The sequence below is a fragment of the Trichocoleus sp. FACHB-40 genome, from assembly GCF_014695915.1.
Taxonomy (GTDB): domain Bacteria; phylum Cyanobacteriota; class Cyanobacteriia; order Cyanobacteriales; family FACHB-T130; genus Funiculus; species Funiculus sociatus.
On the sequence record NZ_JACJPF010000069.1, the window covers coordinates 57,672 to 106,302 of the forward strand.

General features: G+C 45.7%; 37 protein-coding genes and 1 pseudogene (1 of these 38 running past the window's edge). 17 read left to right on the top strand and 21 right to left on the bottom strand.

The window, feature by feature from the left end:
- Window positions 1-823: the 3' portion of a SpoIID/LytB domain-containing protein gene (locus H6F63_RS16775; protein ID WP_190638696.1), read on the top strand. It extends 881 nt beyond the left edge of the window; 823 of the gene's 1,704 nt are visible here — the last part of the coding sequence; its start codon lies beyond the left edge, outside the window; the stop codon is at window positions 821-823.
- A 141-nt stretch (window positions 824-964) separates the two neighbouring features.
- Here the strand turns inward: H6F63_RS16775 and H6F63_RS16780 are convergent, their stop codons facing one another.
- A complete protein-coding gene (locus H6F63_RS16780; protein WP_190423071.1) occupies window positions 965-1,264 on the bottom strand; it encodes a ferredoxin in 300 nt (99 codons plus the stop codon).
- Between the two features lie 416 nt (window positions 1,265-1,680).
- Here H6F63_RS16780 and H6F63_RS16785 point away from each other — a divergent pair, with 416 nt between their 5' ends.
- The gene (locus H6F63_RS16785; RefSeq protein WP_190638697.1) at window positions 1,681-2,742 is read left to right on the top strand and encodes a Gfo/Idh/MocA family oxidoreductase; all 1,062 of its coding nucleotides are present in this window, start codon (window positions 1,681-1,683) and stop codon (window positions 2,740-2,742) included.
- On the opposite strand, the gene H6F63_RS30590 is transcribed toward H6F63_RS16785, so the two are convergent.
- From H6F63_RS30590 to H6F63_RS16815, 6 genes are all read right to left on the bottom strand, one after another.
- A complete protein-coding gene (locus tag H6F63_RS30590; protein WP_277876432.1) occupies window positions 2,734-2,868 on the bottom strand; it encodes a hypothetical protein in 135 nt (44 codons plus the stop codon). The two genes, H6F63_RS16785 and H6F63_RS30590, sit on opposite strands and share 9 nt — an antisense overlap.
- Before the next feature lie 57 nt (window positions 2,869-2,925).
- Window positions 2,926-3,504 carry a Uma2 family endonuclease gene (locus H6F63_RS16790; protein ID WP_190638698.1) on the bottom strand — a complete coding sequence of 193 codons (579 nt, stop codon included), beginning with the start codon at window positions 3,502-3,504 and terminating at the stop codon, window positions 2,926-2,928.
- A gap of 230 nt (window positions 3,505-3,734) precedes the next feature.
- Window positions 3,735-3,890, bottom strand: coding sequence for a hypothetical protein (locus H6F63_RS16795; RefSeq protein ID WP_190638699.1), 156 nt, complete (start codon window positions 3,888-3,890; stop codon window positions 3,735-3,737).
- Window positions 3,891-3,936: 46 nt separating this feature from the next.
- Window positions 3,937-5,517 carry a peptidoglycan-binding protein gene (locus H6F63_RS30085; protein ID WP_242019845.1) on the bottom strand — a complete coding sequence of 527 codons (1,581 nt, stop codon included), beginning with the start codon at window positions 5,515-5,517 and terminating at the stop codon, window positions 3,937-3,939.
- 303 nt (window positions 5,518-5,820) lie between these two features.
- Window positions 5,821-6,765: a GH25 family lysozyme gene (locus tag H6F63_RS16810; protein WP_190638700.1), complete on the bottom strand. Its 945-nt coding sequence runs from the start codon at window positions 6,763-6,765 to the stop codon at window positions 5,821-5,823.
- Window positions 6,766-6,795: 30 nt separating this feature from the next.
- Entirely contained in the window at window positions 6,796-7,536 is a 741-nt protein-coding gene (locus tag H6F63_RS16815; protein WP_190638701.1) for a D-Ala-D-Ala carboxypeptidase family metallohydrolase, read from the bottom strand.
- Between the two features lie 238 nt (window positions 7,537-7,774).
- Between H6F63_RS16815 and H6F63_RS16820 the strand changes: the two genes are divergently transcribed.
- Window positions 7,775-9,220 (top strand): NB-ARC domain-containing protein, encoded by a 1,446-nt coding sequence (locus H6F63_RS16820; protein ID WP_190638702.1) that lies wholly within the window; start codon window positions 7,775-7,777, stop codon window positions 9,218-9,220.
- Here H6F63_RS16820 and H6F63_RS16825 read toward each other — a convergent pair.
- Window positions 9,153-10,106 carry a glycosyltransferase family 2 protein gene (locus H6F63_RS16825; RefSeq protein ID WP_190638703.1) on the bottom strand — a complete coding sequence of 318 codons (954 nt, stop codon included), beginning with the start codon at window positions 10,104-10,106 and terminating at the stop codon, window positions 9,153-9,155. The genes H6F63_RS16820 and H6F63_RS16825 overlap by 68 nt on opposite strands.
- 266 nt (window positions 10,107-10,372) lie before the next feature.
- Window positions 10,373-11,695, bottom strand: a complete 1,323-nt coding sequence (locus H6F63_RS16830; RefSeq protein ID WP_190638704.1) for a pentapeptide repeat-containing protein — start codon at window positions 11,693-11,695, stop codon at window positions 10,373-10,375.
- A gap of 244 nt (window positions 11,696-11,939) precedes the next feature.
- On the opposite strand from H6F63_RS16830, the gene H6F63_RS16835 reads away from it, so the two are divergent.
- Window positions 11,940-12,257 carry a hypothetical protein gene (locus H6F63_RS16835; RefSeq protein WP_190638705.1) on the top strand — a complete coding sequence of 106 codons (318 nt, stop codon included), beginning with the start codon at window positions 11,940-11,942 and terminating at the stop codon, window positions 12,255-12,257.
- Here the strand turns inward: H6F63_RS16835 and crtH are convergent.
- On the bottom strand, window positions 12,227-13,750 hold the full coding sequence (crtH, locus tag H6F63_RS16840; RefSeq protein ID WP_190638706.1) for a carotenoid isomerase: 1,524 nt from the start codon (window positions 13,748-13,750) through the stop codon (window positions 12,227-12,229). The genes H6F63_RS16835 and crtH overlap by 31 nt on opposite strands.
- 305 nt (window positions 13,751-14,055) lie before the next feature.
- Here crtH and upp point away from each other — a divergent pair, with 305 nt between their 5' ends.
- The 3 genes from upp (at window position 14,056) to H6F63_RS16855 (ending at window position 15,731) form a co-directional block, all read left to right on the top strand.
- Window positions 14,056-14,706 (top strand): uracil phosphoribosyltransferase, encoded by a 651-nt coding sequence (gene upp / locus H6F63_RS16845; protein WP_190638707.1) that lies wholly within the window; start codon window positions 14,056-14,058, stop codon window positions 14,704-14,706.
- A gap of 295 nt (window positions 14,707-15,001) precedes the next feature.
- Complete coding sequence (locus H6F63_RS16850) at window positions 15,002-15,367, top strand: hypothetical protein (RefSeq protein WP_190638708.1); 366 nt, start codon at window positions 15,002-15,004, stop codon at window positions 15,365-15,367.
- Between the two features lie 79 nt (window positions 15,368-15,446).
- Window positions 15,447-15,731 carry a YggT family protein gene (locus tag H6F63_RS16855; protein WP_190434861.1) on the top strand — a complete coding sequence of 95 codons (285 nt, stop codon included), beginning with the start codon at window positions 15,447-15,449 and terminating at the stop codon, window positions 15,729-15,731.
- Window positions 15,732-15,766: 35 nt separating this feature from the next.
- Here the strand turns inward: H6F63_RS16855 and H6F63_RS16860 are convergent, their stop codons facing one another.
- Entirely contained in the window at window positions 15,767-16,201 is a 435-nt protein-coding gene (locus tag H6F63_RS16860) for a hypothetical protein (RefSeq protein WP_190638709.1), read from the bottom strand.
- A gap of 282 nt (window positions 16,202-16,483) precedes the next feature.
- On the opposite strand from H6F63_RS16860, the gene H6F63_RS16865 reads away from it, so the two are divergent.
- Window positions 16,484-17,104 carry a hypothetical protein gene (locus H6F63_RS16865; RefSeq protein WP_190638710.1) on the top strand — a complete coding sequence of 207 codons (621 nt, stop codon included), beginning with the start codon at window positions 16,484-16,486 and terminating at the stop codon, window positions 17,102-17,104.
- 30 nt (window positions 17,105-17,134) lie between these two features.
- Here H6F63_RS16865 and H6F63_RS16870 read toward each other — a convergent pair whose 3' ends face one another.
- A complete protein-coding gene (locus H6F63_RS16870) occupies window positions 17,135-17,989 on the bottom strand; it encodes a shikimate dehydrogenase (protein ID WP_190638711.1) in 855 nt (284 codons plus the stop codon).
- Between the two features lie 131 nt (window positions 17,990-18,120).
- On the opposite strand from H6F63_RS16870, the gene H6F63_RS16875 reads away from it, so the two are divergent.
- The gene (locus H6F63_RS16875) at window positions 18,121-20,628 is read left to right on the top strand and encodes a CHASE2 domain-containing protein (protein ID WP_190638712.1); all 2,508 of its coding nucleotides are present in this window, start codon (window positions 18,121-18,123) and stop codon (window positions 20,626-20,628) included.
- Between the two features lie 38 nt (window positions 20,629-20,666).
- Here H6F63_RS16875 and H6F63_RS31035 read toward each other — a convergent pair whose 3' ends face one another.
- A complete protein-coding gene (locus H6F63_RS31035) occupies window positions 20,667-22,718 on the bottom strand; it encodes a tetratricopeptide repeat protein (RefSeq protein ID WP_190638729.1) in 2,052 nt (683 codons plus the stop codon).
- An 854-nt stretch (window positions 22,719-23,572) separates the two neighbouring features.
- Here H6F63_RS31035 and H6F63_RS16885 point away from each other — a divergent pair.
- Both H6F63_RS16885 and H6F63_RS16890 read left to right on the top strand, forming a co-directional pair.
- A complete protein-coding gene (locus H6F63_RS16885) occupies window positions 23,573-26,269 on the top strand; it encodes a DEAD/DEAH box helicase (protein WP_190638713.1) in 2,697 nt (898 codons plus the stop codon).
- A 231-nt stretch (window positions 26,270-26,500) separates the two neighbouring features.
- Complete coding sequence (locus H6F63_RS16890; RefSeq protein ID WP_199298093.1) at window positions 26,501-29,038, top strand: family 10 glycosylhydrolase; 2,538 nt, start codon at window positions 26,501-26,503, stop codon at window positions 29,036-29,038.
- A gap of 197 nt (window positions 29,039-29,235) precedes the next feature.
- Here H6F63_RS16890 and H6F63_RS16895 read toward each other — a convergent pair whose 3' ends face one another.
- Window positions 29,236-29,643 (bottom strand): DUF5362 family protein, encoded by a 408-nt coding sequence (locus H6F63_RS16895; RefSeq protein ID WP_190638714.1) that lies wholly within the window; start codon window positions 29,641-29,643, stop codon window positions 29,236-29,238.
- 241 nt (window positions 29,644-29,884) lie between these two features.
- Between H6F63_RS16895 and H6F63_RS16900 the strand changes: the two genes are divergently transcribed.
- Window positions 29,885-31,078 (top strand): pentapeptide repeat-containing protein, encoded by a 1,194-nt coding sequence (locus H6F63_RS16900; RefSeq protein WP_190638715.1) that lies wholly within the window; start codon window positions 29,885-29,887, stop codon window positions 31,076-31,078.
- Window positions 31,079-31,544: 466 nt separating this feature from the next.
- Here H6F63_RS16900 and H6F63_RS31040 read toward each other — a convergent pair.
- Both H6F63_RS31040 and H6F63_RS16910 read right to left on the bottom strand, forming a co-directional pair.
- Window positions 31,545-32,042: pseudogene (locus tag H6F63_RS31040) on the bottom strand (TIGR04222 domain-containing membrane protein); the annotation flags it as partial.
- Window positions 32,043-32,087: 45 nt separating this feature from the next.
- The gene (locus H6F63_RS16910; RefSeq protein WP_190638717.1) at window positions 32,088-32,966 is read right to left on the bottom strand and encodes an aspartoacylase; all 879 of its coding nucleotides are present in this window, start codon (window positions 32,964-32,966) and stop codon (window positions 32,088-32,090) included.
- 159 nt (window positions 32,967-33,125) lie between these two features.
- On the opposite strand from H6F63_RS16910, the gene H6F63_RS16915 reads away from it, so the two are divergent.
- A complete protein-coding gene (locus H6F63_RS16915; RefSeq protein ID WP_190638718.1) occupies window positions 33,126-34,013 on the top strand; it encodes a LysR substrate-binding domain-containing protein in 888 nt (295 codons plus the stop codon).
- A 676-nt stretch (window positions 34,014-34,689) separates the two neighbouring features.
- Here H6F63_RS16915 and H6F63_RS16920 read toward each other — a convergent pair.
- The 5 genes from H6F63_RS16920 to H6F63_RS16940 all read right to left on the bottom strand — a co-directional run bounded on the left by H6F63_RS16920 (window position 34,690) and on the right by H6F63_RS16940 (window position 42,205).
- Window positions 34,690-36,600, bottom strand: coding sequence for an acetate--CoA ligase family protein (locus tag H6F63_RS16920; RefSeq protein WP_190638719.1), 1,911 nt, complete (start codon window positions 36,598-36,600; stop codon window positions 34,690-34,692).
- Between the two features lie 270 nt (window positions 36,601-36,870).
- Window positions 36,871-37,059 (bottom strand): CsbD family protein, encoded by a 189-nt coding sequence (locus H6F63_RS16925; RefSeq protein ID WP_190638720.1) that lies wholly within the window; start codon window positions 37,057-37,059, stop codon window positions 36,871-36,873.
- Window positions 37,060-37,306: 247 nt separating this feature from the next.
- Window positions 37,307-38,131: a cyanophycinase gene (locus H6F63_RS16930; protein ID WP_190638721.1), complete on the bottom strand. Its 825-nt coding sequence runs from the start codon at window positions 38,129-38,131 to the stop codon at window positions 37,307-37,309.
- Between the two features lie 315 nt (window positions 38,132-38,446).
- Window positions 38,447-39,646, bottom strand: coding sequence for a response regulator (locus tag H6F63_RS16935; protein ID WP_242019847.1), 1,200 nt, complete (start codon window positions 39,644-39,646; stop codon window positions 38,447-38,449).
- A gap of 336 nt (window positions 39,647-39,982) precedes the next feature.
- Window positions 39,983-42,205: an ATP-binding protein gene (locus H6F63_RS16940; protein WP_199298094.1), complete on the bottom strand. Its 2,223-nt coding sequence runs from the start codon at window positions 42,203-42,205 to the stop codon at window positions 39,983-39,985.
- A 658-nt stretch (window positions 42,206-42,863) separates the two neighbouring features.
- Between H6F63_RS16940 and H6F63_RS16945 the strand changes: the two genes are divergently transcribed.
- The 4 genes from H6F63_RS16945 (at window position 42,864) to H6F63_RS16960 (ending at window position 48,520) form a co-directional block, all read left to right on the top strand.
- Window positions 42,864-43,991, top strand: coding sequence for a HetZ-related protein 2 (locus H6F63_RS16945; protein ID WP_190638733.1), 1,128 nt, complete (start codon window positions 42,864-42,866; stop codon window positions 43,989-43,991).
- A gap of 403 nt (window positions 43,992-44,394) precedes the next feature.
- Window positions 44,395-45,564, top strand: a complete 1,170-nt coding sequence (locus tag H6F63_RS16950; RefSeq protein ID WP_190638722.1) for a hypothetical protein — start codon at window positions 44,395-44,397, stop codon at window positions 45,562-45,564.
- A gap of 291 nt (window positions 45,565-45,855) precedes the next feature.
- Entirely contained in the window at window positions 45,856-46,539 is a 684-nt protein-coding gene (locus H6F63_RS16955) for a Crp/Fnr family transcriptional regulator (RefSeq protein WP_190426261.1), read from the top strand.
- 112 nt (window positions 46,540-46,651) lie between these two features.
- Entirely contained in the window at window positions 46,652-48,520 is a 1,869-nt protein-coding gene (locus H6F63_RS16960) for a M61 family metallopeptidase (protein ID WP_242019849.1), read from the top strand.
- Window positions 48,521-48,631 lie beyond the last annotated feature (111 nt).

The window sequence follows — 48,631 nt, forward strand, 5'->3', positions numbered from 1 at the left end:
GAACTTGCGCCGATTTACTGTGGATGGGTATGAATTGTGTGCCGATACTCACTGCCAAGTTTATAAAGGTCTAACTGGCACAGTGCCAACTACCGACAAAGCGATCGCAGCTACCAAAGGCAAAGTGCTAACTTACCAGAATGAACTGGTGGATGCCCTTTATTCGAGTACCACTGGCGGCGTTACTGCTCATTTTAGCGATGTTTGGAATGGCTCAGATCGCCCCTATCTCCAAGTTGTGGTAGATTCAGCGAACTCTGTTTGGAACTTGTCGCAGTTTCCTTTGGCTTCTGAGCAAAACATCCGGCGGTTCATTAACCTAAAACAAGGATTTAATGAAACTGGCGCGAATTGGTTTCGTTGGAGTCGGTCTAGCACTATTGTCCAGATTACCCAGGATTTAAAGCGTTATCTCCAGAGAACAAAGACTCCTTTTGTCCCGTTTAACACAATTAAGCAGTTACGGGTGGTGGAGCGAAGTCCTTCAGGACGTATTCTCAAATTAGCGGTGCAAACTGACACAGGTGTGATTGAAATCCACAAAGATGATGTCCGCAGCGCCTTTATGGCACCCCGCAGCACTCTGTTCTATCTACAACCTATTTATGGTGCCGACAAAAGCGTAAAAGGTTATGCCTTTGTTGGCGGTGGACTAGGGCATGCCGTAGGGATGAGTCAAACAGGCGCATTCAATCTGGCTAAAGTAGGCTGGTCAAGTCAACAGATTCTCAACTTCTACTATCCAGGGGCGCAAATTCAACCTCTCAACGAGTCAATTACCTTTTGGCAGGATAGATCCCAACAAACCCAGCCCAATTCCTGAAAAAAATTTAGGAGGGACACTCGTTATGGTGTCCCTCCTAAAACAATGAATTGTCAGTAGTCAGTTGTCAGTTGTCAGTAGACATTTGAAGGTTCAAACCTTCCAATTTTCCAACTCTTAACAGACCATTGACTCATCTTATTAATACAGTTCTTCTTCTTGATGGGTCATGATGGTGCAATCAGACTTCGGATAAGCCACACAAGTCAGGACGTAGCCAGCTTCAATCTGATCGTCATCCAAGAAAGATTGGTCAGACTGATCGACTTCACCCGCAGTTATCTTGCCAGCGCAGGTAGAGCAAGCACCAGCCCGACAGGAGTAAGGCAAGTCAATGCCTTGCTCTTCGGCAGCGTCGAGAATATAGGTATCGTCGCTTACATCAATTGTGGTATCCAGACCTTCAGCTTCGTTGATTAATGTAACCTTATAGGTTGCCATGCAGCGTTCCTCTCACTTAGTCGAAATGGCACTAGAAATTTGTAGAGCGACCCTTCCAGCTCACTTCGCTCATGCAAAGGTCTGCTTGCAGGGTTCACTTCCTTTCTGATACTACGGGAAAAATCAGAATCTTTTACACCAAATCAATAAATAGTGTGAATGGTATTCGTAATAAACTTTTTCGGTTCCATCCTAATTACTTATATTTATCAGTGTTATGCTACACCAGTGATACTATGTTCAGTTAACACTTTATCCTGAACATCCAAATATATTTTTAGGGTGAATAGATTAGAGGGGATTATATATGGAATGAATAATAACAATTAATAGTTACATAAAAGCCAGTTATGAAGAAGTCAAATAATAGTGATTTGGGAATATTTTATTGTGTTAGCGATCGCGCCTAATTGACAATGGCAACATCAGTCTCTCATCCTGTTTGGTCTGGTAAGCTCCCGATACGTGTGGCGCTGGTGGGAACCGGATTTGCTGCTAAACTACGGGCGCAAACTTTGCAATCTGAAGAACGCGCCCATCTGGTAGCAGTTGCTGGGCATACGCCACAACAAACAGAGGAATTCAGTCAAACTTACTCTTGCCTTGCCATCTCATCTTGGGAAGAGTTAGTTTGTCGTGAAGATGTGGATATGGTGATAATCTGCACGGTGAATCAAAATCATGGTGCGATCGCGCTTACAGCACTTAACGCAGGTAAACACGTAGTCGTCGAGTATCCCCTCGCCTTAGAAGTTGACGTTGCAGAAGCAGCGATCGCCTCTTCAAAAGAAAAAAACCAACTCCTGCACGTCGAACATATAGAACTACTCGGCGGATTGCATCAAGCACTGCGGCAAACCTTACCTCAAATTGGAGAAATTTTTTACGCCCGCTACAGCACCATCAATCCCCAACGTCCAGCACCCCAACGCTGGACATATCACCCAGAACTATTTGGTTTTCCCTTGAGTGGCGCACTTTCCCGCATCCACCGTTTGACGGATTTGTTTGGCACCGTAGCCACTGTCACCTGTCAAGCCAGATTTTGGGGCGAATTGGAAACTAGAGATGGGGGATTAGAAATTAGGAAATCCTTCCAATTCCCCAGTCCAGAGTCCCCATTCTACAAATCCTGTCTTTGCACAGCCCAGCTAAAGTTTACCAGCGGCGTTGTTGCAGAGGTAGTTTATGGAAAAGGGGAAAATCTCTGGCAACCATCACGAAGTTTTGAGGTTCACGGCGAACAGGGAGGATTAATGTTTGATGGAGATGAAGGGAAGCTGATAAAGGACGATGAAACAACGCCAATTGAAGTGGGAGGACGACGGGGTTTATTTGCTAAAGATACTGGCATGGTTTTAGATTATCTAATTGAAGGCACCCCCCTATATGTAACCCCAGAAGCTAGTTTATATGCCCTCAAAGTTGCCGATGCTGCCCGTCGTTCAGCAGAAACTGGGCAGACAGTTTTAGTTTAAACGCTTCCCTCGGTAGTTATAAATAAGTAAGGATGCGATCGCATCTTTTCTCCTCATTCCTGGTTGTCTGGTGAAGAGGGAATAGTGACGAGGTGCGATCGCTCTACGAACAAATAAGGCGAACAATGCCTACCCTACGACTGTTGTCTATTAATTCGTCCTTTTCAAGTTAAAAATAATGATTTAATTCGTAATACCTTCTCGAAATTCTCGCAGTGCTTGAGTATGATTTGCTATGTTGATACAGCGAATTAGTAGAGCTACATCTAGATTGGGTAAAAGTTGCGACTTAGGAACGGTTTCGTATCCCGCATTTCCTAGAGTATAAAACGACAGTTGCTCGTTTACCCAAAACCAAACTTCAGGAATCTTCAGGCGTTTGTATGCTTCTAGTTTGTCAATACCTCCACTGGTGACAATAACTTCAATTACTAAATCAGGGCGTTCTCTATCTGACCCAAGTTCATAGGATTTGTCTGCTTCGCGTTTGACTCGTCCAGATTCGCTTTCTAGGGTCATTGAGCCAGTTGGAGTAAAATCCAAACCCAAGAATTCGAGATATATTTCTAATAAAGCCCCGATACGTTCTTTGATGGTTTCGTGTTTTTTACCCGGCACTTTACGAATCTCCAAGACTCCATCTAAAAAAGACAGCCTAACGCCCGGACGATCGATTAGCTGTTCGACTACTTTGAATTCTCGCCAGGTCAACTCATCAATTAAAATGGGTTCTGCGTCTCGTTCGAGGAGTGTTAATGTCATTAGCTAAACTCAAGTTTAGTTATTGAGTTAATTGTATATTAATATAATTTTAGCAACTTTAAAATAAATGCGATCGCGCCTTTTAGTCTACGCGATCGCATTCATAACCCTAATCTCCTATTATTTTGTGAGGTGATGCATAAGTAAAGAAAGAGCGATCGCCATGTCGGTGAAAAAAGCAAAGGGCGATCGCGTTTTTCACTCTCATCTCCTGTTATCTAGTGAAAAGCTCAATAGGTGAAAAGAGGCGATCGCCTCTGTGTTGGTAAAGTAAGTGAGGTGCGATCGCATCTACACGCCTCATCCTTGGTTTTCTGGTAAAGAGATGAGCAAGCTTTGAGATGCGATCGCTCTGTAAATAAGGATAGATAATGCTCCACTTTCACTTTAGATTTAGTACAAGCTTGCCCTAATAAGACTATTAGTCTTGCATTAAGCACGCAAGTAATAAGCGAATGGGGTGAAGTTAAAGCCTCCGCCGCCCTTATTGATATTGCGCCGATGTGTAAAAGCTTGGTTGTCAATTACCCATGCAACCTGATTAGCTTTGTTATCCCAACTGACAAAGACATAAACATGCGCGGGAACGCCTTTACCAAATCCGCCTTCCTGAGTGAATACAATATCTCCAGGCTGAAGTGTTTTTGAGTCAGTAAATGGTTTCCATCCTTTACTTCGTAAGTATTTAGAGAAAGATACAGTCCAGAGTGAAATATTTGCACCATCGAGGTTAGTTTTCGGAACATGATAACCAGACAGTCTCAGAGCGCTTGAAACGAAGGCTACACAACCATTTTTAGTTGTTCCAAACCAACCCATCACATTTCTGTGAACTGCATCATAGTTTTTTCTTTGGCTGTAGAAATCATGAAGATGTTTTGTGATAGTGTCAGGAGATATAGACTGCGGTTTGAAAAGTGGTGGTGTTACTTCAGACCAGCCGGGAATTTTTTTGTGATTAACCCCAGCTTTCCAGGTTGCCAAATCAACCTTTCCAGTTTTAGGTAAACCAAGATCGTTCTGGAATTTATTGGTCATGTCTACAGTTGCTCCATCCATGCCTCCAGTGATCGGAAGCGGAGGATTATAACCACAACCATTGAGAATGTTTTGCCATGCTGCTATAGAACCAACTGTGCTGGGATGGAGTTTCTGCGGCTTGGGATTTTTCTTACTTTCAATTGGTGGTTCTACTTCAGACCAGCCAGGAATTTTTTTGTGATTAACTCCGGCTTGCCAGGTTGCTAAATCAACCTTTCCAGTTTCAGCTAAACCAAGATCATTTTGAAATTTCTTGGTCATGTCTACAGTTGCTTCATCCATGTCTCCAGTAATGGAAAGCACTGGATAATAGCCACAGCCGTTGAGGATATTTTGCCATGCTGCCACAGAGCCAACTGTGTCCGGCTCAGACTTGTTGGTCTTAAAGCTGACTAACCCTCTATGCTGCAATTCATAGAGTTGAGCCATGCAACCGACTTGCTCGCTTACTTTATCGCGGTCGAAAACGCCATCCTTGATATATTTACCCTTCTCGTAATGGTTTGTGCCTGAATAAATATAAGGACTCCGACTAGGTGGTGTCGTGTCGCGTCCTGCGCCAGTTCGGTGTCCCCAACCATTAAACCCCTCAAGAAACCAAAAGATAGTGGGAAGATCCCATGACACTATTCCTGTTGCACCGTCATACTCAAGCGCGTCCATAGCAGACTCCTCCCAGCTAAAAGGCGGGGTTCCCTTCTCAGGTTTGCCTTTCGGTTCATTAATAGTACGGGCAGTGAGCGGATCTCCATTGTGAAGGTGAGTTTTAAAGTTAAAGGTCGATTCCATACCATGAATGACTGCAATCACATACCAAGGGACACCCGTTTCATCTGACACTGATTGATAAACCGCCTGTTTGTCTTGAATCTGATTGGCATACTGCTTCAGAGCCTCCTTGTAGTCTGGGTTGATCTCACATTTTTCCCATAGTGTGAGATATTCATTTTTCAGCTCTTCATTTAGTTCCATACACGCTCCTATTTAATTGGCGAAAGTGAACTCTCGAACTTCTTGTCTTTTCAAATTGATAACCTACCTCCGATGCCCTGTCGGTGAGAAAAGGTGAGTTACTTTTGTAAGGGTTTGTAAATTTATCAGTTATCACTCTATGGGGAAAAGGGAATCGCGTCTTTCACCCTCATCTCCTGTCGTTTGGTGACGAGATGAATAGGTGACGTGGTGCGATCGCTCGGCAAATTAGGTGGAAAATGCCCACTCTAGAACTCATCCAGATATTTCTTCACCCATCTCACAACCAAAAGCTGTAGATACCTAAGCGATTATTGTTGAAGGCGCGAGTGCTATCAGTTCACTGAACGAACCATTGAATCGATTGCCATCTTCGTTAGGCGTTGGAATACCTGGCACTTCAGTAGTATCGGTATATTGCCAGAAAGTCCAAGTTGACCACTCGTTTGGAATCAATGGTTTTTGTCTGTTTGTGTAGTGAGCCACCCATAGTGGATAGCTAGAGAAGTCCTTAACACCAGACATAAACCCATCCCAGAAACCAAAACTGGTGTAGATAATTGGCTTTCGCTTAATCTCAGTTTCAACCACTTCAATCCATGTACGAACTCGCTTAACTCGCTCACTTTTCTTCAGAGCGTCCCATTCACGTCGCACAGAGTCGGGGAAATGCTCTAAATCTAGAGCAGGAGGCAAATCCTCTGGCTGAATTGGCTCAACACTGGCAATGTAATCAAGAAAGTTACGGGCTTGCTCTTTAGGATCTACAGAAGGTCTGAAGAAGTGATAAGCACCGCGAATAATGCCTGCTCCCTGCATCTGCCGCCAATTTCTGGGGAAGGTAGTAGCTCTCCATGTTTTCCCCTCAGTTGCTTTGGCAAAAGCAAAGGTGAACCCTGCACTCCTGACTTTCTGCCAATTTACCTGGTCATCATAGTCAGAAACATCAATTCCAGGCTCGAAGCCAGAAGCATTAGTATTAGACAAAATAATTGCGATTTCGGTGCTAGAGACTCGGTTACTATTGCTGTCAAGTCCAACGACTTTGATCTTCCGCATTCCGACCCTCTTAAACTCAGGATAGGTTAGAACCCAATCCCCTGACTCAACATTATCGCCACCGAGGTAATACTGTTCTGCAAAAAGTTCTACTCTGACGACTTCGCCTTCTGCCCTTCCTTTGAAAGTTACAGGCTCTCCCAAACGAAATCCTGAGTTATTGGTAGGGGTTGTGATAGTGACAGACATTGTTGCTCTCCTTTTATTCAGGTTGAAAATTCATGGAAGTTGTATCGAAGTATAGACAGTTCCTCTACTACTAGAAGTAGCTTGGAGAATCTCTTTTCGATTTCTCGGAGCAGCACTAACATGAATCCAATTAGGATTTTCTGAAGTACCAAATTCCAGAATAATTTGGTCAAATTCACAATTTTTTGCTATCCATTCAGCAAATGCTCTAGTTCCTACATCGACTGGAATTATATCCGCAGCATATCCTTGTCTGTGGTCACTATTAGAAACTCCTCCTATAAATCTATTGAGGTCTTCTGAACGAAACCCAGAGCTAATTTTCAGCGCTCCTAATGCATCACGTGCAGGTTGAAGAATTTGTTTACAAAGCTTCCGAAGATGCTCAATTTCTCTAGGAGTTGGTGTGTTATCTATATTGTTACGATCTGCTGTGTCAGATTTGACAAATTCCCAAACTTTAAAATCCTCTGTTAGCTGCACTGTCAGATCAATTGGAGCTTTTTTGAGAAAAACCCAAATCTCATCACTAGCAATTAACTGATTATCAGAGTCAAATCCTTTAGCAACAATCTCACGATGACCCGAAGTATTAAAAGGATAGGAAAGAGACCAATTACCGCTGTCTGTTTGGGTTCGACCAAGTAACCATCGATCATCAGCATAAATTTCTACTTTATTAATGTTGTTGTCGGCTGTCCCCTTGAAAGTTATCTCCTTTTGAGCTGATAATTCAGCTTCATTTTGAGGCTCAGTAATTTTAAGCGGCATTTTTGATGTTTCCTCCAGGAGTTGGAATTAGCCTATTCATGCTGACTAATGGAACCGTAGTTACAAGACTAATAAATTATCTTTCCGGTTTAGATAACAAATAACTCATCCCCAATCGCACTGTCAGTAAGAAAAAGTGAGGTATTTTTTGTGAAGTTACGTAAATTTACAGGTAAATTCTCTGAAAGACGGGAAGAAAGCCAGTAGAAATTGGTACAACCTATCAAAATGGCTGGCAATGAAGGAACAAGAGGCGCTTACCTTAGTCGATAAGCTTTTACAAGCTGCAAACCAAGGGCAAAAACTCAATGATGTTCAATCTGTTGTACTTCTGGAAACTTGGGCGGGACGATCATACACAGAGATTGCCAAGCAGTTAGGTTATCAACACGACTACGTTAAACAAGTCGGTTCGCAGTTGTGGCGAAGTCTCTCTCAACTCTTTGGCGAACCAGTCTCGAAGCGGAATATTCAATCGGTTTTGCGTCGCTACCAACAATCGCAACAAGGTAAGCAAGATTGGGGAGAAGCGATCGACGTTTCCCGATTTTACGATCGCAAAGAAGAACGGCGATCGCTAGAAAGTTGGATTCTTGAAGATCGCTGCCGCTTGATCGGGATTTTTGGACTCGGCGGGATGGGGAAAACTGCCCTCTCTGTGAAAATAGCTCAACAGGTGCGATCGCGAAGCGTCTGTGAAGCAGAATCGCAATTTGAATTCCTGATTTGGCGGAGTTTGCAGCAAGCACCGCCCCTAAATGCTTTAATCCGGGAGATTTTGCCTATTTTAACCGGAGAAACCGAAACCAGAGACGCTTCAATTAACAGCTTCATGGCACAGTTGCGCGTCAAACGCTGTTTATTAGTCCTTGATAACGTAGAGTCAATTTTGCAAGGCAAAGAGCGCAGCGGACAGTATCAATCCGGTTATGAAGATTATCGCTGCTTATTCGAGCGAATTGCCGACGAACCTCACCAAAGTTGTCTTGTTATCACCGGACGAGAAAAACCCGGCGGTTTTACCGTGCGGGAGGGGAAAAACTTGCCAGTGCGATCGCTTCCACTCAAAGGACTTGAGGGGGCAGATGGGGAGCAAATCCTCATCGACAAAGGCGTAGACGCAGCTAGCTCGCAACGACGAGCAATTGTCAATTACTTCGGAGGCAACCCGCTTGCCCTTAAGATTGCTGCAACTACGATTCAAACCTTATTTGGCGGTAATATTCAAGCCTTTTTAGCACAAGGCACTACGGTTTTTAGCGATTTGTGGGACTTACTCGAACAACAGTTCGAGCGTTTATCTCCTCTGCAACAACAGATAATGTACTGGCTAGCGATTAACCGAGAAGGGGGAACGCCAGCAAAGTTACAGGAAGAAATCTTGCTCAAAGTGTCTGGGCCAGAGTTATTCGAGGCATTGGAGTCACTTCATACGCGATCGCTTATTGAAACCGCAGACACAGGTTTAACGCTACAACCCGTGATTATGGAGTATGTCACCCAACGCTTCATTAACATCATTGAGCAAGAGATTACTTGTGAGATGCCAGCGGTTCAGCTCCCCAACTTCTTTCAGAAGTCGGGGAGCTTTTTTGCCTTAAAAAACCTTTCATTTTCTACTTCCGACTCGCTACATTATGAAAACCACCTACTTCAGAAAGAGTGTAAAGCGGTCTGCCTTTAACTTCTTCGTAAATTCGTCCAATATATTCCCCTAAAATGCCGATACTTACCAGTTGTACAGCACCTAAAAAGAAAATAGCAACCAGAATAATTGTGAACCCAGTTAAAGGCGATTGGGGGACGAAAATCCGCCAATAAATAACTAGCAAACCCATGAAAATTGCAGCAACAGCGGCAAGTAAACCTACATAGGTGGAAATTCGCAACGGTACTTTAGAAAAGGATACTAAACCATTTATTGCCAAAGACAAAGATTTGCTGAAGGTATACTTTACTTCACCAGCAAAACGAGGATGACGCTCAAAGTATACAGCTGTTTGTTGGAAGCCAATCCAAGAGCGCATTCCTCGAATGTAGCGATCGCGTTCTGGCATAGAATTAAGTACATCCACTACTTGCCTATCCATCAAACAAAAATCCCCCGTGTCCGTGGGAATGTCTACATCAGCTAACTGCTTGAGAAGGCGATAAAAGATGTAAGCTGTAAAGCGTTTAAACCAGCTTTCTTTCTGGCGTTGGGTACGCTTAGCATAAACCACATGATAGCCTTGTCGCCACTTTTCCACCATGTCAGGAATTAACTCTGGCGGATCTTGTAAGTCAGCATCAAGGATAACTATTACTTCACCCCGGACATAATTTAAACCAGCTGTTACGGCGATTTGGTGTCCAAAGTTACGCGCCAAGCTGAGATAGCAAACTCGCGGATCTCTTTCATGCAAATCTCGCAGCAGCTGTAAAGACCGATCTTTACTACCATCGTTGACTAGAATTAGCTCCGCCTGGTCATCCAACCGCTCCATTAATTCACTTATTCGTCGATACAGTTCCGGCAGAGTTTTCTCTTCGTTGTACACCGGAATTACCAAAGAATACTTTGGTTTCATTGATTATTAGGCATCTCGCCTTTTGACAGAAACAACTCTTAAAATTTTCTCAGAAAAAAAAACTTTTTTCTGGTATTATAGGTTTCATTAATTAAAAATAATATGGTTTTTTTAATAATCGAAATATTAGCTATAGAGATTAACCCAGAGATTCCCATTATTAAAGTATACGTCAATAGGTAGAAAAAGTATAGTAAAAGTTGCTACAAAAAAACATTTTTTTAACCTTCAAATGAAAAGAAAAAGAGAAGATTTTTTTTCCATTTTTAGATACTAGCCTGTAATTTATTGGGAATACCTTCACAACCGCCCGGAATTGTGGATCTAGTTTCCTCGCCTCCCCAAGCACAACAGTATTGACGCTGTTCTTCCGAGAGTTGCTGTACACCTGTGAAATCAGCATTTTCTACGACAGCGCCAGTAAAAATGCCAGTTCTGTAATTAGGGTAGGGGGGTTGAGTGTGACTGCGCGGGGTGGCGGTCTCCACTGATCCGTAAAACAAGCGGGTAGCTTTAAAGTCAGCACCAGCAAGATTAGCTCCGTACAAAATAGCACGAGACAGGTTAGCTTTGACTAAATCGCAGTTGCTTAAATTGGCACCGATGAGATTAGCTTCGCTTAAGTCGGTGCGCCGCAGATCGGTATTAGACAAATCTGCCTTAGCCAGCATCACGCCCAAATCAATGACGCGCACACCGTTGACGCGATCTTCAGCATAACCGCCAGCACCGTCAAAAATGGCTCTCCCTAAACGGCGATCGCGTTCTAGGGGAGTAAGCAATTTCGAGGTTGACAAGAAACGGAGAATTTTCGATTTCCCACTAGAGTCTACACTGCTAAGAATAGCGGCGGTGCGTCCTTCAGCGAGTAACCGCTCTTGAGGCCAATCTTCTAGAAGCCCTTCTTCATCTAATACTAAGTCAGAGATCCCCTGAAAATAAGTATCAATCGTTTGCTGCTGGGTAATAATATTTTGCTGAGCAGTGAGTTCGTTTTGCTTAATCGTCAAATCTCTGGAAATAATATATTGTCGCCAAGCTACATATACAGCTAAAACGGCAATGAAAATTTGCCCGACAGCACCAGTCCATTCTGCCAGAGATCCAATTTCGTCCCATTTTTGCTGGTTCGCCCATTCATTAATGCGTTGGTTGATACCACTAAACTTGAGTAAAGCGAAAATCGATACTATTGCTCCCACAACAGCTACTATGATTGAGCGCTGTTTTGCTGGCACCAACTCATCCAGCAGTGGTTGGGAACCAATCCACAGTACGCGCAGGGAAATCAACCCGCCGACAAGCGCCCCCGATATCCCAATCCAGAAATTATTGATAGATAACCCAACGACGACCAGAGCGATCGCCATCAAGATAATTGGCGATACTAGGGGAATAGAGGGAGTTTGTTTGTTGAGTAGAAGACTCCGCGGCATTTTAGCCAATTGTTGCTCATATTGAGTTTGCGCCTCAGCGGAGGGCGATCGCATCTGAGGAAGTTGGTTGTTTTCAGGGGAAATTTTCCCATTCGGACTATCAGGGACGTTTGTCGGTAAGTTTGACTGGCGAGGATCTGGCGGTGTCGTCATGTGTCGATTTAATTAGCCTAAGATAACCCATGCTTTATTTTTGTGCTTCGTAGCTGGGTTAGTAGCATTTCCATTTGCCTTAGTTTGGATTGTATCACTGACGCTGTGGCGATTGGTACGCGCTCAACTGAGGCTGAAGATAAATTGTGAACGATATTCGCTCACAAAAGCTACAGGCTGCGGTGATTTTAAAAGCGCGATCGCTATTATAAAACAACCAACTTAACAGAAAATAGGAGCATATATGAATACACAATTCGTTGACTCCCTAGTTCAAGTTATTTTAGCTTTGTCACCCGATGAGCGATCGCTACTAGAAGAAAAATTATTTGGGAATATACCCTACGCTTCAGCCCTTGAATTAGCGCACCTTGTTAATCCCTTTACAGACTTCGGTACACTGTGCAATTTGCAGCCAGAAATCACAAGAACGTTTTGGAGTAGTTTAAAAAAAGATGTACTAATCGCGTCCCTATTTTCCTCTGCGCCCTCTGCGCCTCAGCGGTTGAATAAAAGATGCGATCGCGCTACCTACAACCCTAAATCCACCGCCACACGATGAGCGCAAGCAAACCCCGAAAACGCCACCGCATTTAAACCCTGTCCCGGAAACGTACTATCTCCCACACAATAAAGTCCTGGAATAGTAGTTCTATTAAACGGCATTCCCAACAATCCTAATAACTTCCGGCCCGGAATCGGCCCATAAGTGCCATCTTCACGATTTAAAAAGCGTCGATGAGTGCGAGGAGTCCCAACTTCCAGATAATCTAAACTTGCATCTAAGCCTGGGAAAATCTTCTCCAAACGCTCAATAACTCGGCCGGCTGCGGCTTCCTTCTTCTCTTCGTACTCACTAGAAGAAAGTTCCTGCCAATTTTCAATCCAATCCGGCGTAAATGCGTGCAGAATGTGATAACCTTCTGGTGCTAAATCCGGGTCAAGCAATGTAGGAATTGACAAAAAGATAGTGCCTTGTGTCGCTTCCATATTTTCCCAATCTTCCAACAAAATGTGGTGACATTCTGTTCCCACTGGCAAAACATCTGCTTTAACTCCCATGTGCAAACTCAAGAAACTGGGAGATTTTTGATAACGTTTTTGCCACTTCTTCTCAGATGTTGGCATCTCCTCTGGTGGTAATAACTTCTCAAAAGTATCCCAGCGTGTCGCATTAGAAACGATGCGCTTAGCGCGATATACTTTTCCATCAGCCAACTCAACGCCAACGGCGCGATTATTTTCTGTGATAATTTTCGTTACTCTGGCTTTATACTGAATTTCCCCGCCAACTTTTTCCAGTCCTTCCACCAATTTTTGGGCAATTTGTCCCACGCCGCCTTTAGGATAGTTGATACCGCCATAGTGCCGATCTGAGAATACCATCCCGGCGTTAATCATCGGAGTGCGATCGCTTGGCACAACTGACCAGATGTAACAGTCCATGTCGATAAATTGCAGCAGTTGCGGGTCGCTAATGTATTTCCTGGCAATATCACCAACATTTTGCGGCAAGTATTTCACCAAACCCAGACACGCCAATGGATGCCGGAAAAACACCCGCGCCAGATACCGGGGTTCTTCCAGCGATAGCAATTCCATCGCATTTAGACAATTAAAAACCTTCCAACATTCATCGTAAAACTTGCGAATACCCTCACGCTCATGCGGAAAGTTGGCAGTTAGTTCTTGCAAAAATTTTTCATAATCGCGATGAATTTTCAGCTCTAAGCCGTTAGGCAAATGATAGTGAATCTGTACGCTATCGGGAATAGTTTCTAGGCTAACGTTTACAGCTTCCAGGGCGCGGGTGAGCAAGTTGGTAGTACCTTGAGTACCAAAACCAAAAATCATCGATGCTCCCACGTCAAAGCGATACCCTTCCCGTTCAAAGTATCCGGCACTACCTCCGGGAATTAAGTAGCTCTCCAGTACCAGCACTTTAGCGCCTTTCGCTGCTAGCTGGGTTGCACTCACCAGCCCTCCAATTCCAGAACCGATAACAATAACATCAAACGTCGATGCAGCGGAGGTAGGGATAGAAGTTGCAGGCATGGAAAAGAAAGGAAATTACTTAACGTTTCTGAGTTTAACGTCTTATATTACATCTCGCCTCAAAAAAAAATGGGACTAGCTTGCTACTGCACACCCAGCCCCACCTGCCGATCCTTAATGAGAGGAGAACACTAAAAATAAATATAGCCTTGTTGATAATAGATGTCAATACTGTTGAAAATTATTTTCAACAGTATTGATTTCTCCTTGGACGGGATGCCAAACAGAGGCGACGAGAAGAATCGCTCTTAGCGTATGATAGGTCAGGTCTTTGAGCTGGCATCCCTCAGTCAAGATAAGCAACTATGACTCTTCAACTGCGTGTCTACGTTCCTCCCCATCCCCTTATTAAGCACTGGCTGGCTGTAGCTCGCGATGCAGCAACGCCGTCGGTGTTGTTCAAGAGCGCGATGAAAGAACTGGGGCGCTGGCTGACTTATGAGGCAATTCGGGACTGGCTACCGACGATAGAAACGACGGTGCAAACACCGTTAGCTGAATGTCCTGCCACTTTTATCAATCCAGAAGTGCCGCTGGTTGTAGTGCCGATTCTCCGAGCAGGATTAGGATTATTAGAGGGGGCGCAGACTTTGCTGCCTTTGGCTTCGACTTATCATATCGGTTTGGTACGGAATGAGGAAACGCTGGAAGCCAGCTGTTATCTCAACAAAATGCCGGAGCAATTTAATCCCCAAACGCGAGTTTTAATTACTGACCCGATGCTGGCGACGGGTGGGACAATTATGATCGCGATGGCAGAGTTGACTAAACGAGGCATCGACCCAGCTTTGACGCGGATTATTTCTGTGGTAGCAGCGCCACCAGCGTTGCAGAAGCTTTCCTCAGCTTATCCGGGTTTGATTGTCTATACGGCAATGATTGATGAGGGTTTGAACTCTCAGGGGTATATTGTACCGGGATTAGGAGATGCAGGCGATCGCACGTTTGGCACATAAGGGTTGGGGATTGGGAATTGGGGATTGGGGATTGGGGATTGGGAATTGGGAATTGGGGATTGGGAATTGGGAAAAAGTCTTACCTAGTTCCCAGTCCCTCGTCCCTAGTCCCTAGTTCCCAGTCCCTAGTCCCTAGTTCCCAGCCCCCAGTCCCTAGTCCCTAGTTCCCAGCCCCCAGTCCCTAGTCCCCACTCCCCAATCCCCACTCTCCTCTACTCCCCTAGTCGGTAGGCAGGGGGGTCAGCTAAAAGTTACCCTGAAAACAGTTGAAAAAAGATCGTGACGGTAGTTAAAGATGAGTCAGCGCGATGGTTTTGGAAGCGGATTTCTGGCTGGGACTATAGTTGGCGGTCTAGTCGGTGGGATTGTCGGGGCGCTGATTGCTTCTGGACGCACGTCGGAAGCTGATGCCAAAGATGCGTCTCTGCTGAATTCGGGAGCGTCAGAAGCTAAAGCTGGCAAAGGTAGAAAGCGTCAACTCAAAGACTCAGATAGTATTGAATTTGCACGGCGGAGCTTAGAGGATAAAATTGCCCAACTAAATGCGGCGATTGATGATGTCCGGACTCAGCTTGGCAATGTAAATGGAAACGCTGTGGAAATAGAGCGGGAGCGATTCTCTGCCTCTGACGCACTCTCGTCCCTACCCAAAGATCCCTAAACTCAAAGTAGAGCAAATCCGTTAAACTAACTTCAAGTTTCAAGCGTTCACCGATTATCAAAAGGAAGCTTCAACACCAATGAATTCTTCAGCAGATTTACTAATCAACACTATCTCCACCTTTCTGAACATCTATGTTTTTCTGTTGATTGTGCGGATTCTCTTAACTTGGTTCCCCACAATCAACTGGATGAACCAATTGGCTTCTACCTTGAGTCCGATTACAGACCCCTATCTAAACATCTTCCGTTCTATCGTTCCGGCGATGGGTGGTCTAGATATCTCGCCAATTTTAGCGATTTTGCTGCTGCAAATTTTGGCACAGTTGTTTGGCAGCATTCAAATGAGTCCCGCTGGTTTCTAAGATTTTAGATTCAGTCCAAAATCTAAAATTGGGTGTTAGCGGCGAACTGTGCCTGTAAACCCAGCGGCTTTGAACTGCTTGAGCTGCAAGGGAGTCGGCTGATTTGCCGGAACTGAAATTCTCAGTTCAAAATCACTGACTCCAGGCGGCACTTCTTCGATTGAACCCAGGCGCGTCCGGTTTTGCATCACCGAGTCCCCATTGGCATCGTAGATGCGACCAAAGATATCGGCGTTGAGAACTGGCTTATTAGAGCTATTTTGGGCTTTTCCGGTGACTATAAAGCAATTAGCTGCACGACTCGCTCCGGTACTCGTAACCGCCCCTTTGCCTATATCAGCTGGGCAGTCATGGTAGGTAACTTCAGAAAGTTTAATCTGTGTCAGTGCCAGTGCAGGGGGACTAAACAGCAAGCTGAATATCCCAATGAGGCATGACATCACAAGAATAGAGACGGCTCGAAATCGCATAAACCCCACCATGACTTAGGTTTTTCGGTGACATCAATCCTCAGCTTACCGCGAATCTAGGTCAAAGAAGGGACTCTTGGCTGGAGAGAGAGGGAATTATTAATTAGCAATCCTTCAATTAGCACTTGTCTCTTTTTGGCCAAATAAACTCTTACGGTGCCTTGATTCTGCGATAATAGGGGATAAACTCTAAATGAGCGTTCCGATACAGGGCATTGCCACTCAAAATTTGTAGGATAACTCTAGGGAGTGGTAAGAGTCCACTCTGTAGAAAATATTGACATGAATCCATCTGAGATTGATGCAGCTCTGCAAGCAGCATTTAGCCAGTGTGAAAAAATGTTGTGTCCTCTGAGTGAGAAGCAAAAACAAATTTTGCTGCAAGTCGTTGTTGAGGAACTGATAGGTGTTGCGTTGGGTGTTCCTGAGCCTGAGAATGGGGATGGCGATCGCACTAATCCTCTTGCAGAACTAACATCAGAGCAACGCAGGGCTTTGCTGCAATTTGTCAAGGAGCAAGAGAGAGAAAATCGCCCTTGGAAAATCAAATTGCTAAATGACTGGCTGAATAATCAAGACTCTGGAGAAATGCAATTTATTCGCGATCGCTATGGTTTTCAATGGCTAAATCGCATCCAGCCAGTTGACTTAGCCGAGTATTATCAGTTAAAGCTAAAAGTAGGCGATCGCATTGAAGTCTCGAATGGTCTTTGGGAATGGGTGCAAGAAAATGGCCCCTGTAGCCGCGAATGGTTTCCCTGTACGGTGGTGGGAGTTTCTGAGGCAGCAGAGGGCGAGAGAACCTATACTAACTGCATCATCCGCTTTGATAATGGGACTGAGTACGAGATTCAAGGCATTTACGACTGGAACAGCTTTAACTGGCGATGGGCAAATAATTGAAGGCTCTTAGGCAAAAAAAAGAGCTTTTCGTTATTGTATTGCTTGGCGCATTACGTCTACTGGCGGCTCTTTATCTAACCAGAATTTTAGAGCGATCGCGCCTTGTTGGACGAGCATTTCTAAGCCGTCGATGGTGATCGCACCTTGTGTTTTTGCTTGTTGTAGAAATTTGGTGGGGCGGGGCGTGTAAATTAAGTCATAGGCGATCGCGTCTTTCTTCAATCGCGCCATTACACCTGTATCGACGGGAGACTCATCAACTTTGGGAGACATCCCCACTGGTGTTGTATTAACTAGCAAATCTGCTTGAGAAATTAGATTGGGCAGTTCTTCCCAAAGATGGATGCGTAAATTATTAATTGCCAAAGGTGAATCGCTCCAACTCTGTTGAAAAGCGTTTAAATTCTCTGAGTTACGCCCGACAACATGAATAGAACCACAGCCGAGTTTAGCGCAACCTGCAACCACTGCTCGCGCTGCGCCGCCATTGCCTAGAATTACTGCTTCAGTTTGACTCCAATCGCGGTTATAAGCGAAAAGAGGCGCGATAAAGCCTTCGACATCAGTGTTGGTGCCAATCCAACCCTGATCAGTGTTTTTGACGGTGTTAACGGCTCCGACAGCTTGGGCAATATCAGATACTTCTGATAGCAAGGGAATAATTGCCTGTTTGTGAGGGATAGTGATGCTGAAACCAACAACACCAATAGCCCGAAAACCAGCGATCGCATCCTCTAAATCTTTCGGTTGCACCGGGAAAGGCAGATAGATGTAATCTAATCCTAGAGAAGCGATCGCTGCATTGTGCATCTTGGGAGACTGGGAATGCTCGACGGGATGACCAATCACCCCTAAAAGTTTAGTTGTACCTTTAATCAGCTGCATTAAGTAAAAATCGGTTAGAATTATCACTCCTTTAACAATACGTCATTGGGAATTGGCGATTCTTAAGTTCCTAATGACCGATGACTGCGGAAGTTGTATGTCAAAATCAGGATAACGAATACTAGGCCACCATGCTGGGAAGACTACTAGGGGGGCGCTATAAACTAATCGAAGAATTGGGAGCGGGAGGATTCGGCCAAACTTACATTGCCGAAGACACACAGCGACCCGGAAAGCCTAAGTGTGTTGTTAAGCATCTCAAACCAGCTCGTCAAGATCCCGCTTTTTTAGCGATCGCTCGGCGTATGTTCAACACCGAGGCAAAAACTCTCGAAAAGCTGGGACACCATACCCAAATTCCCCATCTGCTGGCATATTTTGAAGAAAATAAACAATTTTACTTAGTTCAGGAATTCATTGAAGGACATCCGCTCTCCGATGAATTGTGTCACAAACAACTGAGCGAAGCTGAGGTAATTGACCTCTTGCAGGATCTGCTGGGCATTCTGGAGTTTGTTCACTCTTATCACGTCATCCACCGCGACATCAAACCGAACAACTTGATCCGCAGGCAGCAAGATGGCAAATTAGTCTTGATAGACTTTGGTGCTGTAAAAGAAATCCATACCCAGCTGGCAACAGAGTCAGGCCAAACCAACATTACAGTAGGAATTGGCACCCAAGGTTATGTACCCAGCGAACAACTAGCGGGTAAACCAAGATACAGCAGCGACTTGTATGCCTTGGGGATAACAGCAATTCAAGCGTTGACAGGGGCTAAACCTTCTCAGTTGCCAGAAGATCCCGAAACCTGCGAAATTATTTGGCGGGATAAAGTAAAGGTTAGCGATCGCTTGGCAGAAATATTAGACAAAATGGTGCGCTACCACGTCCGGGAACGCTACCAGTCTGCCACAGGAGTAAGTCTTGAACTCCAACAACTGCAACAAGATTTATCAGCGCCGACCGATGAAAATCCCTTTGCCAAAACCAGAAAAAGGGTAGGTGCTGTTATAGCGATCGCAATTACCAGTATGGTAGCCAGTGGCTTAGTGCTGGGAGTGCGACAGACGGGAGGAGTAGAATCGCTAGAACTGGCAGCATTCGATCAAATGGTGCGGTTACGTTATTTGACGCGGACGTGGGAAGACTTAGACCGAAAGCAACCGATGGAAGGGCCAGATTCTCGCCTGCTGGTCGTTGAAATCACCGACGCAGATATTGCGGCTCAAGAAAAATATCCTTTAACTGACCGAGTTTTAAATCAGTTATTAAAGAAACTGGAAAGTTATAACCCGCGTGCCATTGGCTTAGATATTTACCGAGATTTACCTGTACCGCCTGGTTATCCAGAGTTAGAGAAGACATTGCAAACAAGCGATCGCATCATCACTGTTTGCAAAATGAGTAATCAGGATAACTCTGGAATTGCACCGCCAAAAGCAGCATCTGAAGACAGCGTTGGCTTTAACGATTTAGTCATTGACCCTGATAACAAAGTTCGTCGCAGTCTTTTGTTTGCCAACGACGACAACGGTGCTTGTAAAACAAGTTACTCGTTTGGCGCTCAACTAGCACTACACTACCTAGAAAAAGAAGGTATCCAAGCAGAAGGAACCCCCGAAGGGCATCTTAAGATAAATTCAACTATATTCAAACGCTTAAAACCCAATTTTGGCGCATATCAGAACGCTGATTCTGGAGGCTACCAGATTGTTTTGGATTATCGTTCCGCTCACAATATCGCGCCGCAGGTAACGCTTAGTGATGTCCTCACAGGCGAGATTAACCCGAATTTGGTAAAAGATCGCATCGTCATTATCGGTGTGACATCAAGCAAAAAAGATAACGCTTTTTACACCTCCTACGGTGGCGGTCGGAAGATGTTCGGGGTGCTGGTGCAAGCACAGGTGATCAGTCAAATCCTCGGTGTAGTTCTGGATAATCGACCGCTGATTTGGGACTGGTCTGAATGGGTGGAAATGCTGTGGATTTCCGGCTGGGGACTTGGGGGAGCAGTTTTGGTTTGGAAAATCCGTCGTCCTCTGGTGTTGATTGTGAGTGGAACCGCAACGCTGGGAGTTATATTTTTTACCGGGTTCTATTTATTTACTCAAGGCGGATGGGTGCCAGTCGCGGCTCCAGCTTTAGCCGTAGTTGCCAATGGCTCGGCTTTCGTGCTGCTGCGGCTGTATCGGTCAACCCGAAAGCACTTCCAAGACACAAAGAAGCGGAAACCTCCTACATCTGCGGACAACCAGCCAAAGGTAGACCCAATTTACGTAGGAGACACGCTCCCACTTCAGGAAGTTAGCTTCCTGTCAGGCGCACAAACAACCGTGGGAGGTAGTTTAGAGTCTCATCAGTGTCAGCCGTATTCGGTCAATGGCACTAAGGGGCAGCTATTGACGGTGAAAGCACAAGAAGGCAATGTGAATATTGAGGTAATTGCGCCAAATGGAGAAACAGTCGGGAAGGTGAGTGAGCGATCGCACTGGCAAGGGATACTACCCACTGATGGCGATTACAAAGTCAAAGTTTATGCGGCTGATGCCTCTGTATATGCAGTTAGTGTGGATGTTGTAGATAATACTTCAGCCGGAAGCACCGCAGCTACAATTGTTAGCATTCACACCTGATCTACCATTTCTCGTTAACGAGACTTAGATAATTTTATTTACAAGCGTCGCAACAGTTCTGGCAACAACTTACCAGGAACTTTAGAAAGGGCAAGATTTTGCCCTTGCAAACCACGTTCGCGATAAAATGCTCGAATTGTCTGCACAACTAATGAAAGAGCAGATTCATAAGAATCAGGTTGCTCGCTAAAGCCTTGCAACGCTTGTAAATGGTAGTGTAACGCTGCCTCTAAATGCTCTAGCTGAGATGTCGTTTCTAAAGAAAACTTCTTATCTGTCGCCATTTGATAATGAGCCAATCCCAGATTATTCTGAGTAGCAGATACATCAAATGTCACTGGAACTGGGGGATTATTGTTGTTAAGAAACTCGACAAGCGCGATCGCACTCTCATAAGCTGCAATACACATCTGTAAATATTGTTGCTGTCCCTCTGGGTTAACTTCTACCTGAGTTGCCAAATGCCAATAAGCCGTACCCAAATTATTCTGCGTCGCCGCACAACCTGCTGGTGCTGACTGCGGCGTGCGATAAGTCAGCGCACTTTGATAAGCCGCAATCGCAAGTTGTAAAAACTCTTCCGGTTGTTCGTACTGGGCAAGATTCCAGTATGCAGTGCCGATATTATTTTGCAGCATTGCCCAGTTAAGGGAATCTCGCTCTGGATTGTAGAATGGAAGTGCCTCGGTATAACATGCGATCGCGCATTTGAGATGCGTAACTGGTTGCTGCTGTTGCGCCAAATGCCAATAAGCCGTACCCAAATTATTCTGCGTCGCCGCATATTTCAGCGGTTCATCTTCTGCGGAACGATAACGCAAAGCTTCCCCATACGCCAAAATCGAATTCTGTAAGTTTTGGGCAGTATCTTGATGACGCGCTAAATCCCCATAGGCCGCCCCCAAGTTATTTTGAATCATGGCGTAGCTGTGGGGTGCGTCGTCAGGATTGAACTTGGTTAAGGCAGTATGATATGCGTTAATTCCTTGCTCCAGATAAGCAAGCATCTCCTGGGAATTCGCAGCATAGCGAGATAGCATCCAATGGAGATTACCCAGATCGTTGAGAATATCAGCAGCTAACGGCGAGGATTCCTCCAACCATGCCAATGCTTGATCGTAAGCCTGGATAGCCGTTATTAGATTTTCCTGGGAAGTATTCGATTGTTCAATGCGATCGCGATAATAATTTCCCAGCCTTAAGTATGCTTGTGCAAGTTCTTCCGGTGGGCGAGATTGCTGTAATTGCTCAATCTCCTGCAAAGATTGCACCGCATCGGCAGGATTAAGGATAAAAGGTGCTTTCTCTTCCCCCTCGCCGCTTATGACGGGCGTATCTGATTCCTTTTTGAAATCCTCCTTCTGGGATGGCGGATTTTCCTGATGGGCGAGGCTAAATTTATCTAATTCACTGCCCAGAATGTGCCACAGATTTTCCTGCGGTACCGCCGTCTCCTCTTGGGGGACACTTTGGCGGGGGAATTCCTGTAGAGAAGTTGCCATCAATGTTCTTAAATCTGAAGCTGGTGCGGGTTCCCCTTCAAACTCAAAAACTCCCGTGTGCCATCGCCAAAACTCAGGTGCTGACGTCTCAATAGCGCGCAACCAAGGGCGAGGCATCCACAGCAACAGGCTAGACTCTAAATTAGGCAGACTGCGCTCAATTGTCTTTAGCGAGTTTAGGAAGAATCCCTGCACCTTCGCTGATTGTTTGGTTAATAACTCAACACCTAAAATTTGAAATCCTGGCGGGTTATTGCTTGGTGGCGGGTGTTGCCCTAACCAGCGATTAATTTGCGCCACAGGATGCGGTTGGCTCAAATTCAAGTTTAAGCTTACCAGTCGCGGATATTCTCTGGAAGCCGGAGGACGGAAGACGGAATTAATTCCACCTGCTTTACCTCTGCTGTCTTCCGAAATTGCCAACTCTGCGTGTAACCGCGCCGCTAGACGATTTCTCAGGCTAATATCATCGCATACCGCTATAAAGATTTGGCGGCGCAAACCCAGACTCAGCGCCTGTTTCAATCGCTGGTAGATTTGCCGATTCACCAAAGAAATTTTCCGGTGAGCGGTATCCGTCACCGTCATGCTGGCAGGGGAGTGTCCGTTAACTTGTGCCACAGACGCTATTGAGGGGCTAGGGAATAGGAACTGGGGGGCTGGGGACTAGGGGCTAAAAAGGGAAAAGTCAAGAATTCTTTTTTTGCCTTTTTCCTTTTATATGATTGCCTTCCTATGGTGGATATACAGCTCTTCTAATTACTGTTGTCTAGCTCAGGATTAAACGAAACTATCGTCTATCAGCCAAAAGGATGAATTCATATTTCACAATTTTCGCTAAGGGCTACAGAAACTAACAGGAGCCGGGTCTGTTTGGGCTATCGGTAGTCAATCCAACTAAACCTGTCAAATTGGTCTTGGGTTTCGCTTCTGCACAAGCTTTACCTACAAGGTTGCTGGATATATTTATAAGTATCTTGGCACCAAACAGCGGCAAGAGGAAATCGCTAAAAGTGATACTTTAACGATGATTTAGGAAATTTTCAGGAGTTGTTTAAAGTGTTTGGATTAGCCGCATAAGCAACACTAACAGCTAAACTAATGTAGGTTTTTTAAATTTAATTTTGCTAAAAATTAAATTATACTATTTATAATAGCGTTAATTAGTTGATTATTTTACAATTAGATTTTGGTAAAGCAGTTTTGACAGGCTCACAGCGCGAGAGGGGATGAAGGCAGTGGCGAAAAGCCGCGTCTATAATTCGCGATCGCGATCGCACCTGGAAAACAGCCTCTTTTAGTCAGGAGTTGGATAAGGGGTAGCACTTTAAGGAATCTCCGATTCTAAAAAAGCGCTTTAAAATTGGACATAGAGCGGATACACCGTTAATTATAGAGTTAAATCCCTGAAAGCAAGTAGATTAGAATTATTTGGCAGCACCGTGCCTACAACAATACCAGAGCTTGATCTAAAGAACCTGTTTCCGTTTGAACTAGACGAATTCCAGTCGGAAGCGATCGCGGCGTTAAATGACGATTGTTCCGTAGTCGTGTGCGCCCCAACAGGTGCGGGAAAAACGCTGATTGGGGAATACGCCATACACCGCGCCCTGCATCGCGGCGGGCGAGTATTTTACACCACGCCCTTAAAAGCACTATCCAATCAGAAATTACGAGACTTCCGCGAAGTCTTCGGCGCGGACAGGGTAGGTTTATTGACTGGCGATGTCTCCATCAACCGGGATGCCCCAATCCTAGTGATGACGACAGAAATCTTCCGCAATATGCTTTACGGCACCCGCATCGGCGAAGTCGGCACCTCCCTAGCTGGAGTCGAAGCCGTAGTGCTGGATGAGTGCCACTACATGAACGACCGCCAACGCGGTACGGTTTGGGAAGAATCAATTATCTACTGCCCCCACGAAGTCCAGCTAGTAGCCCTTTCCGCCACCGTCGCCAACAGCGACCAACTCACTGACTGGCTGAATCGCGTTCATGGCCCAACAAAGCTCATATATTCCGAGTTTCGCCCAGTTCCCTTGCAGTTTCACTTCTGCAATCCCAAAGGACTGTTTCCCCTACTGGACGACTCGCGAAAGAGAATTAATCCCCGCCTCAAACCCAAAAGACAACAAAAAGAAAAAGGCAAAAGGCAAGAAAGCCCCAGCTTAGTTTACGTCCTGGGTCATCTGTGGCAAAGGGATATGCTCCCGGCGATATACTTCATTTTTAGCCGTCGGGGTTGCGACAAAGCAGTAGAAGAGTTGGCTGATATAACCCTAGTCAACGAACAAGAAGCGAAAATTTTAAAACAGAAAGTAGAGGAATTTTTAGCGCGAAATCCCGAAGCAGCGCGCAGTGGCGGGGTGGAACCGTTGCTCCGGGGTATTTCCTCCCACCACGCCGGAATTTTACCAGCCTGGAAAGGTTTGGTAGAGGAACTGTTTCAAGAAGGCTTGGTAAAAGTGGTATTTGCCACAGAAACCCTGGCAGCTGGGATTAATATGCCTGCCAGAACCACAGTGATTTCCAGCCTTTCCAAGCGCACAGACCGGGGACACAGACTGCTAACAGCTTCCGAATTTTTGCAAATGTCGGGACGGGCAGGACGACGAGGGATGGACACTACAGGTCATGTAGTGACGTTACAGACACCATTTGAAGGTTCCAAGGAAGCGGCTTATTTAGCAACCTCTGGCGCTGATCCTTTAGTGAGCCAGTTTACTCCCAGCTACGGCATGGTTTTAAACTTGCTGCAAACCCATAGCATAGAAGAAGCTAGAGAGTTAGTCGAACGAAGCTTTGGGCAGTATTTGGCGACATTGGATCTTAAACCCCAAGAACAAGCGATCGCAGATTTGTCAGCAGAACTGGCGCAAATTGAAAGCATACTTCAGACAGTAGACGGCAAACTGATCCAAAACTATGAAAAACTGGTTGCCCGACTCAAAGAAGAACGCCGCTTACTGAAAACCTTAGAACATCAAGCCGAAGAGATGCGATCGCGCGAAATTGCGATCGCCCTCACTACAGCCTCACCCGGAACCCTCCTCAACCTAAAAGGCAAACACGTCCCCGTCTCATCTCCCATCCCAGCAATATTAGTCGCCCGTATACCCGGTTCCGGCCAATTGCCCTACCTGGGTTGCTTAGGCGCAGATAACCGTTGGTACGTAGTCACCACCGCCGACGTAGTAGGTTGCCAAGAATGGTCTCGCTTATCCGAAGTCGAATCCCTACAGCCACCCCCGGAGATATTCAAAGCCAAGCCTGGACAATCCAAAAGCAGCACAGAAGCCACCGCTGAAATTGCCCGTCAGATTGGATGGACATCCAGCCGCGTTCATGGTTCATCCCAACTAGGCAACGAACCATCAACCATCAACGATGAATATCCAGAAGTCATAGCCCAACAGCAGCGACTCGCCGCAGTAGAAGCACAACTGAAAAATCACCCTGCCCTACAGTGGGGCAACCCTGCCCTCCTGATCAAACGAGCTTCGCGGCGGCAGATGTTGCAAGACCAAATCGCCCAACTGCAAGCCCTGCTTCAAGAACACTTAGCACGCCACTGGGAAGAATTTCTCGACCTGATGGAAGTTTTGCGGCATATGGGCGGACTTGATAACGTAACACCGACACCTTTGGGAGAAGCCGCCGCCGCCATTCGCAGCGATAACGAGTTGTGGGTTGCTTTGGCGCTGATGTCGGGAGAAATGGACGAATTAGACCCCCAACACCTAGCCGCCGCCTGTGCCGCCTTTGTCACCGAAGCACTGCGCCCCGACAGCTGGACAAGATACGACACACCGTCAGAGGTGGAACAATCTTTAGGCAGGTTGCGGACTTTGCGCCGTCAGTTGTTCCAGCTACAGCGTCGCTATCGAGTTGCACTGCCAGTTTGGATGGAGTATGACTTAACTGGTTTGGTGGAAAGTTGGGCATTAGGCGAGCAATGGCCGCAGCTATGCGCTAACACCAGCTTAGATGAAGGGGATATAGTCCGGGTGCTGCGTCGAACTGTGGATTTATTATCTCAGATTCCCCATATCCCCCATGTGTCAGATTCCTTGCAGCGCAATGCTTATCGGGCGATTCATTTAATTGATCGCTTTCCGGTTAATGAGAGTGTTGCTTAGAATTAGCAATGACTAATGGCTAATGGTGCAACTATTAGCCATTAACTAATGACACGGGCTTATGTCGCCTGGGCTACAGACTAAGATTTGCAGGAGCAGCTTGTGTTGAGGAGTGGTTTTCGTTTTTCCGAAAAATGCAAAAGGCAATCCCCCTTAAAAAAGGGAGCAGCAAAAGAAAGAATAATCTTTTCTTCTTTGTTTACTTATTTTTTGCCTTTTTCCTTTTTACTTTTGCCTACTTCTGTTAGTGCCGCACCTGGTGTAATGGGTGTAGTGAAAAGCCAGACAAATGCAACGCAATGGGAAGGTATTACAAGGCGCTTGGGGTTGAGTGGTGTCGCCTACTGTATTGTTGACTTGCAGCAAATTCGACAAGCGGCAGATTTGGCAGGTACGCAGGTTTTATTTTTACCCAACGTTGAAACTCTGAGTGCTGTACAGGTACAAGCGTTACAAGACTGGATGGGTAAGGGCGGGCGCATTATTGTCAGCGGTCCCGTGGGGACTTTATCCCAGCCGGATGTGCGAAGTAAATTGCGATCGCTTCTGGGCGCATACTGGGGATTTAGCCTGCAAAATCCCTCCACCCTCGCCCCCACCTCCGGAAAAAACCAGGGATGGATGCAACAGAACGGACTCGCCGGAATTATTCGCGGCGGCGTAATCATTCCCGCTGGATTAACAAGTCAAACCGCCGCTGTCTGGAAATCCACCGAAAATCCCCCAGCAGTCGTGACTACAGACCGCTCAGTTTTTTTAGGTTGGCGCTGGGGAGTCGATACAGCCTCTGAACCCAAGCTAGATAGCGCCTGGTTGCGGGCATCCCTGACTCGCTACGGGGGAGTCGGGGATGCCCGCAACCCAGCACAACGAAATTGTACGCCACCGAATGCGATCGCAAGTTCTGCCTCCACCCCTGCAAAACCCCCTTCCCCAACCCCAACAAATCGCAGTGCTGCACTTCCCCCCGCCTCTCCTCCATTCCAACTCCCAGACCTAAATGGCGACGGTCTAGTAGCACCTGCTGGACTAGAAGTAAAACCCAGCTCTCAGCCCATCACAGCCTCACAAGCAAGTGCCATGCGTCAAGAGCTAGAAGCTCTCATCGGTCGTTTTGAGAGCGCCCAGCTAGCCGCCAACGCCGTTACAGGAGGATTGGAGAACCGGGGAACCTCAACTCAAAACTCAAAACTCAAAACCCCAAATCCACTTAGTAATGCCCGCATAGCGCTGCAAAACTTTCTTCAACTCGTTGCCCAAAAAAACTACACAGGAGCCAGACAACAGTGGCTTCAGGCGCGACGCATTCTATGGGACAACTACCCCAAAGACCGACCCCAAACCCAGCCAGAAATTCGGGCAATGTGGTTAGACCGGGGTACGATTATTCGTGCTGGTTCAGAGCAGCAATTAGCTAAAATTTTCGACCGACTAGCAGCAGCAGGGTTTAACACCGTCTTTTTTGAAACCGTCAATGCTGGATATCCCATTTACCCCAGTCGCGTTGCCCAAATTAAAAACCCGTTGGTACGTGGCTGGGACCCCCTAGCATCTGCTGTCAAATTAGCCCACCAGCGAGGCATGGAATTGCACGCTTGGGTATGGATTTTCGCCATTGGCAACCAGCGTCACAACGCCCTGCTCAACCTTCCCAAAGAGTATCCCGGCCCAGTGCTTGACCTGAACCCTACTTGGGCAGGCTACGATAACCGGGGGCGCATTTTCCATCTGGGTTCGGGTAAAACTTTTCTTGACCCTGCCAATCCAGAGGCGCGGCGCTACTTAATACAAATGTTGGAGGAAATTGTCAAGAATTATCAAGTTGATGGCGTTCAGTTCGACTATATTCGTAATCCCTTTCAAGACCCTAATGCCGGATATTCTTTCGGTTACGGTACAGCTGCTCGCCAGCAATTTCAGCAACTAACTGGGGTAGATCCAGTTAAGATTTCTCCAAAAGATAGAGACTTGTGGCAAAGGTGGACGCAATTTCGCACTAATGCAATTGACAGCTTTGTAGCAGAAGCATCCAGAAATCTACGCTCTATAAAAAGTAATCTCATTTTGTCGGCGGCAGTGTTTCCCTTTCCTAAAAATGAACGTCTGCAAAAACTGCAACAACATTGGGAAGTTTGGGCGCAACGTGGGGATATAGATTTAGTGGTGCCGATGACTTATGCTCTGGATACAAACAGATTGCAGAGTTTAACACGGCCTTTGCTAAGTCAAAATCAACTGGGTTCAACCTTGATTTTGCCATCTATTCGACTGCTGAATCTGCCGGATGTGGTGGCGGTAGATCAAATTCAGGCACTGCGAAATTTTCCTGCTAGTGGTTACGCCTTATTTGCTGCCGAAAATCTCAATGATAATCTGCAAGGAATCTTCCGTCGTACTCAGTCGCAACAAGCGATCGCATCCCCTCTACCTTATCGTCAACCCTTCAAAGCCGCAGCTGCCCGTTACGTTTCTCTACAACAAGAATGGACTTTTCTAGAGGCAAATAATCAACTTTGGATTAAAGAACCAGCCCTCTCGGAATGGCGTAAACAAGCAGATGCTCTCTCTAAGGCACTCAATCAGCTAGCAGATAATCCTTCTAGAAATAATCTGACAATGGCAAAAGCCTTATTAGCATCTTTTCAATTTCAATTCAAGAAATGGATGCAATCAGAAGGTTTAGAGCAACCTTATCAAGTCGAAGTTTGGGCAAATCGTTTGGCAACTTTAGAAAGATTGTTGCTTTATGGTGAGCGCACGCTGAAGTAAAAGCAAAAAAAATACAAGGCGATTGGAAATCGCGGCTATACGAACAAAGTCCGCCTGCGCGGACTCAGTTCAGCCTACGAAGGCAGGCTTAGTTTGCGTAGTGCCAGACTTTAGCCTGAGCGCATTTTTGCAAATAGGTGAGGCAATCGCCTCACTCTCAGCATTCCTAGAATCTGATTTTTAACGAGAGAATTCTTTCAGGGAGTAACGTTGACAGCCCCTAAAATTAGACCCGTAATAAGTGCAATAGCAATAAAAATGAGTGCTATCAATATCAGCCAATACTGAAGAGTATATAGTTTCCTCAGTTGCTCAAGCGCTATCATTAAATTTTCGATATCGTTTCCTTGAGTATCAGCAATTAACTTAAAAGAAGAGGCGGCTTTGGTAGTCCAGAAGCCAATGAGTATTTGCAAAACTCCATTAATAATGCCGCTGATTAAACCCGATCTGACACTGACGATTCCCCCGATAATTAGAAGCACTCCCAAGGCAATCAGGAAGTAGCTAACAAAGCGCATTTTTTGAGCAAGATCCTTAATCAGATGGTTGTGGGACTGGTTAAACTCGTAGCGATCGCTTTCCACTTCAAACTTCCTCCCCATGAACTGAGATAGATTTTAGGACATCGCTGCCAGATTGCGATCGTAGATATAGAAAACGATAATGCGAAGTGTGAAGCAAAGCGATCGCTCTGGTAAATCTTGAACCGCTCCCAACGCTTCATAATCTCAAATGCGCTGCAAAGAATTTGTTATCCCTTTACGTAGCAAAGCGTGTAGCTTAGCATCAAGACAGTTCTAGCTGCCAACCAAGAGCAGACACGAACCGAGGGGAGCAGAAATTGTGGTAGCAGACTTCAAAGAAACAGATTTAAGGGGATCTCATCTCAAAGGGAAAGATTTGCGGGCAAAAGACCTCAGAGGGGTTAACCTCAGCGAGGCGAACCTGACTTATGCAGACATGATTGAAGCCAACTTGGCTTCAGCAAACCTGAGTGGATCGAATCTGACTGGGGCGTGTTTAAATTTAGCTAACCTGAGCGAGACAAACCTCAGAGGAGCCGATCTGAGTGCCACGAACTTTGTCGGGGCTGATTTGAGCAAAGCAGATTTGAGGGCGGCAAACCTTAAAAAGGCTAATCTCGTTAGCAGCAACCTGGAAAATGCCAACTTAACTAGAGCCAACTTGATTGGAGCAGACTTAACAGCAGCGGATCTCACCGGAGCTATCTTACACCAAGCTATCTACAATCAAGAAACTCGGTTCTCACCAGGCTTTGACCCTAAGCAAGCTTCTGCTTACTTGATTGCCTATAACGTATCGCTAACAGGGGTAAACCTGAGTGAATTGGATCTAAGTGGGGTTTATCTAAAAGCAGCAGACTTGAGGGCGGCAAACTTGATGCGGGCAAATCTGGTTGGGGCAAATTTGGAAAGTGCTAACTTGGCGGGAGCCAATTTAGTCGGGGCGGATTTTAGTAAAGCCAAGCTGAGGGGAATCATTCTGGAAAAAGCTGTCTACACTCAAGAAACTTTGTTTTCCTATGATTTTGACCCACGCGAAGCCGGGGCTTATTTGATTGCTGCTGGCGTATCGCTGCCTGGGGTTAACTTGGGTGGGGTAAATTTGAGTGGAGCAGATTTGCGGGGGACGAACCTCAGAGGGGGAAAGTTACGGGGAGCAAATCTAACAGAGGTAGACTTAACCAATGCCAATTTGAGAAAGGCCGACTTGGAAGATGCCGACTTGAGTAGGGCAGATTTGAGAGGGGCAAATTTGACGGGAGCCATTTTAACTCAGGTAAACTTAAGCGAAGCTGACCTGAGAGGGGTTGACCTGACTCGAACCGATTTGCGGGGAGCTAACTTGAGTATGGCAGACTTGCGAGGAGCGGACTTGACAGGAGCCATTTTAACTCAAGTGAACTTGAGTGAGGCTGATTTGCGGGGTGTAGACCTGACGCGAACAGACTTGCAGGGAGCTAATCTCAATGGAGCAGACTTGACTGATGTTGATTCGAGTCGAGCCACTCTTTGAAAAGGCAAAAAAGTTAGGAGTGAGGAGTTATTAATTTAATTTTAAACAGCGTCTCTAGAGCTGTATCTGCCTATCCAGCCTGAAGGCGTGCCTGTGATCACATACAGACTGCACAACCGTCATTATTACTACCATTACTACCACCACCACTGCTATTACCACGACCGCCGAACAGGGAAAAAATAATGGCTATGGGTATCCACCACCAAGACCACCCTGAAGATTTTCCCGAAGTAGAATTATGTTTGTTCTCAGAAGTTGGGGTTGGAGTGTTACGAGGTAGCGGAGAATTTTCAGCAGCTTGAGACAGCGCTAGTTCAGAATTTGTAGAGTGAATTTTCGGGGGAGAAATTTCTGCTATCAGTAGCGTAGAGCTGCTGATAGTTAGGACTAACATAAATGACAACAGAGCGATCGCTATAAATTTCAGCAAAGGCAAGCGAGGTAGATAAACAGATGGCAACCGACTCAGAGTAAAAGATGGTTTGGCTACAATCCAGTACCGATGAGCGTTGACTCGCGTGAACTGAATATCTGTACTAAATCGGATGTCGGGTGGAGACCAGATATCGGACGGGGGGCGCTGACCAAAGAATTTTTCATAGCTAATCAGCGTCTCGTTATAGAACCTGTAGAAATTCTCCTGTTCGCTAGAACCCCCACGAGTAGGATTGTGGTGCAGTGGTTTCTGTAAGATTTTGGCACAAAACTCATCCCAGTACGATCGCGTGTAAGTCAAGTGCAGATGCCAAACTTGATCCACTTGATCGGAGGGAGTGACGGGATGTTCAGCTATAACAGCAAGAAAGATAAACTTTTTGTATTCGTCAATCACTTGCTGAGTATATTCAACCGTCCATCCGTTTTCTCTTGCCAATCTTTGACTGAAGGGAAAAGCAGCGTCAGGGTCATCAAGGGAAAATTCCTGAATACTTTGGTAAAGTTTTGTCTGCTGGGCGTTCATTGGTGACTCCTTTATAATTTTTACTCACCGATTCACTTTTTTGTCTCAAACTACAACCAGTTCCTTTTGGGTTATGCACATGGCAATTCCTTTCTCGTAGTAAGCCGCCTCGTTAATGAAAACTGGATAAACGGTTGATGTTCCTTGATAAGCGATCGCTTGACCATCAAATGTCAAAAACATTGGCTCGCCTGGTTTAATAGCTTCGTAATCTCTAAATTGAAGTCCTGGGTGGATCATCGCGTGAATTTCCCCGTCTTCATTTCTGGGATAGTCGATTGTCTGTAGGCATTGATAAATTGTGAAGGTATCTCTTGCGGGGAAAGGTGTTCCCCGGTTATAGGCGTCTACAAAGTCTAAAATTGCGTAGATAAGTTCTTCCGTTTGCTGAAATAAACGCGCATCCAACACGCCTTGTGCAACAGCACCCACTTCGATCGCGCAACCGAGTTCGGAAATTGATCTCAGAAACGGGCTATTATTCTCGTCTTTCCATCGATACACCTTCACGCTGGGATTCACGGATTTGAGATAAGCGGCTAACTGAAGGTTGAATGGATGCTTGGTACTTGGAATAATCGTCAGCCCCATGTTGGCTGTGGTCGTGTGCAAATCGATTGTTAAGTTGGTTTGCTCTTTTGGGAGCGATGCCAACCTTTGGTAAATTTCTTTAGCTCGAATTGCTTCATAGTTGGAAAGCTGAGCATTCTCTAAATCCTGTCGGTGGAAACAGCGATTGAGGTCAGTATCAACGTACCGCCTCCCGATTGCATACGCTTTAGGATTCGCCAAAAGTGTAATGCTCTCAAAACTCGCTCGTGCGATCGCCTTGGGAAATCGCTCGAATTTCTTCACCAGGTAAATTCCTGTGAGTTCGTTTCCGTGAGTTCCACCAACAATGGCAACACGTTTGATCTGATTCATATAGAAATCCCTTCCTACCCCAACCACAGCACTGTTTGTTGAGTCAGCCCAGTTGAGGTTTATAACGTCTTGCGATCCAGATTAGCCAAGCTATTACTATATGTCCAATATTTTATTGAGAGGTAAACTATATTTAAAAGATATAGTAGTGGCTAAAAGATGGAACTTCGACATTTGCGTTACTTCATCGCGGTGGCACAGGAGTTGAACTTCACTCGTGCTGCGGAGCGTCTACATATCGCGCAACCTCCCTTGAGCAAGCAAATTCACGATCTTGAAGTGGAGCTTGGGGTGCAACTGTTCGATCGCGCCAGGCGACCGCTCCAGTTAACAGTAGCTGGAGTTATCTTTTTAGAAGAAGCGATGAGCGCGATCGCTCAGGTAGAGAATGCCGTCAAAATGGCGCAACGTGCCAGTAGAGGAGAAATCGGGCGTTTGGTAATCGGCTTTACGAGTTCAATGGCAAACAGCTTTTTGCCAGACATCCTGCGCGTTTACCGCGATCGCTTTCCCAAAGTGGAACTCGTCTGGCGGGAACTAGCAACTTCCCACCAATTGCAAGCCCTGCGAGATCGGCAGCTTGATGTTGGCTTTTTCCATTTAACGTCATGGATGCTTCAAGCAGCGGATTTATGCTTAATGACGATTTGGCATGAATCTTTGATCGTGGCATTACCAGCAACTCATCCACTGGCGAACCAACCGCAAATTTCTTTGAAAGCACTGGCACAGGAAGTGTTCATCCTCCCTTCTCGTCAATTCTCTCCGGTCTTATCTGAACAGCTTGAACATCTATGCCAACAATCTGACATTTCACCTGTTGTCATCCAAGAAGGAACAATGATGCTGACAATCCTGGGTTTAGTTGCTGGTGGCGTTGGAATTGCCTTGCTGCCTGCGAATGCCCAAAATCTTCAACGCAAGGGTGTTGTCTACAAAAACATCGCTGAGTCAACACCAACTATCCCGATGGCTGCTGTGTGGCGACGGGACGATGCCTCAGCTACTTTGCGTGAGTTCTTAGAAGTAACAAAAGAAGTCACGTAAACTCACTCCCTAGCAGTGGGTTCAGGTTGATGCTATGTCTCAACTCAAACCTCCTCTTAGTAAAGCAATAATTTTAGTTAGTAGAATCGAATTTTTATCAAACATTAAATGCGTTATGAATAAATATTTACTCGCCTGCCTAGCCTTTTTACTAATCATTATGTTGATGATTAGCAATCCCCTCCACGGAACGCCATCGGCACCTGATTCTGTGGCGGGATAATGTCGCCGATGATGTAAAAATTGAATTGTACGAAGGGTCAAAACTAGCTAAAGCGATCGCGTCTAAAACAGCAAGTGATGGTGTTTTTGAATGGACACCGGAAACCACAATATTACCACAGTCTGTTATCGGAGTGACAAGTTTAAAGCATAAAAATCTTTTTGGGAGCCTACTGTTAAAGTAGAAACTCCCAATATTTAAAGTCGATTACGCGAATAGCGACTTATTTTTTCTTGCGCGTCCAAAGGTCGGTAAACATCATTGTCATCCCGCCGAAAAAAATAGCGATCGCCATCCCGCCTGCAATTGCATTCATCCAATCAATATTTTCCATTAAATTACTTTGCCAATTTTCATCTAGTCAACGCTACCAGATTAACGCCTCTGATATTGAACGGGGACTGGAGACTGGGTAAGATTCTTCCCAATCCCCAATCCCCAGTCCCCAATCCCTTAGGCAACTTTGGGGATTTCCTTGAGATAAACTCGCAAAAATGGTTCAGCCGCGCCAAGCTTGTACTGTTCCAGCAAGCCTTTGGCGCGGATGGAGATGTTGTCTCCTTCCTTAATAACCAAAGTCGAGTCGTCGCTGATACCCCGCGCTAGCATCATCTCAGTTTCGGTGGGATTATCCAAAACTATAATGTCACTACCGTGGTAAAACATCCCCTCCTTCTCTAAGACATCTTCCCTGTACTCAGCAATCAGCAGATCCAGCTTGGGATTACGCAGCAGGTTCTGCACGTTGCTGTTGTAATCTTTGTTCAAGTTTTTCTCAGAACGATTGACAAAAACCCCTTCGCGACAAACCGCGCCAATTGTCCATTCCGGGTGTCGAATTAGAACATCGTCAATAATTTCTTGGAGTTCTTGAACTGAAATCTTGTTGAAGGTGATAATCGGTAGCCTCGCATCTTTCTCTGATGCAAAGAAGGTTTCCAAAATATGCGAGGGTACATCAACGCTTTCACCCACAGCAGGTTTAAGGTGCATATAAATACCGGGAGCGGCGTTAATCTCGATGATGCCAAAATCACCATTTTTCCAAGATTTTGCTAAGTCGCCAGCAATTACGTCAATCCCAAGGCAAGTTAGATGGAAATGTTGGGCGATGTCTTGCGCCAGGATGATGTTGTCAGGGTGAACGTCGCTTGTCTTATCGATGCTCAAACCGCCTGCTGAGAGGTTGGCAACTTTGCGAAGATAGACAATGCGATCGCTTTCTATTACGCTATCGAGTGACAATTCCTGTTCTTCTAAATACATCTCCATCGCCTCATCGCACTGAATCTTCCCCAGTGGCGAAGTCGGCGTATCTATCCGTGCTGGCTTCCGATTTTCTCGCTCGATCAATTCAGCAATAGTTGAGTGTCCATCACCCACTATCGATGCTGGACGGCGTTCAGTCGCCGCTACAAATCTGCCGTTAACGCATAGCAATCGGAAATCTGTCCCCGAAATACTTTTCTCAACGATTATCTGAATTGGCTGGTCTTTAGGAATAGCATTGAGCGCTCTGCTAAAGGCATATTTCATTTCCTCCGCACTTTGCACATCAGCCGTCACCCCAATTCCTTTGTGACCAACTACAGGTTTAACTGCTACTGGGTAGCCAATTTCTCTGGCTGCTGCCCTTGCTTCTTCCAGCGTGTAAACGATATCACCTTTGGGTACTGGAAAACCCAAAGTAGCTAAGAAAGCCTTACAGTCATCTTTGCGAGTGGTGAAGTCGGAATCCAAATGACTATCGCAGTCAAAAGTTGTGGCTATACCGCGAACCTGTTTTTTTCCATAGCCGTATTGAACCAATCCTTCGTCCCACAGATAAAAGGTAGGAATCCCTTTTTGGTAGGCTGTACGCCACAGAGCGTAAACTGTTGGCCCACCGTAAGCAGATTTCCGAAATATCTCCTGTATCGTCTTGATCTGATCTTCCAGCCGGAAATTTTCATGTTGAGTAATTGCTTCAAACCAGTCCCAAACGCAGTAAACTACTGACCGAGTTGTGCGTGCATGGAGGGATTGAACCGCAATCGTCACAAAGTTATCATTGGGCTTGCTACTCCAGTGGTGGAGGTGCAGCCCCATGTCGAGCTTTCCCACTTCTGAGGTTGTCCGGGCGAAGAGTTGAGCATGGGAATCATAAGTTTCCTCGCCCAAGTGCGGGTAGCGATCGCTAATAATCGCAACATAATCTTCGAGAGGACGCGCTTCTGTATTGTTCGTTACTGCCAAATCAAATACTAATGCCCCTGTCTCCAAATATGGGTTCGGGCCAATGTAATGCTTGAAGTTGAATATGTCGAAGGCATCAGTTTTTCTAGCATTGACTCGGACTGCATCGGTGCTTGTATCTCGGTTCATTAAGTTTCTCCGGTTATCTAAACACCCTTAAAATTTGGAGTTTCGGTTATTTTGAACCTAACCCTATTCTGTTGCATTTTCAGCTATCGCAGGGCATACTCATTCTGAGTTACGTTCCCATACTATCCCAAAGCCTCATCTTGCTTGGGATAAAGCTCTTAACCAACAGATGAATTGTCAGAATATCTTAGCAATACCTAAAAAACCCGTTTTCTCAAAGAAAACGGGTTTTTTAGTTTTGGTTTTATCACCTGATATTGATTAAAAAACCTAAGCGTTATCTACAACCTGTTTTGCTTTATCTTTCAGGTCTTCTTTAAGGTGTATTGCCGCAGCTTCATCCTGCTTCACTTGCCCTTCTACTTGGTCTTTTTGGTCGCCTGTGACATGACCAAGTGCTTCTTGAGCCTTACCTTCAAGGTTTTTAGCAACTGCTTCCGCTCTGTTTTCAATGCTCATTTTTATTTTCCCTTAACAATAGTAAGTAATTTTCGATACCCTATTTTTAGTATTGAATTTTACTATAAGAAATCACCTCCCTCGGAGGGTAGATTATAGGATAGCTACGGGTAGTTAATAGTCCCACCCGTAGCTATAGCAATCCTAAATAATTCGTGAACCCCTATAGGGACACGGCACTACCGTGTCCCTATAGGGGTTAATACTCGTTCACAAGTTAAATAGGATTGCTATATCCTACTTTTTCTTAATCAACAATTGGCTTGCGAGTTTGCAAGTCAAATTTGTAACCGTGTGGAAGAACATGAAGCCTAGCTCCGCAAACTGCCAAAGCCTCATCCTTTAATATTTCGCCGACGTTGCTATGTGTAATCCCTGACTCATCGACAATCGTGACAGCGCCTTCCCCAATCACTTCAAACTTGTTATCGCTGATAGCGATCGCTGTATTCTCGTCAATACCAAAACCCAAGACAGCAGGCTGCTGGGCCAAGGCTGAAATTAAGCGTCCCATACGGCCGCGCTGCAAGAAATGCTGATCGATCACCACCCCAGGCAGAAAGCCCATACCGGGGCCCATTTCGACAACATTAACGCGAGGATTTGTCTCTGAATCTCCTTCAATAATCATGATATCTGGCATCATGGCAGCGCCCGCGCTTGTGCCGCCCACCACGATTCCTTCAGCGTATCGTCTGTGAATAGCGGCATCGACTTCTGTACCCTTAAGATTGCTGGTGATACGAGCCTGATCGCCACCCGTAAAAAACACGCCCGTAGCTTTCTCAATAGCTTCCAACGCTCTAGGGTCGCTTCCATCTTCTCGATTAGCGGTGTCAACGATTCTCACGTCATCGACTCCCAGCCGCTCAAACACTTCCGTGTAGGTACGTCCGACTTCATCAGGTAGCCCTGTCGCTACTGTCATAACGACAATCCGAGCCTGGGTACCGCCAGCGCGGCGAACGAACTCTCGAAGAATCGTGCAATCTCCTTCTTTATCTTCTGCTCCCCCGATAATTACCAATTGCCCACGGGCATTAGTCACGGGTGTGGTTTCTCCGGTTTCCATTTATTTAAATCCCAGGTATCAATGAGGGTGTGAATCGCTTTTTTTGACATGGAAATTCCTAGGAGGTATAAAAACTCCTAGGAAATAGGATATTTGTCAGATTGGCTGTCCTTGTTAATTACTTTACCTAATAGTCGGTACTGGGACTTCTTTCTATAGATATAATTTTCAATGTGTCTGTGTTCAAAATCACATTTTCTTTTTACATGAGGATTGGAAAAAGGCAAAAATAAAAAGGTCAAAAAAACTTTTTTTTCCTACATCCGGAGCAACAAGCATCCCGTCTGTAAATTCCCTCCTCCCCAGTTTCTTCAATTAGTAGAGTAACTTTGCTTCGCCCAATACAGGAGTTTGGGTGCCGAATACTTCGTAGAGGTCAATCCCTTGCTGCTTACCACGAGGTATTGCGCGGTCAATCCATCGGCATCTGAATAACTCTGGTTGACTTAGCTGGGCAATAACGGCATCACTGGCAAGAATTTCACAGCTGTAGACTTTTGTCAATTCTTCTAGACGGGCGGCTGTATTTACCACATCACCAATTACTGTAGAGTCCATGCGATGATCTGATCCTACTGTCCCAATCATCGCAGTGCCTGTGTGAACTCCTATACCAATGCGAAGTGGCTCATTTAAGTTGTACTGTTCGCGATTGGCGTTAAACTCATTTAGGCTGTGTATCATCATCACGGCGGCGGTGAGGGCATCCTGTGAGTGGTTTCCGGCGCGGTCAAAGACAGCCATGATGGCATCTCCCAGGAATTTGTCAATAAAGCCACGATTGGTAGCGATGGTTCGATTCATCCGGGTATAGAAAGCATTCAGCCACTCAAAGGTTTCATTGACTCTTTGAGATTCGGTTATGCTTGTAAATCCCCGTATATCGCAAAATAAAATAGTTAGTTCTTCTTGTCTAGCGTTTCCCAATTGAATTGATTCTACCCCTTTGGGTGCAATGCGTCTCAAGAATTGATCTGGCACAAATAACCGCAGCTTCTCTGAAAGATATTGATTAATCTCCCATGCAGCTGATATTTGCCCCTTAATTTTTTCTTTTACTTGTTCTTCGATTCTTCGCTCTTGTTGTTGCGATCGCATCTTGTTCAATCGCAATGTACTAGATATTTTTTTGATTAATAAATTACTTTTTATCGGCTTAGTAAAATAATCATCTCCCATCATTTCCAAGCCTGTTAACCTGGAATCTTCATCATCCAAAGCCGTCAAAAAAATTATCGGCACCGTTTGCAGATTTTGATCTTCTCGCAACCGACGGCAAACTTCAAAGCCCCCCATTCCTGGCATCATTACATCCAGCAAGATCAAATCAGGCCGAAAATCTTGCACAATTTCCAATGCTTGAGAGCCTGATGATGCCACAAGAGTTTCATAGCCTTGTGACTGCAACAACTCTTCTAGCAGTAATAAATTATTTGGCTCATCATCAACTAATAGAATACGCGGCAGGGGCTTTGTCATGGGATTGACAAGAGATAGAGCAAGTGGCGCCGTCATATAAAACTGCTTCTCCTAGCAACGATTACACTCGCGCCTTAATTTTGACTTGAGTAAATCTACTTAAAACAGTTGTCTGACTTAAGTAATTTTAGTTAGATGCCCCTGACCAATCTTCAGCTTCCTGAGATATTCTCAGTACAACCACTTAGATAAATCCTTTGTGTGGCTGCTGTGTCCGAAGATATATCTGAATCTTATTAACACATTGAAACATACGCAATTGGCGATGACAATTAGTCATCAGATAGAAAGAAATTCAACCCCTTTTAGGGGTTGAACTTTTTGGGAGTGCTGTTCAATAACTGTCCGAAAGCGGCTAAAGATGTTTTGTCACTAATGCTGAATAAAAGATCGGACGGTTGTAATCACAGTATCCAGGTCTAAGGGCTTGCTGATGTACCCGTCGGCACCAGCAGCCAGACAGCGATCGCGATCGCCAGACATTGCCATCGCTGTCATCGCAATTACGGGGACAGATCTCCATAAAGGGTGAGCCTTGAGTTGACGCATAATTTCAAACCCATCCACACCCGGCAGTTGGATATCCATGAGAATCAAGTTAGGTAGCGATCGCGCCAACACATAAGGAGATCGCATCGCCTCCAGCATCGTGCTACCGTCATAAATTAACTCAACCACATAACCTTCTAATTCCAACACATCTGAAATCAACGCCTGATTGAAGGCATGATCTTCCACCACTAAAATCCGTTTAGTATCCCTTGCGGCTAGATTAACATCGCCGTGGGTTCCTACGAGAAATGAAGACGGTTGTTGCTTAGCTGGCATTGGTACTGGCGCGGCTAACTCCTGCGGCACATCAGCTATCGGCAGCCATACCCGAAACGTACTGCCTCGATTTACCACCGATTCTAGAGAAACGGTGCCGCCGTGGAGTTCCGCCAACCGCTTAGTTAAAGCCAAACCCAGCCCGGTGCCTTCATGTTTTCTGGTTAAAGAAGCATCTATCTGCTGGAAAGGTCGAAATAGCAGATGCCACTTATCTTCAGGAATTCCGATACCTGAATCGGCTACTTCAAAACACAAGTAAGGGGTAGTGGGATCAATCAAACTGCGTTCTGGCCGAAATTCTTTTGCTAACTCACTTCCATAAGCCAATCGCCCACTCAGTTTAATTTTTCCTCGATTTGGCGTAAACTTAACAGCATTGGAAAGCAGGTTAATTAATATTTGGCGGACGCGGCGCTCATCTAGAGAAACTTGACCCAGGGAATATTCGAGTTCCAGCGATAGAGCGATTTGCTTTTTCTCAGCACGAGGCTGAATCATTTTCAGGCATTGATTGCACAATTCTGGGATGTAAACTGGCCCCAGGTCGAGTTCTACTTTTCCAGCTTCGATTTTAGATAGATCGAGAATGTCATTAATCAATTGCAACAGGTGTTGACCACTTTCTTCAATCACCCGCACGTAGTTCGTCTGACGCGGGTTCAAGGTTCCGGCGATTTGTCGGAGCAATAGATCGGAGAATCCCAGAATGCTGTTGAGGGGAGTTCGCAGTTCGTGGGACATAGAAGCGAGAAACTCAGACTTGAGTTGAGAAGCCCGTTCTAAATCCTCATTAATTTGGCGCAGGTGTTCTTCAGCCTGCGCCCTTTCAATCGCAACGCCCAGTGTACGACAGGCTGCTAAGAGCATATCTTGTTGGGGAGCGTCCTGAAGTTTCTGCTGACTGCGAGACTCCAGCGTTAACACGCCAATGATGTTGCCGTTGGCGGCAGGAATCGGAAAAATGCCTAGTTGACCAATCCCTGGGTGGCGAAATCCAGGTACTGCTTGGGGATGGCTTTGATAATCGTCAATAAATAGCGGCGATCCTGTTTCTACTACTTGCCACAGTAAACCCTGACCGTAAGGAATTCCTTGATTCAGCAAGGCTTCTATCTCGGCAATTGCTGGTACCCCGTAGGTGGCAATGAACTGGCTGGAAATCTCATTTGTGAGCATACTGGCTCTCGCCTCCCTGCCCTGACCGATGATCACTTTGACATCGCCGAAGGCAGCGCCCATTGTCGCCACTAGGTAGGAAAGTGCAAATTGCCCAATCTCCCGTAACTCACTGGCTGGCTGTAGCCGTTGCGTCATTCCCTGCAAAAAGGTTAAACGCCTCAACTCGGCGTTTAAACGTGCCTGGGATTGTTGATAACCAGTGACATCGCGGAAGGTAAACAGCCGTCCGCCATCGTTGGTTAAGGTGGTGTAAACTTCGAGGCAGATGCCGTTAGCTTGCTCTATGTAAAGGGAAATATTCTCAGTGTCTGGTCTGTTTAGGGCAGATGCGATTTGCTCGCGCTGCTGTTGAGACCAGTAGCCCTGTGCTACGACTTCAGCGAAGACATCATTACAATGTGGCTTACTAGCAAGCCTGTCGTCAGAAAGCCCCAAAATTTCGGTTAATTTGCGATTAAACAATACCAGGTGATGGCAGCGATCAAACAATGCGATCGCATTGTCTACTTGATTCAAAATCAGTTCTTGTTCCTCCTTTAACTGCTGCAAAGTAGCGATCATCTGCTCTGGCTCTATTGTTTTCATCAAGAAGGAAGGGGTTAAACTTTATTTATTTAAATTAACAAAATTTAACACCTTCCTTGAGTGAGGCAAATAACGCATTAATTGTGATCTTAGACACATGGGTAATGTGAAGAAGGGATTGGGAATTGGGGATTGGGAATTGGGGATTGGGAATTGGGGATTGGGAACTAGAAATTAGGAATTAGGAAGAATCTTACCCAGTCCCCAGCCCCTAGTCCCCAGTACCTATTTAAACATTTGTAACTTGTCACGTAATTTTTTCACTCCTACCTGAGAAGTCAATTGAGGTGCAAAAGTTGGCTGTTGGTAGTAGAATCAGAAATTACCCCTACTCCATTCGACGCATACTTTTAAAACCTCACAGTTAGTGATAGCAAGCCAAAAGGCTTGGGGGTTATGATCTCAAGCACTTTGCCTTGAGATCGTCATCTCAGTCCCTTGTTGTTCTTCGTCAAATCTTTGGGTGGGGTGAGATCACTTCTATCCAAAGGTAGACATGATGAAATAGAGAGCAGTTAATACTCAAATGGGTTGGCGTGAAATGAGGTTTGTAGGGCAAACTTTAGATCAGGAAAGTGAGTTTGGTGTCGTTCGTCCTACGTCCGAATTCCAAACTCATGAATCGAAGACTCAAACGACGCTGGGAACTCAAAACTCCATGTCATCGGCTCAAGAAATAGCACAGAATTGGCGAAAAGAGCTGGCATCTGACTGTCCTGAATATAGCGCAGCAACCCACGAAAGTATTATTAGCTGGCTGATGGGCGAGGACTTAGAGCGTTTTGAAACGTTTAACCCAACTCAGATGACAATTGCTAAGCAAGCGATGGAATATCGCTATCGCATTTTACGGCAACGTTATTTAGGAGTGGGGCCAGAGCGTGCCTATCGCAACTTGACTACGCGACTGGGCAGTTTGGTGTTGTTGAGGAATAAAATCCGCACCTGGGTGGCTTTGTCGCGCGATCGCCAGCGAGCAGTAGTGGATGTGTTGCAGGAAGTAATTCAGGAATTACTGCATAGCGATCGCTACATTCAACAACAAATTACCTGGATTACCAAATGTACCGAAGACACTCGTCTTCGTAACTCCCTGCTGATGAGCAGCATTGAAGAATATTGCCTTAGACCGATTCGCAACCAGCCGCTGTTAGTGTACAGGTTTGTTAACTATCTGCGTCGTTCCCAGCGCGGCGGCATGACTCACGTCCCGGATGGAGAGTTGGTGCGACTGGTTTCGGAGGAAGTGACTCCCGATGAAGCAGACAATCCGGTGAGTTTACTGGACGCGCAAGCGGTTTCCCAATACCAAGAAAATCAGGCAATTGAAGAACAAATGTCCATGCGGACAGCTGTTAAGCAGGAATTTCGGAGTTACTTAACTGAAAACGTCAGTAAAGAAGCTGCTGCATGGTTGGAGCTTTACCTGCAAGGAAAGTCTCAAGAAGCGATCGCCAGCGCCTTGAACTTGCAGATCAAAGAAGTTTATCGTCTGCGGGAAAAAGTCAGCTACCACGCGATTCGGGTTTTTGCCATCAAAACTCAGCCAGAGCTAGTCGCAAATTGGCTACAAACCTCTGTACAGGATAGCTTTGGGCTGACACTCACCCAATGGCAGCAATTGTGCGAAAGCGTTACCCCGGTAAGTCGCCAGCTAATTGAGCTGTTGAAAAATGGTAAATCAATGGAAGCGATCGCGGCTGAGTTGAACATGAAAAGCCATCAAGTTATGGGAGAATGGAGCAAACTCTACTTAGCCGCTCAAGCTTTGCGGAGCGATCCCTGAGCGGTGCCGAAAAACACTGGCATTCTCTCCCTATAGTCTTAACGAAACTATAACTATTGACTGGTTTATTGACATTAAACCGCTAATCAATCGCGGTAACTCCATCGAAGGTGCATCTAAGATATTAATCAGGACTTAGATATTTGGAATAGGGACTAGGGGCTAGGGAGGAAAAATTCTTTTTGCCTTTTGCATAAGAACCTTTTACCTTTGTCTTGGCTTTTTTTCCAATCCAATACGGTCTGCTAAAGAATAGTTGTAGGTTAGTCCCTTGGCACCTCACTCAACAGGCATATAGCATTTGTTGGATGAGGTGCTATCCCAACAAATCGTAGGGTTTGGATATTTGGCTTTAAGTGAACCGTGTTGGTTCTCCAATCCCACCTTCGATAGATGTAAACAAATGTTTAGACTGATTGACAAGCTCCTGCCCTTTGAAGCCTGTCTTTACTATCAAATCTTACCCCTGGCCGTAGAAGGCAACTGCCTGAAACTGGGCATGGTGCATCCAGACGATACCGCCACCTTAGACTACCTCCGCCGCATCCTGGCTTACCAGAACTACTCGCTAGAAATCCAGGTAATAAAAGCCGAGGCTCTACAGGCAATGCTCAGCGCCTACTTGAAAAATACCGGCAATTCCCAGCAACCAGCTCAAGATGCCCAAACCCCAACTCCGGCAACCAAACCCTCAGACAGTCGAGTTGGTGAGGAAAAACTGCACAAAAAGTCTGATCGGATAAATCGGGACACTCTACCAACCCTGATTGTGGATAGTCCACAGGAGTTGATACAGGAAATCAATAGCGCAAACGCTCAACCTGCTTCCGGGCCAACTCAAGAAAGACCGACTGGAAAATCAGATTTAAAGCGCGACAACAAAGACACGGGCGCTAGACAAAAGACACCCGTTAGTAAAGAGCGAGTAGCGGGCGCATACCCTTCACCCCATCAGGTTTATGATTCTACAGTTTTAACAACTCTTTCGCCGCAGCAGCTCCTTAAAGAATTGCTGCGGCGGGCGTTGAGCGGGACAATTGATCGGATTGATTGCGAACGGCATCTGTATGAAGGTAACATTCTCTGTAGTCGAGATAACGTCTTACATTGCGCGATCTCAGGGCTGCCTCTGCCCGTTTTGCAAGGAGTTATCGACGAGCTAAAGCGGATAGGAAGCTTACCTTTAATGCCAGTCCAACAGCATCAAAAGGTTGAGATTGAGCGATGTTATCAACAAGAAAGTTTGTTGCTGCGCTTGCAGATTATGCCTTCCCAGTATGGAGATGAGGCAACCCTGCAAGTGTTTCGGGGGCAAGCTTTGAAGGCTTATAAGCAGCAGCAACTCTCAATTCTGTGGCGGGAAGCTTTGAGTATTGGGGAGAAACTTCAGCGCAAGGTGAATCAAATATGCGATGTCTACGGCTCAGACTCCTTGCAGGGCGCTTCATCCGCTCCCATGCTGAACAAAGAAGCCCTCAATCACCTGCTAGAAAGCGTTGAGCAACAGCTCTCAACCCTCAGTCCGTTGCCAAGCGATCGCAAACAGGATGATTCTGTTCGCGTTAAGGGATAAGATGCCTCCTTTGTAATGATAATCTAAGCGTAGGAGACGCTTTTTCCTCAAGGCTCAAGGAAGGATGAAAGACGAAAGTTCAAACCAAGGCGGATGCGATCGCGCGTTTAGCCCATCGCTGCTATAAGAATGAAAGGCAGGCTGTACGGCGACTACAAAAGCCTATATCAAAGAGCGTACCTATTGCGGTAGGGTATTATCTAAGCTAAACAGTGAAACGATTAATAGCCCATCCTAGATAATAGTATTTTCAGAAGTTAAATTAAAATTTCACACCTTACACTTCCTTTCATGCAGACCAAAGCTTTTTCTGAGCTTTTCCCCTTATTTAACACTGCCGCTCCAGAGACATTAGAATGGCTTTTGTCTGTTGCAGTCGATCACGAATACCCATCAGATAGAGCTGTTTTGATGGAAGACGCTTGGGGCAATGCAGTTTACTTTTTAGTGTCAGGTTGGGTAAAAGTACGTCGTCTCTCTGGGGAAGATGTCGTTACCTTGGCGATATTGGGCAGAGGTGATTTTTTTGGGGAAATGGCAATTCTCGATGAATCTCCCCGTTCCACCGATGTAATTGCTCTCTCATCAGTAGAATTGCTCAGTGTCTCCGCCCAGCGGTTTATTCAAACTCTTTTCAAAGATCCGCAATTGCATCACCGAATGTTGCAACTGATGGTGAAGCGTCTGCGCCAAACTAACTTACGATTTCAAATGCGCCATCAGCCTCCAGCTGTGAAATTAGCCAATACTCTAGTGGGTTTGGGAGAAAACTACGGCGAATCCACTGAGACGGGGACAGAAATCTTTAATATCCCCTTTAAAGATTTGGCTAATGTTACAGATATCAGCGTCGAGGACACAACAAAAATTATGGGAAAACTGGATAGTAAAGGCTGGGTCAAGATCAATCCGGCACGTCAGACGCTACATTTAACTAACCTTAAGCAGCTAACCCATCTGGCGGGACGAATTTAGGTAGTAGTCAGGGAAGAGTGGGAAGGTGGGATTGGGATGTTTCCACCTTCCCACGCCGACGGACAACTGGCTAATCGCTACATTAGTTAATAGTTCCCTATAAAAATTACAAATGACACAAGCAACAGCTGTTCGCGATCGCTATCTACCTCAGACAGCACCAAAAATTCATTACCAGGTGGCAATACGCGAACCCGAATCCCATCTATTTGAGGTATCTTTAACTCTACGGGACTGGCAGCTACAGGTTCTGGATTTAAAAATGCCCGTGTGGACTCCTGGTTCCTATCTGGTGCGCGAGTATTCCAAGCATCTGCAAAATTTCTCCGCTTATTCCGGCGATCAACCTCTGACGTGGCGCAAGTTAAGTAAGAATCACTGGCAGGTAGACACAAATGGTGTGTCAGAAGTTACAATAAATTACCGTGTATTTGCTAACGAGCTAACAGTGCGGACAAATCATCTGGACGCAACTCACGGGTATTTTAACAGCGCAGCTTTGTTATTTTATATACCAGAATTTGAGCAACAACCACTTTTAATTACGATTGTGCCGCCGCGCCCAGAGTGGCACATCACAACACCCTTGCAAGTTGCATCTGATTTGGAATTGCCGATTTTAGATTTTGTGGGGGATGTTCGTCAGGAATCAGAAAGTGTCGAATCTAACCAGGAATCTGATTATCCAAAATCGAAAATCGACAATCGAAATACCTTCTTGGCTCCTGATTTTGACACGCTGGTAGATAGTCCCTTCGAGATTGGGACTCATCAGTTGTATCACTTTGAGGTTATGGGAAAACCCCATGAATTAGCTATCTGGGGAAAGGGTAACGCCGAAGCAGAGCGAATGATCCCGGATATACAGAAAATTATTGAGGTAGAAGCTCAACTGTATGGGGGTTTACCTTATGACAGATATGTGTTTTTGCTGCATCTAGCTTCTACGGGGGCGGGTGGCTTGGAACACAAGAACTCTTGCACCTTGAATTACCACCGCTTCGGGTTTCGCGAACCGGATAAGTACAATCGCTTCATGCAGCTGGTGGCGCACGAGTTCTTTCACCTGTGGAACGTTAAGCGCATCCGCCCAAAAGCGCTGGAGGTGTTCGATTATACCGGGGAAAATTACACGCCTTCTCTGTGGTTTAGTGAGGGGACGACGAGTTATTACGACTTGGTGATTCCGTTTCGGGCTGGGATATATGATATTAAGTCTTTCTTGAATGAGTTGGGTAAGGAGATTACGCGGTTACAAACGACACCAGGGAGATTGGTGCAAGCCGCAAGCGAGTCGAGTTTTGATGCTTGGATTAAGCTTTATCGCCCGGATGCTAATAGTGGAAATTCTCAGATTTCGTACTATTTGAAGGGGGAAATGGTATCATTTTTGCTGGATTTGCTGATTCGAGCGCGTCATGAAAATAAGCGATCGCTTGATGACGTGATGCGCCAAATGTGGCAGCAATTTGGGCAAGATGAAGTCGGTTTTACTCCAGAAGAGTTGCAGCAAGTAATTGAATCGGTTGCTGGAACAGATTTGCAGGAGTTTTTTGCTCGATACGTTGACGGCACCGATGAGTTACCTTTTGATGAGTATTTGTCACCTTTTGGCTTGCGCTTGGTTGGGGAAAAAGAGGAACCAGTTGCTTACCTGGGGGTGACGGCGAAGACAGAAAACGGGCGGGAAATGCTCAAATTTGTGGAGGCGGGTTCTCCGGCGCAGTTAGCGGGAATTGATGCGGGAGATGAGTTGCTGGCGATAAACGGTTTTCGGGTGACGGCGCAAAATTTGAGCGATCGCCTGAAAGATTACAATCCAGGTAATACTATCCAAGTTACAGTTTTCCATCAAGATGAACTCCGCACAAGTCTGGTGACTTTGGCAGAGCCTCGTCCGACTTCCTATAAAATTGTGCCAGTCGAGTCTCCAGACGATACCCAGAAACAAAACTTTGCTGGGTGGCTGGGTAGTAATTAACCTCAGTTCGGGATAAGCATTTGTAGACTCAGAAACCCTGAAGTAGGTTGAGGAGAGAAGTTGCAAGCCGAGAGAGGAGTTGGTGATTGTGGATAGAAATTGATGGAGAAG

Bases quoted from the DNA above. Each gene is read 5' to 3' on its own strand.
- H6F63_RS16940 (WP_199298094.1), bottom strand. From the start codon at position 42,205: ATGAAAACAATAGAGCCAGAGCAGATGATCGCTACTTTGCAGCAGTTA.
- H6F63_RS16930 (WP_190638721.1), bottom strand. From the start codon at position 38,131: ATGGAAACCGGAGAAACCACACCCGTGACTAATGCCCGTGGGCAATTG.
- crtH (WP_190638706.1), bottom strand. From the start codon at position 13,750: ATGCCTGCAACTTCTATCCCTACCTCCGCTGCATCGACGTTTGATGTT.
- H6F63_RS16860 (WP_190638709.1), bottom strand. From the start codon at position 16,201: ATGCGATTTCGAGCCGTCTCTATTCTTGTGATGTCATGCCTCATTGGG.
- H6F63_RS30085 (WP_242019845.1), bottom strand. From the start codon at position 5,517: ATGGAACTAAATGAAGAGCTGAAAAATGAATATCTCACACTATGGGAA.
- H6F63_RS16920 (WP_190638719.1), bottom strand. From the start codon at position 36,600: ATGAACCGAGATACAAGCACCGATGCAGTCCGAGTCAATGCTAGAAAA.
- H6F63_RS16875 (WP_190638712.1), top strand. From the start codon at position 18,121: ATGCTGGGAAGACTACTAGGGGGGCGCTATAAACTAATCGAAGAATTG.
- H6F63_RS16950 (WP_190638722.1), top strand. From the start codon at position 44,395: ATGTTTAGACTGATTGACAAGCTCCTGCCCTTTGAAGCCTGTCTTTAC.
- H6F63_RS16955 (WP_190426261.1), top strand. From the start codon at position 45,856: ATGCAGACCAAAGCTTTTTCTGAGCTTTTCCCCTTATTTAACACTGCC.
- upp (WP_190638707.1), top strand. From the start codon at position 14,056: ATGACTCTTCAACTGCGTGTCTACGTTCCTCCCCATCCCCTTATTAAG.
- H6F63_RS16915 (WP_190638718.1), top strand. From the start codon at position 33,126: ATGGAACTTCGACATTTGCGTTACTTCATCGCGGTGGCACAGGAGTTG.
- H6F63_RS16850 (WP_190638708.1), top strand. From the start codon at position 15,002: ATGAGTCAGCGCGATGGTTTTGGAAGCGGATTTCTGGCTGGGACTATA.
- H6F63_RS16865 (WP_190638710.1), top strand. From the start codon at position 16,484: ATGAATCCATCTGAGATTGATGCAGCTCTGCAAGCAGCATTTAGCCAG.
- H6F63_RS16960 (WP_242019849.1), top strand. From the start codon at position 46,652: ATGACACAAGCAACAGCTGTTCGCGATCGCTATCTACCTCAGACAGCA.
- H6F63_RS16810 (WP_190638700.1), bottom strand. From the start codon at position 6,765: ATGTCTGTCACTATCACAACCCCTACCAATAACTCAGGATTTCGTTTG.
- H6F63_RS16785 (WP_190638697.1), top strand. From the start codon at position 1,681: ATGGCAACATCAGTCTCTCATCCTGTTTGGTCTGGTAAGCTCCCGATA.
- H6F63_RS16925 (WP_190638720.1), bottom strand. From the start codon at position 37,059: ATGAGCATTGAAAACAGAGCGGAAGCAGTTGCTAAAAACCTTGAAGGT.
- H6F63_RS31035 (WP_190638729.1), bottom strand. From the start codon at position 22,718: ATGACGGTGACGGATACCGCTCACCGGAAAATTTCTTTGGTGAATCGG.
- H6F63_RS16895 (WP_190638714.1), bottom strand. From the start codon at position 29,643: ATGGGGAGGAAGTTTGAAGTGGAAAGCGATCGCTACGAGTTTAACCAG.
- H6F63_RS16780 (WP_190423071.1), bottom strand. From the start codon at position 1,264: ATGGCAACCTATAAGGTTACATTAATCAACGAAGCTGAAGGTCTGGAT.
- H6F63_RS16825 (WP_190638703.1), bottom strand. From the start codon at position 10,106: ATGAAACCAAAGTATTCTTTGGTAATTCCGGTGTACAACGAAGAGAAA.
- H6F63_RS16945 (WP_190638733.1), top strand. From the start codon at position 42,864: ATGTCATCGGCTCAAGAAATAGCACAGAATTGGCGAAAAGAGCTGGCA.
- H6F63_RS16855 (WP_190434861.1), top strand. From the start codon at position 15,447: ATGAATTCTTCAGCAGATTTACTAATCAACACTATCTCCACCTTTCTG.
- H6F63_RS16790 (WP_190638698.1), bottom strand. From the start codon at position 3,504: ATGACATTAACACTCCTCGAACGAGACGCAGAACCCATTTTAATTGAT.
- H6F63_RS16830 (WP_190638704.1), bottom strand. From the start codon at position 11,695: ATGACGACACCGCCAGATCCTCGCCAGTCAAACTTACCGACAAACGTC.
- H6F63_RS16870 (WP_190638711.1), bottom strand. From the start codon at position 17,989: ATGCAGCTGATTAAAGGTACAACTAAACTTTTAGGGGTGATTGGTCAT.
- H6F63_RS16910 (WP_190638717.1), bottom strand. From the start codon at position 32,966: ATGAATCAGATCAAACGTGTTGCCATTGTTGGTGGAACTCACGGAAAC.
- H6F63_RS16815 (WP_190638701.1), bottom strand. From the start codon at position 7,536: ATGCCGCTTAAAATTACTGAGCCTCAAAATGAAGCTGAATTATCAGCT.
- H6F63_RS16835 (WP_190638705.1), top strand. From the start codon at position 11,940: ATGAATACACAATTCGTTGACTCCCTAGTTCAAGTTATTTTAGCTTTG.
- H6F63_RS16820 (WP_190638702.1), top strand. From the start codon at position 7,775: ATGAAGGAACAAGAGGCGCTTACCTTAGTCGATAAGCTTTTACAAGCT.
- H6F63_RS16935 (WP_242019847.1), bottom strand. From the start codon at position 39,646: ATGACGGCGCCACTTGCTCTATCTCTTGTCAATCCCATGACAAAGCCC.